The following is a 48211-nucleotide window of genomic DNA, read 5'->3' as shown; positions in this document are numbered from 1 at the left end:
CCCCGCCGCCCCCCCCCCCCCCCCCCGCCGGCCCGCCCCCCCCCCCCCCCCCCCCCCCCCCCCCCCCGACTCTACGAAATCGTCCCTCGTACCGCTCCAACCTTGAACCATCCATTCAGGCGGAAGTGCATCCCGCGCCGCTTGCCGCTAAATTGACGCCCATGTCCCTCGCCTCGACCCTGCTCCGCGTCGTGCTCATGCTCAGCCTGTTGCTCAACGGGTTGAACGCGGCCATGGCCAGCGGGCACGAGCAGATGGGCCGGATGGCGCACGCCATGGCCACCGCCGAGGCGGCCGAGGGCGATTGCCACCACCACGCCGGCATGAAGGCCGAGCCCGCCCCGCAGGCTCAAGCCCCGGCCCACGACGCCCACTGCCAGATCAAGGACTGCGTGCGCAGCTGCGCCCAGCACCCGCTGCTGGCCGTGCAGCCGCAGCCGTTCCTGGCCGGCCCGGCGCTGTCGCTGGCCCCGCAGCCGATGCCCGGTGCTGGCCGCCCGGCACCGCCTCTGCCGCCCATCTCACGCCCTCCCATCGGCTGATTCCACGCGTACCGCTGCCGGCCACCTGCCGGCGCCTTCCCGTGTCTGGAGTCACCCATGAATACCCGCATTCCCCCCGGCCCGGGCGGCCTGCCCATGCCGTCGCGTCGCCTGTTCGTACAGGGCCTGGCCGCTGGCGGCGTCGTCGCCGGCGCCACCGCCATCGGTGTGCCGCAGCGCGCGCTTGCCGCAGCCAGCGCTACCCCGCGCCTGGCCGGCGCACCGGCCGTGCTCACCGATACCCGCGTCGAACTGGCCATCGGCGAGTCGCTGGCCAACTTCACCGGCCGCACCCGCCCGGCGATCACCGTCAACGGCTCGCTTCCCGCGCCCATCCTGCGCTGGCGCGAAGGCCAGACCGTGGACCTGTTCGTGCGCAACACGCTCGAGCGCCACCCCACCTCCATCCACTGGCACGGCATCCTGCTGCCGGCCAACATGGACGGCGTGCCCGGGCTCAGCTTCAACGGCATCGGCCCCGGCGAGACCTACCACTACCACTTCCAGCTGAAGCAGTCGGGCACCTACTGGTACCACAGCCATTCGATGTTCCAGGAGCAGGCCGGCCTGTACGGCGCGCTCATCATCGACCCGGCCGAACCGGCGCCGTACCACCACGACCGCGAGCACGTGATCCTGCTCTCGGACTGGACGGACATGGACCCGGGCGCGCTGTTCCGGCGCATGAAGAAGCTCGCCGAGCACGACAACTACTACAAGCGCACCCTGCCCGACTTCGTGCGCGACGTGCGCCGCGATGGCTGGTCGGCCGCCGTGGCCGACCGTGGCATGTGGGGCCGGATGCGGATGACGCCCACCGATATCTCCGACGTCAACGCCCACACCTACACCTACCTGATGAACGGCACGGCCCCGGCCGGCAACTGGACCGGCTTGTTCCGCAGCGGCGAGAAGGTGCTGCTGCGCTTCATCAACGGCGCCTCGATGACCTACTTCGACGTGCGCATTCCCGGCCTGAAGATGACCGTGGTCGCCGCCGACGGCCAGTACATCCATCCGGTCAGCATCGATGAGTTCCGCATCGCCCCGGCCGAGACCTATGACGTGCTGGTGGAACCGACCGGCCAGGATGCCTTCACCATTTTCTGCCAGGACATGGGACGCACCGGCTTCGCCGCCGGCACCCTGGCCGTGCGCCATGGCCTGCAGGCACCGGTACCGCAGCGCGATCCGCGCCCGCTGCTGACGATGAGCGACATGGGCCATGACATGGGCGGCCACGATATGGGCGGCCACGCTGGCCACGACATGGCCGCGATGAAGAGCATGGAAGGCGGCTGCGGTGCCAGCATGGGCCATGGCGCTCACGGCGATGCATCCGCCAGCAAGGCACCCAAGCACCCCGCCAGCGAACGCAACAACCCGCTGGTGGACATGCAGAGCTCGGCCAGCGAACCGAAGCTGGATGACCCCGGCATCGGCCTGCGCGACAACGGGCGACAGGTGCTGACCTACGGCGCCATGCACAGCCTGTTCGAAGATCCCGATGGCCGCGAACCCAGCCGCGAGATCGAGCTGCACCTGACCGGGCACATGGAGAAGTTCGCCTGGTCGTTCGACGGCATCCCCTTCGCCAGCGCCGAACCGCTGCGGCTGAACTACGGCGAGCGCATGCGCATCGTGCTGGTCAACGACACCATGATGCAGCACCCGATCCACCTGCACGGCGTGTGGAGCGACGTGGAAAACGCACAGGGCGAATTCCAGGTGCGCAAGCACACCGTGGACATGCCGCCGGGCACCCGCCGCAGCTACCGCGTGCGCGCCGATGCGCTCGGCCGCTGGGCCTACCACTGCCATCTGCTGTACCACATGGAAGCGGGGATGATGCGCGAAGTGAGGATCGAAGAATGAGCCGTCACCTCTCCCGCAGCCTGCTGGCCCTGGGCCTGGCCACTGCCCTGCCCGCGTTCGCGCAGTCGCATGACGCGCATGCCGGCCATGACATGGCCGCGCCCGCAAAGGCGCCGGTCGACCATTCGAAGATGGACCACTCGAAGATGGATCATTCGAGCATGAACCACGGCGCGATGGATCACTCGCAGATGGATCATTCCACGATGGACCATTCGGCAATGGGCCACGAGATGCCCCTGCCCGCGCCGAGTGAACCGCGCGAACCCATCCCGGTGCCCACCGACGCCGACCGCGCCGCCGCCTTCCCGCCCATCGACCACGGCGCCATGCAGCACGCGCCGGAGATCAACAGCCTGCTGCTGATCGATCGCCTGGAACACTGGGATGGCCGGAACGGAAATGGCCAGGCCTGGGAAGCCACCGGCTGGATCGGCGGCAACATCAACCGCCTGTGGCTGCGCAGCGATGGCGAGCGCAGTGGCAGCCGCACCGAGTCCTCCTCGCTGGAAGCGCTGTACGGCCGCAGCGTGTCGCCGTGGTGGGACGTGCTGGTCGGTGTGCGCCAGGATTTCCGCCCCGCCGATTCGCGCACCTGGGCCGCCCTCGGCATCCAGGGCCTGGCACCGTACAAGTTCGAAAGCTCGGCCACGCTCTATTTCGGGGCCGGCGGGCAGGTGCTGGCCAAGGCCGAAGTGGAATACGAGGTGCTGCTGACCAATCGGCTGATCCTGCAGCCGGTGGTGGAAGCCACGCTGGCGGCCAAGGACGAACCGGAATACGGCATCGGCCGCGGCCTGAACAAGGTCGAGACCGGCCTGCGCCTGCGCTACGAGTTCAGCCGCCGCTTCGCGCCGTACATCGGCATCAGCCACGAGCGCAGTTTCGGCGATGCCGCCGACGCTGCCGGTGACCACGCGCGCGATACGCGCTGGGTGGCCGGTGTCCGCATGTGGTTCTGAAGCACGACAGGGCCCCGGCAATCGCCGGGGCCCGCTACACTGCGCCGCGTTCCATTCCGCACATTGCCATGCCCCTGCAGATCCGCCGCGCCACCCTGGCCGACGCCGAAGCGCTTTCGGCCATCGCCATCGCCACCTACACCGAAACCTGGGGCGACTCGTATCCGCCGCAGGAGCTGGACGTGTTCCTGCAGGAGCACTACGGCATCGTGCCGCAGCGCGAGGAACTGTCCGACGAGCGCAGCGCGGTCTGGCTGCTGCTGGATGGCGCGGAAGTGGTGGGCTATCTGGCCGCCGGTGCCAACACCCTGCCGCATGCCGAGGCACGCGAAGGCGACATCGAACTGAAGCGGCTGTACATCCTGGCCGCGCACCAGAACGGCGGGCATGGCGCACGACTGATGGACGCGTTCATCGCCTGGCTGGACCAGCCACAGCGCCGCACCCTGTGGGTGGGCGTGTGGGAGGAGAACTTCGCGGCACAGCGCTTCTACGCGCGTTATGGCTGCGAAAAGGCCGGCGAGTACGATTTCATCGTCGGCAGCACGCGCGACCGCGAGTTCATCCTGCGCCGACCGTAGCCCCGTAGAGTCGAGCTTGCTCGACTGGCTCTTGCCGTTCTGTAGAGTCGAGCCATGCTCGACTGCTGCCGGCAACAGCCAGTCGAGCATGGCTCGACTCTACAAACAGCGTTAGAAGTCGAACAGCTCCGACAGGAAGCTTTCCTTCTTCTTTTTCTTGTAACCCTGCCCGTACTGCCCACGGTGTTCATCCTGGCGCTGGCCAAGATGACGGGTATCGCGATGCATCACCGGCGGCGGCGCCACCTGCGGTGCGGCCTGCACCGGTGCCGGCGGCGGCACGGCAGCCCCCGCGCGCTCGATGATCTTGTCCAGTTCACCGCGGTCCAGCCACACGCCGCGGCAGCCCGGGCAGTAGTCGATCTCGATGCCATGGCGCTCGGCCATCTGCAGGGTCTGGGTGGTACACACGGGGCACTGCATCGGCGTCGCTCCTGTTGGTCAGCCTTCGACTGTACCTGTACGTCGATGACTGTCCGGCAACATGACCGATGGCACAGGGACTAACGGCGCGTGCCCGCACACGGCCGGCCGCACACACTGCGGCTTCATCCCGCACGGACTGCGCGCATGCTCCGGACGTCCCGCCTGCCCACCGCCGTGCGCCTGCTGCTGGTGCTGCTCGGCGTCGGCCTCGGCCTGAACCTGCGTGACCTCAGCGCCGCCGTCGGCCTGCCCATCCCGGCGTTGCCCATGCCCTACGGCGGCAGCCTGCTCGATAACGCCTTGGCCGTACTGGTGGCAGTGCTGCTTGCCGCCTTGCTGCGCCCCCGCGGCGTGGGTCTGGCCGCCAGCCTCGGCCTGCGCTGGAACGGCGCCAGCGGACCGGCCTGGGTGCTGCTGGCCAGCCTGCCGTGCTGGCTGGGCCTGGCCATGCTGGGGTCGCCCAACACCGCACTGACCACGCTGGACGCCAGCATGCTGGCCGTCCTGTTCCCCTTGGCCGAGGAAGTGCTGTTCCGTGGCCTCGGCTTCGTGCTGCTGGTGAAGATCGTGCGCGGCCCGTGGCCCCTGCTGGCGCTGCCGCAGGCGCTGCTGTTCGGCATGGTGCACTGGCTGGGCTTCGGCGGCTTCGAGGGCGGCGGCGTGGCCCTGTTCGTCGGCGCGGTCATCGCCCTGGGCGGGTTCATCTTCGCCTGGCTCGACCATCTGGACGGCGACACCCTGTGGGGCGGCCTGGCCCTGCATGTGTCGATGAACCTGGCCTGGAACGTGTTCAGCCTCGACGATGCAGTCGCCCTGGGCTGGCAGGCCACCACCCTCCGCATCGGCACAGCGCTGCTCGCCGTTGTCGTATTAGGCCTGCATGTGCGCCGAAAGCGTGCTGTAACGCCGCCTTAGCCCACCCTGCACGCGGGTATCACCCCACGGTCGAGCATACTTGCGCGCCTTTTCACCTTTGTTGTCCGGAGTTGTCGCGTCATGTTGCTGTCCAAGCGCCACGTTGAGCCCCGCGTCCTGCTGATCGAGGACGCCGAGGAAACCCGCGAGCTGAGCCGCATGGCGCTGGAGAGCCAGGCCTGCCACGTGGTGGGCGTGAGCTCGGCCGAAGCCGCGCTGGGCCTGCTCGCCGCCGGTGAGCGCTTCGACCTGCTGTTCACCGACGTCAACCTGGGCCGGGTCAGCGGCATCGATGCCGCCAACCACGTGCGCGGCCTGTACCCGCAGCTGCCGATCCTGGTCACCTCAGGCATGGACCAGCACGCGGTGCTGCCTCAGCTGCGTGATGGCATCCACTTCCTGCCCAAGCCGTACAACATGAGCGAGCTGCTGGATGCCATCCGGCTGTGCTTCCGCCACGCCGATGCCGGCGTGCTGACCGGCCCGGACGCGCAGGCGGCCTGAAACAGTCATCCACGCGTGGCGTGGATCTACCTCATTGCCCAGTAGATCCACGCCATGCGTGGATGAAACCTGCAATCAACCACCGGTGTACGGCCCCTCACCCGGCATCACCTCCAGCAACGCGCGGGTGATCACCCGCGGGTAGACCGTCAGATGGTCCTCACCCTCGATCACCACGTTATCCACCTGCAGCTTGCGGCCACTGCGCTGCAGCTGCGCAGTGAAGTCCGCGGACTGCCGCAGCATGTCGTTGCCGGTTGAATAGCGCGGCCCCGGCTTGACGGTTTCGTAGCTGCCCACCGACAACAGCACGCGGGTCGGCTGTGCCGGAATGACGGCACTGTCCTGCATGCGCGGCAGCAACAGCTGGTCGAACCACAGCGAAGGGCTGGACAGGATGTAGGTACTGAACAGGTCCGGCTGGGTGGTCAGCACGTAGGCGCCAAACAGTGCGCCATAGGAATGGCCTGCGAACGCTCGTCGTGCCGGATCGGTGCGGTAACGCGCATCGATCATCGGCAGCACCTCTGCGGCCAGGAAGTCGCGGTAATGCGCGGCCCCGCCGTAGGTGACGTCATCACTGTAGTAGCCATCAGGCTTCCGCACGGGATTGCTGGGCGTGTAATCGCGCGAACGGCTCTGCTTGGAGGTCAGCCCTTCCTGCGGCGGCAGGCCGACCAGGATGAAGTTCTCGATGTTGACGCCCTGCTGGCCCACCAGGTTACGCACGCTGCGCACCAGCGGAAAGCTGTACAGCGCGTCGGTCACGTACAGCACCAGATAGCGCTTCTCTGGATGGGCCGCATAGTCGGCCGGCAAGGCAACCCAGATCGGGTAATCGCGGCCGACCGGGTCGTGAACGCGCAGCGCTTCGGTATCGGGCAGCACCACGCCCGGCGTGGCGGTGGCTGTTGCCGTGCCCTGCTTCGGCGTGTCCTGCGCCGCCGGTGGTGCCACCGACATCGCGCACCCGGCCAGTGCCAGGCACATCACCGCACTCCATCCACGTCCGTGCTTCATCCGCGATTCTCCTGTGGTCGTCGGCGCTATCAAGGCTGGGCCGGCGGGTGGGCCGGGAACAGCGTGCGCAGCGCCTGCAGCGCCGCCGGGTGGTAGACCGTGCCGTGGGTTTCCTGCGGGAACGGCTGGTAGTCAACCTGCAGCGACGGCGACGCGCCTTGCAGCAGCTCGCTCAGTTGCTGCGTGGTCTGCGCCAACTCCGGCTGTCCGCTGCTGGCCAGGAACACGCGCGGCCTGGCCTTGGCCACTGCCGGCAGCAGCTTCGGTGCCGAGGCCAGCAGCGCGCCCTTGTTCCACCACAGGCTCGGGTCCAGCGCGATATAGCTGTTGAACAGCGTCGGTTCCTGCAGCAGGGTTTCGACCACGAACAGGCCCGCCAGCGATTCGCCGATCAACGCGCGCTCGTCGGTGGTCGGGTAGCGCTGTCGCACCTGCGGCATCAGTTCGTCACGCAGGAAGGCGCGATAGGCGGCCGAACCACCGATGCGCGGTGCGATCTTCTGATCCTCCGGGTCGCCGCTGGGGCCGGTCATGTCGCGGCGGCGCTCGGTGTTCTCGATGCCAACCAGCAGGAACGGACGCATGCTGTCGTTGCCGCTCAGCACCTGCACCAGACCGGCCACGTGCAGGAAGTCCTCGCCGATGCCACCGTCGGGCATGTACAGCACCGGCAGCGGCATCTTCGGGTCCAGGCCCCAGGGTTGCGGGCGGTACACGTTGATGCGGCGGGTTTCGCCCAGCGCTTTTGATTCGATGGTGAAGGTCTCGCCGATCACCAGCGGGCTGGCGGGTGCAGCCTGCGTGTTCGGCGCCGGTTCGGCAGCCATCAGCGGTGTGGCGGAGACGGCGGACAACAACAGCGACAGCACGATCAAGCGCATGGAGCGACCCATCCTGGGAAAGAAGCCGAGCATAGCGCCATGTCGCGTGCGTTGGCGCTGCGTGATGCTTGAACTGCATCGGGGAATGACCGCGCGCACGGGTGCTACCCTGCATGGCCCCCCTACAAGGAGTTGGTACATGGGCGCATTCAGCATCTGGCATTGGATCATCGTTCTGGCGGTCATCCTCATTCCCATCGGCATCGTGGCCGCGATCGTCGCGATTGCCCGCAAAAAGTAGATCCACGCCGTGCGTGGATGACCTGACCGCTCGACGACTTCCGTCGATCCACGCCATGCGTGGACGCCCTGACCGCGCAATGACGTCTGTTGACCCATACCATGCGTGGACGGTCTGACGACGCGATGACTTCTGTAGAGCCGAGCCCACGCTCGGCTGCTCTTTGCGCGAGTGGGAGGCCCATGCACAACCCTCCTCGACCCTGTCGCATACGCACAAAAAATCAGGCCGCAGGCTCGCCCGCCCAGCCGCCATCCAAAGAAATAGTGAAGCCAGCTTTACAAGCGCCGCCTCACAACAGATGGCTCACGCAGTGCTATTCACGACATTTACCAACGTGATCCACCAAGCAGTGCAGCAGATGCGTCGCATGCTGTCGTTTGCAGCGTCAGACACGCCTGCGACACTCTCCCTGTGCGCGTGGACCTCGCAGGTCTTTCGGAAAAGTCCGATTGAATTCCAGGCGCGGGCGTAACCAACATGCCGCGCCACCGACAACGGGTGGCACCGGGCCTGCAAGCCCGTAGTGACATTCACGCTGTTGTTTACGCTCGCCCGTCGGCACCGTTCTCGAATGGTGCCGGCGGGTGATCCGTCGGCCTTTATGGCGGGCGGTGCGTGGGGGTTTTCGGACCCGCCGGTTAATAGCGTGATGTCATCCGGACTTGCAGCCATGCACCGTCCGCCACCCGCATCCGCGCGGTGGCGTTACCGCCCTGGATCCGAGGAAATCGAGATGAACCGACGTCCACCCCATGCTCCCTACCCCACCAGCAACAGCGGCAACGATGATGGCGACAATCCCACGCCCGACCTGAGCACGTTCTGGGGATGCCTCAAACGCATCCGCGATGGCGACGGCGCGGATGGCCTGCTCTGGCCGGAAACCACCCTGCCGCCGGGCCGCGAACAGGCCATGGCCCGCGTAGAACGCGCAGCCGTTGGCATGCTCACCGTGGCGGAAATGCTGCACGCCGCCGAACGCTGCCGGCTGATGGCCACACCCGATCGGCATCTGGACGAAGGCGTGGTCGATGGCCTGTTCATGGCGTGCCGTGGGCTGGCCGAACTGGTATGCCGGGAAGTGCGGCCGGAGTAACTGCATCGTCATCGAGTACCGGCCCATCCCTGGGCCGGACCGATGTAAAGTCGCGTGGTACTTACAAGGAGGTTCGCATGTTGAATGCACTGATCATCGCTGCGCTGGCCGCAGGCCCAGCCGCATCCGCGCCGTATGCCGATTGCCTGCTGGGCAACATCCAGCCCGGCCTGACGGATCGCACCGTGCAGCTGGTGCAGCAGGCCTGCGCCGCAAAGCACCCCGACAGCTTCGTTGCTGCGATGGAAATGGAGCGCCAGTTCGGCAACCAGCGGCGGGCGCAGATCGATGCGGAGCGTGCTGCAGCAGAGCGTTCTGCCAATGCTGCCGCGAATGCAGCGGCGATTGCCGCGCAGGCAGCAGCAGATCATGAGGCGGCGCGGGCCAAGGGTGCCGACGCGAAGTAGGCCACGCTACATCGGTGATCAAGCAGGCCAGATTGGTCCGCGCCATGATGATCGTGCGGACTTCATGGCGCGCGTTGATCTGATAGTGATCGGCGTTGCGCAGCGGATTGTCGCGCAACGCTGAAGCCTGGCGCGGGCTCAGCCCGCCGAGCAGGCGACGTCCATCACCGCGGCATTCAGTGTGCCCGGATGCACCGGCACAGGATCGAGCGGCCTGGGTTCGCCCCCGAGATACTCGTTGTCTGCGCTGAGTTCCAGACTCGAGAGATGGGCCACGGTGTGCTTCTTGCAGTCATAGCGCGATCGGATATCCATGTATCGGGTCCTCGGGTGAACCTTGAGATCGTCGGGTACGGTATCAAGCACCTGGCGGATCGACAGCGTGACCGTGTCACCCTCACGGCGCAGCTTCTGCTGCCTGTCGATATAGGTCTTGGATGACGCACTGTTGCCCAGGTAGTACCAGCGCTCTGGTGATTTGACGCCGTCTGCTCGTTCTGATGCCGGCGTACCTGCATTCCCCTGGGTTGCGCCTGCTTTTTCGGCTGCCTGGACCGAAGTACTTCCCAGAGCCACGGTGGCAAGAAGGATGGCGCCAACGCGCTTCAATTCAACAAACATCATGTAATTACTGCTCCTTGCTACGACATGGGGGGGGCAAGTATGCCGTTCGACCGAGCCTCGATTTCCACTCTTGCCTGAATAGGTTGCCCTTCAACTTCGCAGCGAGGCTTGATCACGCTGCGCAAAGGCAGGACAGCGCCCGCATTGCATCTGGGCTACGCTCTGCCTCAGTGCTGGTCCAGGGAGAACGTGCGGAGCTGCCGCTCGGCCGTCTTGATGTCCTTCGGGTTCGCGCCCGAACGCGCCGGTTGCGGGCCGGCGAGCAGGGCGCCGCCGTCGGACACTTCATAGATCAGAAACGGCAGCGCGCTGAACGCCGCCTCCGGTTGCTTGCGCGCCTCGGCCGTCCACTGCTCGTAGAGATTCTTCGACAGCGCGAGCAGGTAACGCTTGCCGGGAACGAGAGCGACTTCGGACGACACCTCCATCAGCAGGCCGTCCGGCATGAGCCCGGATTTGCGCGCGAGGTACACCGTGTCTCCCGGCGCGCGCGAACCCTTCAACGAGTCGACGACGGTCAGCGGAATCGCCGACAGGAAACCGTCCAAACGGGTTCGCCCTTGCACGGCCGGCCCGGCGGTGGCGATCACGACCGTGTCGGCCATCGCCATTTGCTCGCCGGGCGAGGCCGTGCCCGAGAAAAATCTGCGCACGAGCTCGAACAGATCCACATCGCGTTTGCGATAGGCCGATACATCAGCGGCCGTGAAGCCCAGCGCCGCCAGATCGATCGCGGCCTCGCGCGTCGCGGCCTGCCGCTGCTCGACGCTCAAGTCGATGACGTGGCCGGTGGCGTCGCGCAATGGCGCCGGCGGTCGCGCGTCGCCCGTCGCGACCAAGGCCTCGTACGCGCCTTGGCGATCGCGCCGGGACAGGGCTTGTATGCGTTTTTGCTGGTGCGACTGCGCTTGCGCAAGTTCGTTAGCCGGCGCGGCCGAGACGGCGGCCGGGAGCGAGACGGCCGCGCCGCTCAACAGCGCCAGGAAAACCAAAGTTCGTTGCATGTCACTTTCTCCTTGCGAGGTGTTCGTCCGTACCGTGGACTGGGGTCGCTGTACTGAACCGGCGGCCGGACCGCGTCGGCGGTCCTTCGTTCGAAGCGAGGCCCCGTTCATGAAGGGCGTGGGCGTTCGACCGTGCCTCCGGCGAATATAGCCCGGGACGTTCTCACCCGTGTCGGAGTTTTCCTAGGCGGCAGATCGACCCATCGATGCTGCTGCAGGGGGATGTTTGAGCACCAGCAACACGAGCATGAAGGCAGGGGAGCCGGTGGTCGGCGACACATTGCGCGCCATGCGAGATACAGCGCGCGCCGGCGGCACGGTACCGGCCGAGCAGGTTGGTGAGTGGTTCCAGGCAATCCGGGATCAGCTGTATGCGGAGCAGCGGCCAGTGCGCCTGGAGGCGTGCGCGTCTGGCTCCCCATACTGGATCGAGGTCGACGAGCGTGGCTGGCACCGCGCGCGGAAGCTGAGGCACAGGCTGCGCGCGCTCTATGTCCATCCGCTGCCGGAAGAACGCCGCAAGGGCTCGCTGGATCACATCTGGTCGGCTGACCGCACCCACTGCACCAGGTGCAACGCGCCGCATGACTGGGCGGAACCGATCTGCGATCCCCCCGAAGGAGCCGGTGCGCATCCCGCTGGAGCGTCAGCCCTACAACCCGCTCTGGGTGGTACCTGTCCTGGACCGCCTTGAGCGCGCCATCCGCCGGGAAAGTAAGCAGGAACGAGACTACTGGAACCGACAGATCGCCCAGATGCGCAGGACCATCGAAGCGCACACGAAGGAGGCACCGCGTTGAAAATTGAGCAGATCAGTCCGAGGAGGCCGCCCCCGCTGGCCCACCTGCAGCGAGCGCGATCGCGGTTGCGGCAGCGCTTGAAACCGCACGGACCAGTACCCCCGCGGGTGGGTTGTCGATGACCTTCACCTTCGCGGGTGAGGCGCATCTGCAGACCGCACGCGATGCATGGCGTGCGTACGCATACGCCACGATCGATGCGCCCGTGACGCTGGCAGCAACTGCGAGCCAGAGGTTGACGGCCCAGATTGGCCAGGCGCTGTTCAATGATCCGGCGATGGACCTGATGCAGATCGCCAACCGAGTTGAGGCCGCGCGGAGGGCGCTCGGCGTGCCGCTGCTCACATCTACCGGCAGCAGTTAGAGCTTTCTCGTTTCCAGAGACAGCAGCCAACCACACTACGGCCTGGCCGCAGTGGCAATCAGCAAAGCAGAGGTACACATGACCAGCACCGTCGACAGCGACAACGCCACCACCACCACGACCGACGACGCGCTGATCGCCCTGCGCAAGCCTGCCAAACGCGCCGGCCGCAGCGTTCGCTGGTTGAAGTCCGAAATACAGCAGTGGGTGCGCAACGAATGGCGCCCGCAGGCACCGGCCTGATCAAGCACCCGGAATGTAGGCACCATCCAGGCACCAAACGAAAAAGGCACCGCTCAGCGGTGCCTTTTTTGACGACCTAAGTCGTTGAATGCATTGGTGGGCCGTGATGGATTCGAACCATCGACCAAAAGATTAAAAGTCTGCCTAACTCTAACGAAGAACCAACCACTTACATCGAGTTAATTTCTGGAACCAGACCGCCGTTGCCCTTGCGGGGCAAGGAGGCTATGCGGAGTTTTCTGGATGCAAATCAGTCAGACGCGAGGGTACTGCCGCCCGCTCGCACTCAGCCTACCCTTCCTCGTATCCGCCGCCCTAGGCTTGGTTTCAGCCGGCGGCCGGACCGGCTCCAGCGCCGCCATGACCCGGGCGGACGCTGCTGCAGCCGCCTCATCCAAGCGCTGGGCCTGCAGCTGCTGTTCACGCGTGGGTGGCAAGCCGGGCAGCGGCTGCGACGCTTGAATAGGTGTGTCGTCGGTCAGGCTGACCACCGCCTCCCGCAGCGGCAGGTCTGGAAACAGCCTGGCGGCGCACCAACGCTCGGCGAAGCGCTTGCCCTGTCGGACGCTGGCCACCGGGGCGTTCTTGGTCTGCCACATCTTCAAGGCGTTCATATGGAGCCGGTAGCCACCCTCACGGTTCGGCGTGACGCTGGCCACCTCTCGCCCGTTCCACCACAGCGCCCAGCGCTCGCCCATCTTCACCCAGCCGGACGGGATGGGGGCAGTACGGAAGCCTTGGTAGCCGAGCGAGGGAAGCATGACAAGGAGCATACCCACGGGCGTCGCAGATCCTGCGAACCTGCCGACTACCTTCGTGAATCGTTCGGTGTCGTTGAATCAAGCTATCGTCACGTGGGGTATGACAAAGGAGCGGATGTTCCGTTTGGGTGAGCGCTCAAGGCAGGGCCGCTCTGGAAAGCTGCGACCAGTCGTCCGTCCCGCCAGCTCGGCCGCCTACGATCAGAGCCTGAACGCTGATGAACGAGCCTCGGGGCCGCCACTCACATTGTCCTATGACAATAAATAGAATGAAGCTTTACTTGAGGCTCCATCATGAATTTCTCAGGACTCAGTGCATTCCCGCTGACAGTGTTCAGCGACCAAGCAGTCGATCTTAAAGCCACGCAGCAACTGGTTCGTAGACTCGCCGACGCCAAGGTCGATTCCATAGGGGTACTCGGGTCGACGGGCAGTTACGCTTATCTGACACTGGCCGAACGGAAGGCGATTGCCGCTGTCTCCATCTCTGAGGCTGGCTCAACTCCGGTCATTGTCGGCGTGGGTGCTCTCCGCACCAAAGACGCTGTGGAGCTGGCGGTAGACGCGCAGCGAGCCGGCGCATCGGGGTTGCTGCTGGCGCCCGTGTCCTATCAACCACTGAACGACACAGAGGTCTTGAGCCTTTATCGCGCTGTTACGGACGCTGTAGCGCTTCCGCTTTGCGTGTACGACAACCCTGGCACCACGCATTTCAGGTTCACAGATGAGCTGCTCGGCGAAATTGCCAATCTCCCGAACGTCGCGTCTATCAAGATCCCGCCGTTATCCGGCGAACTTTCCGCCTCGTCGGATCGCATCAAGAAGCTGCGCAACTGCATCCCGTCCAATGTCACACTCGGCATCAGCGGCGACCACTCAGCCGCATTGGGATTGGCCGCCGGCTGTGACGCGTGGTACTCCGTCATAGGTGGCCTGTTCCCGATCACCGCGCTGAAGATCGTCCGTCTCAGCCAAAGCGGCCAGTTTGACCAAGCAAAAGCCGAGGCCGATCGCTTGGCCCCCCTGTGGGCATTGTTCGCCAAGCACGGCGCTAGCATCAGGGTAATCGCCAGCGCAGCAGGGCTACTGGGCCTTTGCGGCCAAGATTGTCTGCCCTTGCCGTTGAGCACGCTCAAAGGGGCGGACCTCGATGAACTGGCCCAAGTCCTACAGGATTTGGCGCTGAGCTGATTGTTCGATCAGCTACCGGTAGTCCAAGCCGCCCTACACGCTTCAAAGACGGGCGGCGGGGCTACTCTCCCCCCATGTGCGGCCGCTTCGTCCAGCTCCCCGTTGTCGACTTCGGCCTGCCTGGGCTGGCGGATCTCGCCCTGGGCTTGGCCGAGATCGAGCCGAGCTTCAACCTAGCACCCACCCAGCGCGCCGCGGTCATCCTCGACCGTGGCGAAGGCCGGCAGGTCACCGCGTTCATGCCGGGCAACGCAGTCAAGATCACGTGATGAATGGGTAGAAACAGCAGCCGTTTTGGCGTCAACCCTCAGAGATTCGCGGAAAGAGAAGCTCGAACCTCGTCCCCTGCCCTAGTACAGAATTGACTATCACGTGCCCACCGGCTTGGCGCACAGCGCTGTGCACCTGAGCCAAGCCCAGACCCGAGCCCTCCCCAACAGGCTTGGTCGTGTAGTACACCTCAAACAAGCGTGCCTGGACCTCGTCGCTCATTCCTTCACCGGTGTCTTCCACGACTAAAGTGACGTAAGTCCCTTCTGCGAGGCCCGTGACCGAATCATCCGCAGTGATCGCTCTGCTACCCGATTCAATCCGTATTTGATCGCCCGGCTGGGAAGCGTCCCGGGCGTTGATGACCAGATTGAGAAGGGCACGCTCTAGCGTATTTCGATCCACCATCGCACAGCACAAATCGGGCAATGCTGCGATTTCCAAGCGTGCTTTTTTGCCTACTGCCTGCTTCAACAGCGGGGCCATGCTCTGGATCATCCCCGAAAGATCAACAGGCTCTGGCTTGTAGGGATGCCGACGAGCGAAGCCAATCAGACGCTGAGATAGAGCAGTTCCCTGCTCCAGGGATGCCTCTGCAATCTTGAGATACCGAGAACTGCGCTCACTGAGCTCGCCACTATCCAGAACAAGATCAACGGCAGAGACGGCTGACTGCAGGAAATTGTTGAGGTCATGAACGACCCCCGCTAGGAGCTGCCCGACCGCCTCCCCCTTCTGGGCTTGGTCAGCAATCAATTCAGCGGCTCGCTGCGCGGCGATCGCAAATCGGCGACCCTCGGCAGCTTCGTGGTGCAGCACCTCAAGCTCCTGATACGCCAAATTGGTCGCCATTAAGCGCGACTGCAGGTCATTGACGACGCCCGGATCTGCCGCATCGGCCTTCTGATGCCACGCTTGAGCCTCCCGAGTACGAGCGGCCAAGGCTTGCTGAAGCACTTCAGCAGCGTGGACCGCACGGTTGCGGGCGGTGATGTCCGAGCTGACTGCAAGTAGCCCGACGACGATGCCGTCCTCCAACAAAGGACTGACTCGGACCCACCAATCTCGCAGTTCCCCGCTGAAAACAGGGCAAGTCGCCTCAAAGGTCGCCACCTCACCGCTTCTGGCTCTGTTGATCGCGTCCAGAACAAGTGCCTGAGAGTCTGAGGGCCAAAGCTCAACCCATGCTCGGTTCAAAACATCAGAAGGTTCCGATGCATGCAGAAGAGCCAGGCCTTTACCGTTGACAGCCCGCACGACGCCGTCGAGATCAATCTCTTTGATGCAGTCGTCAGACAACTCAACAATTTGGCGGTAGCGATCCATCAACCCTCGAAACTGAACACGTTGGCTATCAAATTATCGCAGAGGCCCGCACAGCGTGAGCAACGCGTGAACTGCTGCAACCTTAACAATCTGAATCATTCACTTTACGGCAGCGATGGAAACGCAGTGTCAAAAAGCTGAATGCTGCTGCTTCTTCCTAACGACAATCGGGCCATGGAGGTCGACTGTGGGGGGGAGGCGAGGGGTCAGCGCCCCTCGCGACGACGTCGAGGGGCTTCTGGAACCTGTCGCCTGAGCCTTACAGCAGGGCCGCCTGCCTATCATCCCAGCTCTTGATGATCAGCTCGCCGAATTTGCGCCCCCTGCCCTGCCCGCCGCCGATGGTGTAGTCGAGCTGCAGCGGCACCAGGTCGAACCCAGCAAACACCTCTCGGATCTGCGGGTGGTCGTTGATCGACACGACGAACCGGCCAGCAGCACTGCGCATCAGCTCTGCCATCGCCTCGTACTCACTGAAGGGGAAGTCGACGCCGTAGCCCTCAGTCTCCCAATACGGCGGGTCCAGATAGAACAGCGTGCCGGGCCGGTCATAGCGGCGCACGCACTCCTGCCACGGCAGGCACTCGATGATGGTGTTGGCCAGGCGCAGATGCACCGCGCTGAGCTCTTCCTCGATCCGCAGAAGGTTGAGCCGCGGACCTCCCATGGTCACCACGCCGAACGTCTGCCCCTGCACCTTGCCGCCGAAGGCCAGCTTCTGCAGGTAGTAAAACCGGGCCGCCCGCTGGATGTCGGTCAGGGTCTCGGGCCGCTCCATCTGCGCCCACTCGAACATCTGCCGCGATACCAGCGACCAGCGGAACATGCGCACGAATTCGTCCAGGTGATGCCTGACGCAGCGATACAGGCCGACAAGCTCGCCGTTGATGTCGTTGAGTACTTCCATAGCCGCCGGGTACGGGCGCATGAGCAGGGAGGCGGCGCCGCCGGCGAATGCCTCCACGTAGCAGTCGTGCTCAGGGAAATGGGGATACAGGTGCTTCAGGAGGCGGCGCTTGCCGCCCGGCCAGGAAATGATGGGCTTGGTCATGGGATCTCAGGTTTTGCGATGGGTGGGGCCGACAATCCCAGCCGCTCTCGAGGGCGACAGGGACGCGGCCAATGCCAGGTGCTGAGATCACCTGTGTTGCGGCACTGCCCGGGTGCTTGCCGGCACCCGGGCAGTGCCCTGTTTCGTCAGACGGTTAGTTCGTAGAGCGGAAGGTTGGGCGCGGCCTCGACCAGCCGACCGCCTCGCACCCACACGTTGTACGGCAGCGCCAGCGGGAGCTGCCCGAAGGCCCGCATCTGCACGCCGTCGTAGGTGGTCAAGCTGCTGGTGCCGTCAGAGTTGTGCGCGGTGACGGTGGCGATCAGCCTCGGGCTGCCGCCGACCAGGTCCCCGAACTGGTCCCACAGGTCAGTCCGCATCGGTGTAGTGCCTCTCCAGGGTTGCTGTCTGCTCAATCACCACGGCCTGGTCATCGGCCGAGACTTCGATCCGCAGCGACTCGCACTGCCCGTGCCAGGTGCCATCCGCACCTACCACCTCGACCAGATCCAGCGGCAGCACCAGCCCTACCTCCCCAGGCTTGAGCGGATGAGCGAACAGCGGCACCGTCAAGTCGACGGCAGCCTGCTCACCGCGATCGCACAAGATGTTCCTGCCACGCTCCGCGCCGGCCGCCGGCACGGTGATCAAAGGGCTGCTGACCTGCTGGGCGTACAGCCGTCCCTCTTCGCCCGACTTCCGCACCTTGCAGGTGACGCCCTTGCCGGCCAGCTCGCCCGTCACCACGACGGCGTCGTACAGCGGTGCGCTGCGCATCTGCAGGCTCTCCGTCAGCACAATGTCCTCCTGCAGCACGTGGTCGGGTGGCGTGGTGCGCCAATTCCAGGGACTCGCCGGATAGGCCGCCCGCACGCGCATGGCGAGCGCGGCGGGGTCCGACTGTACGACGCCACCGCTCGCCTCTGCGAGCGCGCTGATCGCATCCAGCGGCGTGCTGGCGTCATAAAACCAGGCACCGGCCGGCACGTTCCAGTCGACGGTGTCGTATTCGCTGGTGAAGCCCGTATCGGCCAACTCCTCGGCGACCAGCTGCGCCATGCTGCGCTCTTCGGTCGTGGCCTTCACTCGCGCTGGCGCATAGGGCGCTGCGAGCAGCGCGGTCCGTGAGCGGCCGCTCAGGCGGACACCGCCGCCGCTGAACTCCCGCTGCTTCTGGAAGCTCTCGATGATGCCCGTCCAGACGTAGCCGTTGAGGGATACCTCGAACTGCCTGGGCCCGGCTGCGGTGGGCTTCAGCAGCGCGAGCTGCTGCGGATCGGCCAGCTCGATGTCGAACGTCCAACCCCAGGCTCCGCGACTGGCGCCAAGCGAGATCCGAGTCACTTCGATGGGCGTGCGATCAGGGAGGCGCACAAGGGAAACCGTGTTGATCACGACATGAGTCCTGCGTTGGGGGCGCACCACGTAACATGCGGCGACGCCAAGATTCAGGGAAATAAATCCCAAGACGCCCACCACCGGGCACCCAAGGTTCAGACCGACGTAGTCGCCGCGCGGAAAGGGAGTCTCGGGCTCAGGATCAGGACCGGTACCGGGCTTAGGGCGAACACCCCAAGGAATTCCCCTGCCAGGACCCCAAGGCAGGCGAGCCGACCGGTAACCCAGCACGGGGTGCCGCCACATGGCAGACACTGCAGCGGCAAGGATCGGCGTGCTGCCGCGCCAGGCGAAGCTACTGGCCGCGGCGGATCGAGCAAGGGAGCGCCAAGCGATAGAAGCACCAACAGAGGCCAAGCCGGTGGCCTCGCGCCATGGCATGGACAGCTGCTGCGTGGCCAATCCCAGCGCGCTCCAGCCAACGCTGCACGTGACGGCAGCGGACTTCATCGTCTCGAGCCAGATCATCTGCCGATTCGCCCGCTGGCGCGGGGCCAGATCCCACGCCAGTACCGTGGCCTGACGGCACGGCTCAGCTTTACGCCAAACCACGTCGACGGCCGGAGTGAGCCGCCCCGCTTCGCCCCACCCGACGCGCACTGATCGTCGGATCCGTGCAGCCAACGCCCAGCGCACTGAAGTCGACGCGCGAATCCCCCGGACTACCGGCTCCGGCGGTACTTCGCCACCATCATCAACACCCAGATTGAGGCCAGTCCACTCGCCGCTGAGCGCTTTCAGCGGGCTCAAACTCAGCCCTACGAACTTCCCATTCGTCGTGAGCACGTCCTACTCCATCGGCGCTGGTGCGACCCAGTCTTGCACCGCCGCGTTGACGTTCCCTCGATCATCGACGCCCACTACCAGGAACTTCATATCGAGCATGAGCCGGTCGACGCGCCACGTTCCATCCGCCCGTGATCGCGTGGTCGCGACCACGTCGAACGTGCGTCGGTCGAGAATCATGATCCTGCCAATGGACGGTTGATTCAAAATCCGCAGGCGTCCGTCAGGAGCGTCCGGGTCGCTGGAGACGGGGGCGCTACCGGCAAGAAATCCCCGGCCGGCCCACCTGCTCCCAATAGAACATCGAATGCGCGTGATTACCCGACCATTTACTGCCACCAGTCACCCCCCTCGAGGAAGATGATCTGGCCTTCCTGATTGGCGCCCGCTTGCGACCAAATCTCGCCGGTGAAGTTGACCGGCAGCAACGTCGTTGCGCTGCCCATTCCTTGGCCGGCGGGCTGACTGACCAAGGCTGGGAAGGGGCGATTGTGCAGAGGGACGATGATGCCAGGCAGTTGACCTCGAGGGCCCAAGCTGGACTCGAAGATCTGTACATTGTTGAACAACAGACCCTGTCCGATCGGATCAGGGTACGCGGCAGCGTAGCTGTTAGCACCGCCCCACGCCGTGTAACTGCCGGCACGGTAGCCTCCTACGAGATAGCCGGCCGCGGCTTGCGCGGGGCTGGAGAAAGTGGATGGCAGGAACAACGCGGGCCGACTGGTATCCACGCCTCCGTACGAATTGATGGTTGTAAAAATGGTCTGATCAAGGTCAAGGTTTGAAGCGAACGATGTAAGCCCGTTCGACGCAATGCACCAGTTGTTGGCATCCCCCGCCTTGTAGGAGATGAAATCGCCGAAAAAGTACGGGTGGTAGTAGTTTCCGGTCGCCCACGGATTGATGAAGATGTAGACGATCCTCTCATCAGCCAAAATCAACCACCTGCGGGAACTGCCGTCCAAGGCAGACGACTTGGCTACAACGACGCCATTCGCGCGAGATGCAACAGTAGGGGTTGGGTTAAGCCCAATGTCGAACGCAGTCAGCGCCGAGAATCCGCGAACGAAGGCATATCCCGCAGTGCCTGCAGCGCCAGGGTCTTCTACCTGCAGGTAGAAGCCTGTTCCAGAAACAGCGCTGTTGCGGTAGGCACGCTTGTTTGGACCGGTGAACGCCTTGGTCCACCCTGCGCCTTCCTTGCGATCAACGCCCGTGCCGTAGCCATCGACAAGGACAGCATCAAGCAGCGCCACCAGGCTGCCTGCTTGGCCAGACAGCTGAGGCGCACCCGCGTCGGTGCTCTTGTATACCGTTGCCATGTTATTGCTCCCCCGCCACATTGCCGACGACCTGCAGTCGGGTCGAATCCGTCGCCGCCTCTGGCGTGCCTGGCAGCGTTGTGCGGATCATCCACACCGGGGCCAAACCACCCACGGTGTTGAAGCGCACCACGTTGTTCGTAGACCAGCCGCCGCCCCACCCCTCTTTACGCATCAAGAAGTATGGCTGATTGGTTCGCGGGTTTACCGGCGCCAGATCGGACGTGGTGTTGCCCGAAGCGATCACACCGACCGTCTCACCGATGAGCTCGAACTGCGTGGCCGACGTAAACCGCACAGCCCAGCGCTCAGTGATCGCATCGGCATTGGTGACCACCAGCGGGTAGTCGGTGTCGTTGTAGGTGCCAGGCGCCACGCTGCCGGAGGGCAGATCCGCCCACAAATTCGACCAGGCCGCCTGGTCGAAAAGGCTCACCACTCGCGCCTGCAGATCCAGCGAGCCATTCGCCTCCCCCAGGCGCAGCGCGGTGCTGATCATCGCCTCACCTTCCGGGTAGTCGTGGGTCAGGCCAGTGTTGATCTCGATCTCGCCCGTGATCTGCGGCTGAACCACCAGCCGGCGATCCTCCACGCGCTCGCTGATCATGATGGGGAACTTGTAGGCGGAGAGGTTCAGCGGGTCGCTGAACTTGAGCGTACCCACGTCCAGGTCAGCCACGAACCATGCCGCATCCACCGGTGCGCCGAGGGCGTCACGCACCTCGATGGCCGCCACCCGGCCGCGGCCGAAGGGAACCGTCTGATTTGCCTGCGGCGAGGCCACCACATGCTTCGCGGTGTGGTGGATCAACACCGTCTGCCCAGGCTTGAACGCCGGGGCCCGGCCGTCACTGGGCAAGCGCACGGACGACAGGCCAATGACGACCTCCGACAGCGGGATCGAGCGATAGACAACCGCGCCCATGTAGATGGAGCCAGCCTGCACCAGCGCCGGCCGCCAGATCCGGTCGCCCTCAACCAGATCAGGATCAAACCAAGGCTGACCCTCGTTGCCAGCCACCGGCACCAGCTGGCCGAACCGCACCTTGGCGACACCGCTTTCCCAATCCACGAACCCGCGGATCTGGGCACCGGTGATCGCCCCGTTGATATCGGCAGTTGCCGTGAGCAACTCGCCGTCCAGGCGGTTGGCACGCAGCGTGAACATGCCAGGCCGCAGAGGCGAACCCGGCGCCCGGAAGAAGCTGTTGGCAACGCCCGGATCACCAATGCGGGTCAGCAGGGACTGGATCTGCACAATGTTTGCGCCACCGGCCACCCACTGCGTCAGGCTGACCACGCCAGCGGTGTAGTCGATGGTGCCGGCGTAGACACCCGCGCCGGTCAGAGGATCGACGCTGTGGTACAGACCACCGCTCCGATCAATGTAGGTCCTGTCGCGGAAAGTGAACCTCACGCTGCCCGGCACGATGCTGTCGCTGATGGTCGGGGTCAGCTGCAGCGAAACGGGGGGCAGAGGCAGCATTTCTTCGGCCGACTCCCCGCCGGCGCCGGCCAGCGTCCACCCGGCGGAGACCAGCGTGCCGGCGGAGAACTGCGCCAGCACGTCCGTCCGGCCGTAACCGACGACCTTCAGCCGCCCGGAGCGCAGCTCGTACTGCGGATAGGACACCTGACGGACCATGAACTTGCCGGCCTGCAGGGTCACCACCCCGGTGCTGTAGTTGATGGCCCCCAGCGCAGTGGTCGCCGCGGTGTCGCCCACCGAGACCGCCACCAGGTTGCCGTTGCCATCGTCCTTGGCGATGACGCGCATCGGCTGCGGCGCGGAGGCCAGATCGTAGGCATCCCGCATCACGGTGATGACCCAGTCCAGCATCACCGAGCCCGGCTTGACCGGCCCCTGTGGCAGCGCGAAGGACACCAGGCCGTTGCCATCCGGCACCGGCTGTGGCGCGGCGTGAAGCGCCTCGGCCCAATCGTAGTTGACCGCCAGTTGGCTGTTGGCATCCGGCAGGGTCTCCAGCTGCAGCAGGCACTCGCCAGTTGCATACGCCACCGACCCGCGCAGCTGGCCTCCGATGAGCAGCCCACCGACGCCGTTGTCGGTGACGCTTACATCCGCGCCACCTACTCGCACCGTCAGCCGCACGGTCCCGGGCACTGCGCCAGCATGCCCCAGCAGGAACCGCAGCGCAGGCGGCTTGATGTTGATATCGCCCACCCGGGCTTCCGCGATGATCGACGTGCCCCATGCACTGATGATGCTGCTATCCAGGTCGGGCAGCGCTCCGGTGGTCAGCACCAGGGAGCCGGTCATGTAATTGATGGTGCCGCTGCCCTGCCCCGGCTTGCCGACGAGCTGGCCGCGACCGTTGTCGGTCAGGCGGTACCAGCGACCGAGCGCACGATAGTCCACCACCACGGTGCCCGGCGCCGGCAGCGGCTCCAGCTGCGTCAGCCACACCAAGCCCTGGTTGTTCTGCGTCACCGCAATCTCATCGGTGAAGCCCTGCATGGGGATCGTCCCCGCCGGCGTGGCGGTGATGCTGGCGCTGGTGGCACCCGCCCCGGTGGAGTGAACGAGCGACACCGCGCCGGTCTGGTAGTCCACGGTGCCAGACCAAGGGGTGACCGCCGTCGAGGCCAAACCGCCCGTACCGTCGTCGGTCAGCTCGATACTGCCCACCAGTACCTTCACGCTGCCGACAGACATGCCGGTGCCCAGGAAGCGCGTTACCGCAACACCCGCAACGAACGCGCTGCTGAAGCTTAGTGCCAGGCTGTTGGCCGGGCCCGAAGCGACGTGGCTCAGCGTGCCCATGCCAGCCAGAACATCACTCACCGGCGTCTCGGCGGTGGACGTAGGGACGATCGGCACGTACGGCGAGTCGATCTGCACCGACAGATCGCCGGGCTTCCCAGCAGCCGTGAGCCGCTTCACGCTGTGATAGCTGGTGGCGTCGACCACGTTGGTCTCATAGACCCGCGTGCCAGGCTTCGTGGCGGAGTACCGGATCACCTCCTGACCGTAGAAGTTGAGCAGCAGCGCGTTGACCAGCTCAATCACCAGCACGTCGCGCTCGAAAGCGCCCTGGTCATCGGTGAACGTGCGCGTGGTCCGGGAGAGCACATTCTTCACCCGCACGTACTGCTCGCCCGGGTCGCGACCCGAAGCAGCCGCCGTCAGCAGGCTCAGGTTGTCGTTGATGTCCGGGCTCGGCGCATCCTTCGTGGTGTAGACCTGGATGGTCATCTGGCCGATGAAGTGATCACCCAGCAGGATGAACCGCGATTCGGTGCCACGGGTGATGTAGCTCTCCACCCGGTTCTTCGCGTCAAGTCGCACATCGCTGTAGGAGCCGGTGGCGAACATGGTCACGGTCACGCGCGGGTCGGACGGCGGGTCGATCAGCACCGCGATCGCATCCTTCAGCACGTCCGGTCCCGGGGTGTCCACGTGCACGAACATCTTGCGCAGCGTGGAACGACCGGTGGTCCGTTCTTCATCGCCGATGTCGGGGAAGAGGTTATTCATGGCCCCGTCAATGATTTCGGTCTGGACCATGCGGCCGCCGCCATCGGGGTTGTCGGTGAGGCGCTGCGACTGGCGCATCTTGATATCGGTTGCAAGGATCGTCATTGGTTCAGACCGTCATAAGGCGAAGGGTGATGGAGAAGTAGTCGGCATCGAGCGCTGGCACTGCGAATCGGCAGGGATCAGCTTCGACGGCAGCTCCCTCGGTCCGACGCCACCGGACCTGGAACGTGCGGTCGCCACCGTTGTGCGCCGGCAGGATCAGCGTCATCGGGGCAACCTGCAGCTGCCCGCTCAGCTCCTGCAACTGGCGCAGCACATCCAGCTGCACCGGACCGACGTACGCCTGGCCGTCGCGGGTTGTCTGCAGGGTGATGGGCCTACCGGACTGCCTGGCCGACTCCTGCACGATCAGCGCCCCGCTCAGGCTGGTGCGGACCTGCTGCCCGATGCGCCAGGCGGTGAACTCATCGGTCCACTGCAGATCAGCGGGCAGCTCGACCCCGGCAAGCACGACCCGGCTCATCGGGCGCCCCTTATCGAGACTGCGCGGCTGCGCTCGATCTTGCGCAGCACGATCGGCGCGACCAAGCCTGCAATGCGTTCGGCCTGCTGCATCTCGGCTGCCGTGGCGCCGGCCACCACTTCCTTGCTGGGAGCCTTCCAGTCGATGGTCAGAACCTGTTCTTTGTTGTCGCCGGCCTGGATGCGGGAGGCATCGGCCTTCGCTTGGGCCTCTGCCTCAGCAAGGGCCGCACTGCGGCGCTCTTCAGCAGCTTGCTTAGCCGCCCTTTCCTTTTCGAGGCGCTTGGACTCGATCTGGCTTTCCAGCTGGACGATGGCATCCAGCTCGCTGGAACCAACCAGGTCAAAGCGCTCAGCCAACTCCTTCCGTTTGCCGGAGATCTCTTCCATGCCGTCCAGCACCTTCTTCTGTTCCTCGGTGTACTTCGCCAGATCCTGCCGCTGCTCGAACAGCGCGTTCCAGACATTGGCGAACTGCTGCAATCCATTCGGGCCGCTCATCTGGGCAAGCAACTCGCGGGTGCGTTCAGAGATCTCGCCCATATTCATCGAGAAGCCCCCGGCGGCGACGGATGCCTTGGTGAGATTCTTGTCGGCGTCTGCAGCCCCCTTAGCTACCTTCTCAACGCCGCCGCCAGCTTCCTCCGATTTCTGCTTTACCTCTTGCAGAGCACTCGCCACCTTCTTCGCACCATGCTCCACGCGGCCCATGGCTGATTCACCCGTGTCGCCAAGGTCACCGATAGCTTGGCGTGTGTCATAGATTGCACCTTGGACGTCCAGCTGCGACTGCACCTGACTCCGGCGCCATTCGTCGCTGTCAGCTACCGCAGCCCTGGCCGTGTCGGCGTAGGCGCGGAACGCACGGCGCACGTCCTCGACCGAGGCCTTGCCGTTGGCAGCACCTTTGCGGATGGTCTCGAACGCTTCCCAGGCAGAATCGCGTGCAGCGTTCAGCGACTGCTGGGACTGGATGCCCAGGCGCTGGAACTCACCGGTCAGCGGATTCAGGCCAGCTTCGATCTCGCGCAGCCTGGCACGCAGCGCCGAGGCTGCACGGGCAGCCGAGTCGAAGCCAACCCGACCCTGCTCGCCGGCGGCCTGAAGCAGGTTGCCGAGGGTGCGGGCCTCATCCAGCGTGGCGACATTGCCCAGCGCCGCCTTGAAGGCCGCCTCGATCTGGGTGCCCGTGGCCACCGCGTTCTCGGTGACGGCGCCGAAGGCGGCAATGGCATCCCGGCCCGCCTGAGTGAAGCTGACCCCCAGCTGGCCCGAGGCCACGCCGAGCTTCGTCATGGCCGCAAGCAGCGTGGTTTCCAGAACTGCCGCGGCATTCACTGCTGCCTGCGGCAACGAGTCGAACGCCGCCTGGGCAGCGCCCTGGAAGCGGGCCAGCTCTTCGCCCGACAGCTGCTGCAGTGTCGCCAGCAGCCCGTCACGCACGTTGCGCTCTGCCGCGCCACCTTGGGTGGCAATGAAGCCCAAGGCCTCGCCTACGGAGGCAAGGGTGGCCGTGTCGGCGAAGTTGAGCCCGGAGAACATCTTCTGGATGGACTCGTTCGCGAGCTTGGCGTTGCTGCCGATGCCTTCAAGCTGGGTCACGACCTGCTGCGCCGCGCCGCCGATACCGTTCTTCATCGCATCGGCGGCCGTCTGGACGCCCGTTCGCAACGCGGCGAATCCGGTCGATACGTCCAGCAGCTGCTGCGTGACCTGGCCCAGCTGCTGCAGCTGCTCTGCCGTCGCCATGCCGGACTTCTGCTGCATCAGCAGGAAACCTTCCTGCGCGGTCAGGTACTGCTCAAGCCCGGACAGGCGCTTTTCATAGGCCAGCCGCTCAGCCTCACCCAGCTTGGAGACTTCCTCGGCCGACTTGATGACCACGTCACGATAGGCGATGAACTCCAGCGACTGCTGCCGCAGCTGCGTGGCCGAGTCGCGTACCTGGTTGATGTACGCCCGTTGCGCCTCACCCGCGCGCTTCAGGGCCGGGTCGTGATGCTTCCAGATGTCCTGGGCGACGATCTTGAGAGCGTCCAAGCCACCCATGGCCGCTTCCAGCCCCAGCACCGCCACGGTGATGGGCACGGCCTTCGGCAGGCCGCGCAACAGCGCGCCGAACCGGGTAATGCCTCGCCCGCCACTAGCAACTGCGGCGTTGTTGGCGATCTGGGCATTCGTGGCCGCGATCAGTCCAGCACGCCAAGCGTTCAGCTGGATCAGCGCACCGACGATCTTGAACTGGGCGTAGGCGGCTGCCATCAGCCCGATCACGCGAGCGTGGTCCACCACCCACTGCGTCGTGCCCTTCACCGCCTCGGCCATGGTGATGATGGCCTGCGCGGTCTGCTTGGCCCAGCGCGACAGGCTGCCATCGGCGGCCAGTCGATCCAGCGTCGCCAGCAGGGTGGTGAGCTGTTCCTTGAAGTAGGTCAGCACGCCCTGGTCGGCGACTTCCTGCTTCCAGTCCTTGAAGCGATCAGTGGCGGTCTTCCACAGGCCGGCAATGGTGCCCACCTTCGCGGCCGCCGCCGCGCCGCCGTAGGACTCGGCCAGCAAATCGAGGATGATCCCCTGCGCCTTGGCCACCTGGCCTGTTGCCTCCAAGCTCTTGATCAGCGCCTTCTGACTGTCATCCAGCGTGAAGCCCTGCTTGCTCAGGCTCTCCATCGCCTTGGACGGCGTCTGCAGGGCCTTGCCCACCGTCTCGGCCGACTGCTCCAGCGACATGCCCAGTCGCTGGGCCTGGTCGATGGTGATCTGCATCGCCGCCGGGAACTGCTCGCCCACGATGTTGGTGTAGGACAGCAGGCGCACCTGGGCTGCGCTGATCTGCCCATCATCGAACAGGCCGCTCTGCAGCTGCTGCCGCATGGCAGCAAGGCTCTGCGCGGTGAATTCGCTGGCACGGCCGGTGGCGTGCAGGGCCGCCTCCAGCTGTGCCAGCTCCTGCTCGGCGTCGCTGCCTTCCTTGACGATGGCCTTGATGCCATCGACAACGCGGTTCAGGCCGACAAACGCGATCGCACCAGCGGCCACCGCCTTGAGCCGGCCGAACCAACTGACCGTGCTCTCGGTGGCCGAGGCCAGGTCGCCGCTGCCGGCAGCAGCATCAGCGGCCCGCTCACGGTATTCGGCCAACGACTTCGCCGCCGCCCTGCTGGTGTTGGCCTGCTTGCGGAAAGCGGCCTCGCCTTCCTCGATCTGCTGCTTACGGCGGCGCCCGGCCTCGGCCTCGGCCGCAGCGGCGCGGGCCTGCTCGGTAAGGGCGGCCGCGCTGCGGGTGGCTTCCACACGCAGGCGCTGCTGGTAGTCGGCCAGGTTGGCCGTGTTTACGCCGAGCGCCGAAAGCTCGGTGTCAGCCTTGGCAACCGCGTCCCACTGTTCGGTGAGCGCCTTCTGCAGCCGCTCGCCCTCTTTGCGCAGCTCGCGCTGGGCAGCCAGCACCTCACGCGATGGTTTCTCCATCTCGCCGATGCCGAGGCTGAGCGACAGGGCAGCCTGCTGGTTCTCCCCGAACTGCCTTTCCAGTTCTGCAAGGTCGGTCAGCATGCCTTCGAAGGCATCCGCCTTCGCTGCCGCCGCGTTCAGCCCGGTGAGCGAGTCGAGCAGCTTGGAGGCCTTGCCGGCGGTCTCGACTGACACGTCGCCCAGTTCGCCGAACGCCGCGCGCAGGTCGTCTACGCCCTCACGGCCTTGGGTTTCGATGACAACGCGAATTGCTTCTTCCAGCCGATCAGCCATTGGAGCTTCCGTTGATGCGCCACTGGCGGCGCAGTTCAGTCACGTAGGTGGTGTGCAGCCGGTCCATCAGCCGACGCCGTGCGGTGAGCGCACGGCTGTTGCCGTCAGCGCCGGAAAGCATCTCGAAGGGGCTAGGCCCGCGCAGGATGCGAACTGGGCCGCGGCCGTGGCGCTTCTGCGTGGCACGGTCCCAACTGCGCACGCGGATGGCCTTGCGGCCCTTGATCGTGGCGATGAAGGCACCTTCGTAGGTCTTCGACTCGCCCAAGCCGATGCTGGCCGTGGCGCCCCTAGACTTGCGGCCGGCCCAGCGGCCACCGAATTCGATCAGCGAGATCTGCCTGGTGCTGGCCCAGATCGCCAGGAAGTCATCCCTGCCGCGCTTGCCCGTGCTGTAGCCCCGCTCACCCGTTTCCACCCGGTACTTCCCACGGAGGGCCGAGGCGCGGATGTTGTAGGAGGCACGGACTTCCTGCGTGGTGGCCGGCCCGGCGCGGCGCTGCAGACCGATGAAGGCCCGCTGCACTGACAGGTCGTAGCGGTTCAGCACTTCGCCAGCCAGGTCGGTAAGGCCGTGGAAGCCCTTCGCGCGGCGGCCGCTGACGTAGTACTTGAGCAGGTTGTTGGCGCGGTTGGATGCCACGAAGCCCTTCCTGATTCATTCCGGGAGGGCGCCGCACGGGCGCCCTCCCCTTACCGAGGTCACTAGCCCTCTCAGGCCGCCGACTGCGCCGCGATCTTGAAGGTGTAGAGATCGGTCTCGCCGGACTGGAAGATCACCGGGCCGGTCAGGGTCACCTGGATCGGCTCATCGCTGAACCAGTCCACGTCGCCATCCACGGTCAGGTCGACGTTCGGGATCGTCAGCAGGCCTTCGTCGCCGCTGATGCGGTCCTGCATGTCGCCCAGGATCTGGAAGGACTTGCTGGGCGTGGTGCCGCCGCTGATGGCGGTTTCCAGGTAGGCGTCGTAGGTGTAGCTGGCCACCACGGTGTTGCCTGCCTGAAGCGCGCCACCGGGCTTCGGGATCAGCAGGCCATGCACCGGATCGAGGGTGTAGTCGGTGCCTTCCACCAGGTCGACGGAGCCCTTTTTGAAGCTCGGCGGGGTGTCGGCCGTCAGGAAGTTGTGCGGCAGCTTGACCGGGGTGTCCACGCTACCCACGGTGACGGTCACGTCGGCGGCGGTACCGGCGGCGACCTGGGTGGCCACCAGGGTGCCGTACAGCATGCGGGCCAGGATGGCGGTCGGCACTTCCAGCGCGGTGATGGACACGCTGGTGACACCAGGGTTGGAGTCCTTGTGGATGATCTGCTGATAGCGCGCATCACGGCGCTTGCTTTTGATCTCCACCGAGTCGCCGGCCTCATAGCTGAACGTCAGCGACGACTGTTCCAGCGGCTGGTTGCCGAACTTGTCGGCCGGCTCGGGGATGACGGGAATGCGGGCGCCGTTCGCGCCGTGCTCCCAGAAACGCAGATCGCCTGCGAACTTGCGAACTTTGGGCTGTGCCATGGTATTGCTCCTACGGGTTGGGGACGGGCTCAAAGGTCTCGGTCAGACCAGCCCGCGCGGTGATCTGAGCGACGACGGCGGAGTGCCCTGCGTCGTCTTCCAGGGTTGCCATCTGGGTTGTCAGCAGTTCGAAGCCGGTGACGCCTATCGGCAGCATCTTGGCGTTCAGCGTCAGGGCGCGGATCAGGTCGTGCCTGGCACGGTGAACCAGCAGCCGTGGGTTCTCCCGACCACTCCCTCGAGGAACTTCGAACTCGATGGTGATAGCGGCGTCGGAGCTGGCTTGGGCGCTACCGCCGCCACTCCGCGAGAGCTGCTGGACCGAGATGACGGTGGCGGGCTCGGATTGGTCCTCGGGCACCTCATCATCGTCCACCACGATCAGCCCGTTCCCAATGTCGGTGCGGAATCCGGCCGAGGTGCGGATCAGCTTCACGCGATCGCGCAAAAACTCGACCAGCTGCCAGGAGAGGGGCTCAGCCAGCTCAGGCACGGCGCACCAGCCACCGGCTGCGGGAGCCGTCGTCACTGAGCTTCTTCACGTTCACGAAGGCCTCGCCATCGACCTCGACGCGATCACCCTGCTCCGGCTCAACATCGGCTCGCAGGTAGGCGATTTCGATCCGACCCGCGACGAACTGCTGCAGATCGCCGATGGTCTCCACATCGCGGTCGAAGTAGATCCGTACGCCCGCAGTCACGACGCCGGTCTTCTCCGACCTGACCGTCGCGGTGGAGACCATGCCGGCGATTGCCAGCGCACCATGAATGGTTGCATCCATCTGCCGCAGGAAGTCCCGCTCGCTCACCGGGCACCTCCCGAACACAGAAGCGCATACGCCTGCAGGCCCCTCACCTGGGCGTCGCACTGGGCGGCGGCGCCAACAGCTCGGCCCGCACTTTCGATTCGGTCGTCGGCTCGACCATCAGGCTGGCCGGCGGCAGCGGCGGCCGCGGACAGCTCTGCGGTGGCGACGGATGCTTGCCAACGCTGGTGCAGGCGCTGGTTGCCAGCGCGAAGATCAGCGACGAGGCGATCAGATGCTTTTTGTGCATCGGTCTTTTCCTTTTCGTACTGGGAAGCCAGAGCGTTCGCGGCGGCAGCGCTGCCGCGCTCGGCTTTGAGGGTTTGGGCCACGGCATCAGCCTCAGCGCGGGCTGCGTCCCGCTCACTTTCCATGGCGTCACGGCTCGACGCAGCCTGGTCGGCCGCGCGGTGTGCGATGGAGACCGACCCGCGCTGCCAGACGACGACGGCCAGCAGCAGGAGGATGGCGACGATGAGGGCGCGGATCATGCTGATTCCACCGGGTCTTCGGGGGGGATGACCGCACCAACTCCGCGCATCGCCGCCTCTAGCGACATGATCCGCAACCGCAGCCGGTGGGCCTGCTCTTGCGCGGTCATGCGCAGCTTGATTTCTTCAGTGAGCTTCATGGTCGTCTGAGCCTGCGACTCTTCCAGCGACTTCACGCGCTGGATGAGCCCATTGAGCAGATCCACGTTGGCATCGGTTTCGGTGCGGTCCTTACGACGCGCCAGCAACGCCGTCCACGCCTCCCGGAACAGCCAGAGCGCGACGACGCTTCCGGCCGCCCACCAAGGCGCTTGGGCGGTAACGCCGCCGCCGACCATCAGCGCAGCGCCTCTGCAACGCCGGCGTCGATCACTTCCTGGCGCCAGTACATGCCGCCGTTCTCATACTTGGCGACGGCCGTGGCCAGGCGGCTCAGGGTGACCGCGTTGTCCAGGCGGATGACTTCCGAAGGTGCGACGCCCACGGCAGTGGCAACTTGCTTGACGTAGGCACCGGTGTCGTTTTCCACCGGCGGAGCCCAGCGCCCGATGATCTCCTTCACCGTGCGCAGGCCGTGCTTGCGCTGGTAGGTGAGCAGGGTCTTCGCCAGGGCGCGGAACCCAGCCTGCGGGGTCAGGAATACGCAGAAGCGATGCTCGCGGGCAGTAGCCGCAGCGGAGCGATCCTCACCCTGCCACGGCGTGCTGGTGCGGTCGATGTTGCCAGGATTGTTGTTGCGTACGCCGCGCGGCGTGCTGGTGGTGCCCATGCGATCCCCCGTTGTCGCTGTGGAAGAACCGGCACCGCTCACGCCACCCGGGCGTATGTGAGCGGTGCCGGCCTGTTTGGTTACGCCTTGGAGGCGTTGCCCGGCGAGAGACGCACCTCAGCGGTGGCCTGCCCGGCAGTCCCCGCAGCCCAGGCGAACGCCGCGCCAGCGACATCGCCGGCCGCAGCGGCCGCGGCACTCCCGTCGAAGGCGTTGGCGCTGGCGTCCCACAGCAGCTTTTCGCCCTGCTCAAAGGTCGCAGCCGGCACCTTGGGCACGGTAAAGACGCCACCCAGCGCCACGCTGCCAGTCGCATCCGCGGCAATCGCCACCAGAGCGACACCCAGCTGGTGGCCGATCACCACCACCTGGCCGGAAGCCACGGCCTGCCCGCTATTGTTGGTCCAGGGGATCACGTCCCCATCGGAAACGAAGTTCTTTGCCATGTCGTTGTGCTCCAGAAGGGTTAGCCGCAGCGCTGCGCGCCGCGGTAGTCGAGGGCGGCCAGGCCGAAGTCCAGGCGAGCCTTCCAGCGCACGCCATCCACGGTGAAGCCTTCTTCGTAGTCGAGGAACGGCTCAGTGACACCGTCCAGGAAGGCCACCTCGATCACCGGGCACTCGGCGGGATCGGCGAACAGGTACCACTTGTCATCCTTGATGCGCGCGGTATCCACGATGTCGCGGAACAGGCCCTGCACGGCGTTGGGGCGCTGCAGCTTCCCTTCCGCGTCCGGGTCGTACTCGGCCTTGTTGGTCACGCGTGCGGCGCTGCCGTACTTGGTCGGGCCCAGCCACAGGGCCGGCGTCAGATCCAGCACCTCATTGCCGCCCACATCCTTCTGCCCGGCAAGCTTCACGCGCAGCGCATCCACCGATTCCACGCCCGGCAGCGCTGCAGCCAGGAGATTGCCGTGATCGGCATGGAACAGAGACTTGCCGGACTGCAGCTTGGGGTTGCTGGCCAGGAACGCGTAGGCGTCCGCCTCGATGGTGCGCTTGGCCGCGCGGCCGAAGGCCGTTGCCAGTCCGATGAACGCACCCAGGTCATCGTTGATGATGGCCTGGCGAGTCAGGTTGATGATGTTGCCCTTGGTGCCGGCAGTAATCGTGGCCTTCTCGCCATCCGGAATGGTCTTGTTCTTGAACTCTCCGGCCTCGGTCAGGGCATCCAGGTTGCCGAGGCTGCCCACGCGGTAGCGAGAATGCTCGCGGAAGTCGCTGACGGTTCCGGTGGCGCACCACCGCGACCAGGTGTCCGGGGCAACTGCGTAGGCCGACTGGAGCGCCTTGTGCATGGTCGCTTCCAGCAGGATCGGGAAATCGCTGCCGGTCTGGGTGAAGGCGCGCCCCACCAGCTCCAGCTTCGACATGCCGTCGGTACGCACACCGCTGCGTTCCAGACTGCGGCGCGCGAGGTCCATCAGCGTCAGTCCGCGAACCGGGTTGTCCCCGGTCAGAACGAACGCACGTTTGGTGATCGGATCGATGACCTGCGGGCGCGACAGCAGCGCGTCAGTGACCGCAGCGCGCTGCAGCTCGCTTTCATCCTGGGTGACGCTGATGCGGTTGATGTTGCCGCCGGCAGCGTTGTCCGCACGCACCAGGTTGTCCAGGATGATGCCGCGGACGTGATCGAGGCTGTGACCAGCCCTGATCCAGTCTGCGGCGTGCTCACTCTGGCCGTGGCGCTGGGCGAGTTCGACGATGTCCGCCGCTCGGGTGTCGGCCTGGGGTGCCTGAGCCGGCGCCACAGGCGCTGCAGCGGGCGGGGTGGAGGTGCTGGGGGTGGGCTCCTGCTGCACCACCTGATCGGCGGCACGGGTGGTGGGCTGGGGCATAACGGTCTCCTGCGACGATGCGCTGCGAGTGAACACGCAGGGGGTTCCCTGCGCGGGTTGGTTGCTGCGGGTGGCTGCGCCCTGGTCGGCGGGCACGGTGACGAAGCTGATTTCGGTCGGAGTCCACTCAACCGCGCGATACACGGGAAGATCTCCCGGATTCACCGCACGCTCGACCTCATAGCGCTGGACGCTGTAGCCGACCGAAATGTTGCGGATGATCCCGGCCTTGATGTCAGCGACGACCCCCGCCAACTCTTCACGCTCGGAGAGGCGGATGACGGCGTGGCCCTTGCCATCGGCGAGCCATGCGCGCTCGACCACGCCCATCTGCGACTTCAGGTTCCAGGTGTTGTGGCTGTCCAGGACGGGCGCGGTGCCTGACTCCAGCCGAGACATGTCGACGGAAGCATCGTCAACAACCAGTTCTTCCCAGTAGGGGGTATCGTTCCACCAGTCGTAGCGACGGACGCGCGCGCCCTCGGTCCACACCAGCTCGACCGTACGCGCTTCCTTGTTGAAGCTGGTGGGCAGCAGCCGCGCTTCACGGAGCTGTTGCGGCATCAGCCGGGTTCCCTCGATGGCCGAAGGCTGGGTTGCCTGGGGCATGGCTATTCCTCGTTGGGTGAAGGGGCTGCGGCCGGCATTGACCGGGCAGCACTGGATTGCAGGAAGCTCATGAGCTTGAGCGCTCCGGTCTGCTCCATGCGGGCGTAGTCCTTGCCCATCTCGACAAAGACCGCATCGGCGTCGTAGCCACGTCGCCGCAGGGATTCGCTGGGCGACAGGAGCCCGGCGCCCATGCCTGCAATCTCCGAATCGATGTCCTGCTTGGGGTTTACGTAGTCCCAGCGCGGAGTGCTCCAGTCAGCAGAGCTCCCGGGGTTGCGCACTTCGCCACCCAACGCCGCAGCTTCATCGAACCAACGCCAGATGGGCTTGCACATCTGCGGGATCAGAACCAGCCACTGGAGCTGCTCGGTGTCCCGGCGGAACTCCATCTGCCGGATGCGTGCGCTGGAGAAATTCACCTCGCGCATGTCGCCCGTTGCAGACTCGTAGGGCACCCCAATGCCCGCCGTGATGATGTGCGCGTTGTACTTGCAGTACTCCACGTAGCCGCCGGCCGGCTTCGGCTCGATGGTCTGGAACCCTGTGGCGCCGGACACATGCGTAATTCCGCCGCTCGGCAGCGGCCCGAGGTCAGTCATCGACTCCCGGTCCCCACTGAGCTGGGAAGGACCGTCGTCATCGCTGTTCGACATGGCCTCTGGATCGCCACTGACAATGACGCCCAAGCGGGCCTCAAGATTCTTGCGCGCCAGTTCGGCGTCCTCGTACAGCATCAGGTCGCGCACGCGCGCAATGACCGGCGCGAACCGGCTGATGCCACGCCCCTGACCAGGGCGAACGGGATTGAACAGATGGATGATGTCGGCTGCGGGAACTGCCGCGCTGGTCAGACGAACGGAGCCACGTACCGCCTCACCCGGGTGAGCAGCAAACAACCAATACGCCTTGACGCGGCCGAGCACGTCATACTCGATGCCGTTGATGATCTGGCCACCGCCACGCAGCGAGCCATTCTTGCTTCCGTCAAGCCAGTCGATCTCCAGAACCTGCAGTTGCAGCGGAACCGCCAGGCCATCCGACATGCGACGCGTGCGACGACGAATAAGGACTTCACCGTCCTGCTCCATCGCCCGATATGCCGTTGCCATCAGCCCGTAGATATCTGACTTGCCGTCAGCATCAGCAACATCCGCCCAGCGGGACCACAGCTTGTCCAGGCGCGCAGCATCTGGACCCTCAGCTTTCGGAGTGATGCCCGTGCCAATGGTCGCGCTCACCAGCACCTGCAGCGACCGCGCACAGTAAGGGACGTTCTGTACCAGCGAACGAGCGCGATTGCGAAGCTCGCGCGCATCGGCCATATGATCGGTGTTTGCACTGGCACCGGCACGGCGGACCCGCCAGCCGTCACCACGTGAAGCACCTTCGTAGGCTCTGGCCGCATCCAGCATCACGCGCGCCCGATGCCGGTGCAGCGCATACCCGGGGGCGACTGCAGCGATGGCACGATCAAGCAAGGAAGTCCCCACGTCAAAAGCCCCTCAACGTGGTGAACCGATAGCGGCGCGTGGCCGGCTTCCGCGCAGGTGCAGCAGCGGCAAGCTCAGACTCCATACGATCCAGCGCCGTCAGCATTGCCTCGACGGACTGGTACGTGACCTGCCTGTCCCCGTGGCGCACCGAAAGCTGTCCGCTGGCAATGGCCGCCTTGAGGCGCTTCACATCGTCCTGTGTCCAGCTCATCGAAGGGGCATCCGCGTTTCCATGGATGCCAGTTTCCGTACCAAGTGCGGGTGAGTCTCGGGGAACTCACCCGCACCCGTCACCCGTTCGCCGAGGGCTCATCCAGCAATCGATACAGCGTCCGCCGATCAATTCGGAACCGCTTGCAGAGGGAACGCACCGATTCCTGCTGTTCCAACCCCTTCCTGATTTCGCCCACAGGGTATGTGGGTGCCTGCAGGCTCGCCGGGATGTACAAGTCCTGGGCCGGATACTCCTCGACCAGGTAGGCAACGACTGCCGCCACCACCTCGCGGATATCGTCGCTGTCGCAGCGAAGGCGCAGCGCCGCTCCAATGGTCAGTTCATCAGTCAGCTCGTTGATACGGATGCGCTGGCGAATTGTATTCCGGCTCACCACTGCCTCCGGAACTGTTGCGCCGACGTGGAGCGAACCTTCCTCGGCGGAAGAGATGTTTCACGGGAATCGGCATCCTCAGCCGGAGAGACCGGCTCCACATTTGTTTCGCGTGGAACATCGGCCACCGGATTGGCCGACGACTGCAAGCGCTGTTCCACCAGATCCCAATCCGCACGGGTGAAGCGATTCAAGCGGACTTCGGGATGATGTGCCGCCGCATACGCGTACACCCAGGTATCCAAAGGCTCATTACGGGTCACCCTCTTCTCGAACCGATTCTTGACCGGGTTATAGACCTCCGAAACCAAGCCTGGAAAGAACTCTTCCGGCAACTGGTCGCTGAAGTGAACCATGCGCGTTGCCACCTCGCGCTCCGCATCGGCCGAGAGCCTGCTGTAGAGGTAGTGCTTTGCATTAACCGTGCCCACATGGTGGATCGTGATGCCGCGCTTGTCAGTCTTGCCCTTCCAGGTAACGTCGACCAGCTTCCCCTTCGACAGCACCGGAGCGTTGTTGGGAACAGCGCCGAAAATACACATCGGTCGGGTGACACGCCGCTGGCGCACGTAGTTCTTGACCGCCTCCGTGCGGTGGCCACCCGCGTCTATGGCAACCGCCATCGGTCGTAGCAAAGCACCGTCCACCCGCTCAATGGCGCGATTGAGAAGATCCGTCAGCGCAACCCACACTGCATCCTCGGCCGGATCTCCCTGCAGCTCCACGTAATCCAGCGTCCATGCGGTCATGCCACGCCCCCAGCCAACGGTGTGGACCGCCAAGCGGCCATCCTGGGTATCGACACCCACTGTGATCGCCAGCACCCCGAGCGGCGCCAGGCGCAGGGCGTACGGCTCGGCACGATCCTTGATCACGTTGTGCTTGACCGCGCGCATCGACGGGTCTTCCCACGTCTCGGCCAGCCGGTCATTCAGGAAGGTTTTGAGAGAGGCAGGGTCACTCTGCGCCTCCAGCCACTCCTTCACCAGGTCCAACCAGCGCGGCCCCAGGCCAAACTGGTAGTACAGGCAATTGATGGTGTAACCGCGAATCGGCGAATCCGGGTTGGCCGCAACCCAGCGTCCGTTGGCAATCATGTCGGTCTTGAAATGTTCCTCGATGGCGACACCGCACTCGCAACAGGCGTACCACGCGTGGCTCTTGTCGGGCGACCACACCAGGCCACTCCACTGCAGCGCCTGGTAATGGCCGCAGTGGGGGCACGGCACGTGATAGCGGCGCTGGTCGCTCTTGTCGTACAGCTTCGCAATCCGGCTGAGTCCAGCGATGCCAGGCGTGCTGATGTACTGGCGCTTGTAGGTGGTCGGGAAGGAGGACGTGCGGCCGTCCAGCATCTTCACCGGATCGTCGCCGGTGGAGAGCTGCTGCGGCGCCTCATCGATCTCATCCACCTGCAGGTACTTCACCGTTGAGGACTTCAGGCGCTGCGGGCTACCCATGTGCTCCACGAACAGCTGCCCGCCTGCGAAGTCCTTGAACGTGCGCTGGTTTGCGCTGTCGCGGCTGGCGGTGCTGGTCAGCGCCTTCTTGACTGCTGCGCAGACCTCAATCATCGGGTTCAGCTTCTGGGCGATCCACTTGTTCATGGACACCTCACCCGGCAGCGCATACATCATCGGGCCCGGCGCATAGTCCATCCAGTAGGCCATGGCATTGGTCGCCAGCTGGCTCTTGCCGAACTGGATCGGGAACATGCAGACCTGGTCATGCACCGGGCTGCGGGCGGACATGTTGTCCATCGGCTCACGCAGTGGCGGGTTGCGGTCCGTCACCCAGCGCCCGGGCTTGCTGCCGCTCTTGGTGGAGAGGCGCATGTGTTCATCGCACCACTGCGACACGCTCATGGGCCGCCGCGGCTGCAGCGAGCGCGCCAGCACCGACGCCAGGCAGCTCTGTGCCTCCATCATTCCGCAGCCTCCGCCGCCTTGGCCGCCAACGTGCGGAAGCCCTGGCTCAGTTCCTCCAAGGCGTGGCTCACCTCATCCCACACCAGACGCCGGCACCCAGCCTCATCCAGCGTTGCAGCCAGCTGCGGCGCCAGCGTGTCGGCCAAGCGCTCCATCGCTCCCCGGAACGTCGTTGCGTGCTCAGCGAGGAAGGCTTCCACGTCCGCACGCGGCAACAGCAGCCCCAGTTCCTTCTGCAGTGCGATGTGCGCCATGTGCGCGTCGGTCTCGGCCTTGTCGGCCAGCGCCTTGGCCTTGCGCGCGGAATCCGGTGTCTGGGGGCGGCCCGGCCGTAGAGGCTTGGCATCGTCGTCGTCGCCGTCCTCCTCCTCATCGTCGATGTCCGCTTCGACGGCACCGGCACCCTCCCCGCTCCCCACCAGCGAGCTGCCACGTTCATCCGCATGGCGCTGGGCGACACCGGCATAGACCGGGTCTGCGGTGCGAGCGTAGAGCTCCAGGGAGGCGGCCTTCAGGAATCCCTTGCCGCCCTCACCCACCACCACCCTGCCCTTCTTCCTCAGCTCTACCACGTAGGACGGCTTGCAGCCGATCAGCGAGGCCAGCTCTTTGCCAGTGATCGTCACGTCTTCCTCAGCCATTGATTCCCCCTACTCCATTTCCTTCGAAGATCGTTAAAGCGGAAAAACGCGCGCGCGCGAGCATGTGCGGGCTGTGCGGCGGCGTGTGCGGGATGCGATAGCCGCCAGATCGCTGCGGCACAAGGCGTGTGCGGGGTGTGCGGGATGTGCGGCCGCCTACATACGCACGCGAGGCGCATTTCGGTGTGGGGGCGGGACAACAGTTCGCGCCCGCGCCCGCCCATGGAGGCCGATGCCCGCACGTACCGCACACTGCTACTGCCGCAAGCGTTTCACGCCAATTCAGTGCCCGCACATCTGCCCGCACATCCCGCACACACCGCACATCGATGGCCGTAGTGATCACGCACGCCCCTTGTAGTCGGAGTACATGCGCCGGAATGACACGACCTGGTCGCCCAGCCATGCTGCCTCTGTCTTCCCCTCAGGCACCGTGCAGTCACCGAGCATCAGGAAGCCATGAGGCCCGTTCACGGTCTGCTCGATCTGATACCGCTTGCGTGCCCGGTCCGGATGGGTGATCTGCCGCTTGCGTACCAGCGCGTTGATGAACTTGGGTGACGGCGCCGGACGCGGCAGCCCCTCGCGAGCGCACCAGGCCTTGTAGACCTCGTACCACTCCTTCGACAGCGCCGGCATAGGTTTTAGCCCGGGGATGTCATCGCCGTAGAGCTCGTCCAGGAAGCGTTGTGGGCTGTCCTGGCTCAGGCCAATCAGCTCTTCCTTCGCATGGGTCATTGGCGGATGCGTGCCGTTGGTGAACCCGGTCAGGTCAACCTGCAGCAGGTAGTGGTGCAGCGCTGCGGTCGCGCCGTGTCGGATGTCGGCCAGAACCTCGGTGTAGAAATCCAGGCTCAGCTTCTCCGGGGTCCAGATCACCGCGTGACGCCGGTCGTCCTCTTCCAGCACGACCGGCATCGCCTCGTTCGAGAGGAACACCAGGTTGGCGTGGTTGTCTTCCTCGTAGGCCTGGATGTTCTTCGGGTTGATGCGGATGCGATCGCCCGTGATCAGCGCCTTGAGCTTGTTCTTCAGGTGGTACACCTCGGTGCGTGCAACCACTTCGTCGGCCAGCAGGAACAGCTTGCGGCTCGCCCAGTCATTGAACTTGTCTTCCAGCGCCGCCTGGTCAAGCACCCGCCCATACTCTCCGTAGAGCTTCATGTACTCATCGAAGAACATGTTCTTGCCGGTGCCCTGCGGACCATGGATGACGATGGTCGATTTCATCTTGGCGCCAGGGTGCTGCAGCGGGTAAGCCAGCCACTTGACCACCCAGTCGTACAGCGCCTTCTGGTTGGCCTCGTTGCCGCACATGTGCCAGAGCAGCTGCAGCAGCCGGTCGCAGTTGCCTTCCTGCGGCACGGTCGGCCAACCGGCAAAGAGATTGCAGGTCACCCCGGGCTTCTCGCACGACGGGTCAAAGTCGACTTCGCGCACACGTACGATCGAACGATCCGAGTGCTCCATCCATGCCCGGTGCAGTTCCTTGCGCACGCAGGCATCGCGCATGTCACCCAGCGCCACCAGCATGTGTTCCTTGTGATCGAACACCGTACCGCCTTGCCCATAAACCAGCGCGAAGCGCTCGAGCAGCTCGGTCAGCGAATGGATGGGGGCCAAGCGATCATTCCCCTCGCCCCCGTCGTTGGTGATGGAAGGCGCGCGTTTTTCTGCAGGCACCCGCCATGAAAGCTCCGTGAGACGGGCCTCGACCTGCGCCCGCACGACATGCAGGCCCTCCTGGGCGTGGAGATCGTTGAAATCGCTGACCTTGCGGCCGTTGTCGATGAAGCGCTCACGCCTGGCCAACTCATCGGCAAAGACCGGCTGCAGCACGGCCCCGCCCACATCCAGTGCTGCGGCCTCGGCGCCGAGCAGGCCGGCATTCGACGCCCCGTGCGGCTGCGCGCACGATGAGCAGAACTGCGGATGATCGGCCAGCACCAAGCGGCTCTTGCAGTGCCGGCATTTCTGCAGCACGTCGTCGTCGGCGCACAACAGCATCTTGATCCCGCGATAGCGCTTCGTCAGGGCTGAGGCAACGGCCAGCATATTGCCAGCATCGAAAGCGACGGCTACCGGGTAGCCCGTTGCCATGTGTAGCGTGGCCGCAGTGGCATAGCCCTCGGCCACCAGCAGGATCCACTGCGGGCTTCCACCGATCAGGTGGAAGTGGCCCTTCTTGATCATCCCGGCCGGCCAGTACTCCTTCGCTGGCTTGCGCCCTGCCGCAGCCAGCTTGGCGCTGCGCAGCACCTGCAGGCCGTGCACCTGGCCATTGACGTCCAGCAGTGGGACAAGCGCCGCGCCGGTTGTGCCATAGCGCAGGCCGAAGCCCTGCACGCCCTTGCTGACCAGGTAGTCGGCCTCGCCAACGGCGTTGGCCTTCGCCCACGCCGACGATGCCCGTTCGGCCGCGCGCTTCGCCTGGGTCTGCCGGGCAGCCTCCGCCCGGCGACGATCCTCGGCCAGCCGGTTGCGCAGCGCTTCGCGCTGTTCATCGGAGAAGGTCTTTTCGCGCTTGCGCAGATCGACCTTCGTGGCGCCGTTCTCGTTGCCGTGCCAGACGCCATACGTGCCGACGACCAGCACTTCGCCGGCCGAGGTGTTCAGTTCGTGGAGCGCGTACCAGCCGCGGCGCTCGCGCGAGCCCTCGACGCGGCAGCGCACCATGCGACCGCTGGTGTCCAGTTCGGTGACCAGCAGGCCGGCGGACTGCAGCTGCTGCAGCACATCCCCATAGTTCTCAGACATTCAGTAGTTTCCCGGCCCGCTATCTACCCAGGAAATGCGCGTCTGATTACCCGCGTCCGCCAAAGCCGGGGAGGACCCATCGCTGGTATCGCGAATGGCTCGCAATGCCAGGGCGGATTCAGTAGCGCGGGCAGCACGCGGCCTTTCACGAGCCACCCGGGGGGATGGGGCCGAATCAATGCTTGCGTGGTACATCAGGGTTCCCCAAAGGCAGGCTGTGCTGCCGGTTGTCTTGCTGCTCTTGTCGCTGGCGGATGCGTTCGCGCTCTGCCAATGCTTCTTCACCTACCAACCCGGGTACGGCATCAGTCAGTGCCAGGGCCGCCAGTTCCATCGCCTGCCGTGCAGACGCGCTGGCTATGCCACGCCTTCGATACCGAGATCGATGGGCGTGGTGGGTTGCCACGTCAGTCCTCCGTCCCCTGCTGACCAGCAGCACGGCAGGCATTGCGCTCCAGGCGGTAGCAGAGCCTGCGCACGTCGCGCGACAGGTCCTGGATTCGATCGGCCTCGGGGATGGTCAAGCGCTGGTCTGCCAGCGCGTCGATACCTGCACCGGCCAGCGCACCTGTCAGCTTGTGCAGCTCCAGCAGCTTTGCCTGGATCGCGGCCAGTTCGTTGGGCCAGCCACCCTCGGGCGGCGGCGGGACGTAGTCGACCATCAGGTCGTACTGGCCTGCGAGCGAGCACACCCAGTCGGTGGCGATGTCCTGCGTCACCACGAACTGCTGCAGGTAGTCGGTCAGGATCTCAGCCATCTCCATGGAGATAGACTCGCCATCGATGCCTCGCAGCTTCTTGCGCAGCGTTTCGGTCGAGATCGACCTTCCTCTGCGCTTGCTGATGTGGGCTGCGGCATCCTGCAGACCACCCGGGGCACGGGCCACAGCGCTGTGCAGCGCGTCTCGCCAGTACAGGTCAGAGCGAAGGCAGGTCATGCTTCCCCCTGAAACGCTGCGCCATTCATCGTGGGAAGGCGGGTGGCAGCCGGCGCAACATTACCGGCATGGCAGAGATCATCAGCTTCCCGCAGCGCATGCACTTCACCGCTCTCCGCGCCTATGACGCCACAACCGGCATCGGTGGCGTGGTGGCGGTACTGTTCGCCCCTGTACGCCAAGCTCGTGCATCCAGAGCGCTTCATGCCGTCTCAGCCGGCCAGATGTCGGGGCGGATTGCAGCAAGAGCCAACGGCTCGCACCCGAGCTCGCCACCGATCTCGACCGATGCCTCCTGAATCTTTCTCGCCAAGGCCGGGCTGGGCTTCTTTTTCCTCCATCCGGTCGCGCACTGCCACAGGTAACCCTCAGAACTGCCGGTCAGGGCAGCGAGGCGCCGCTTACGTTCGGGATCCGAAATGAAGGTGAGTAGGTCCATAGGGCTAGCATTTAGCCAGCAGCTAAAGCCCGTTGTCAAGCTGGCGGCGAAACAACGGTGTTTAGCTAGTAGCTACGCTTCACGGATGGACGCCATAACCGCCAGACACCTCAACCTTCAGGCCTTGGTTGCCACGCTCAAGCCGCAGCTCGGCACACAGAAGGCGATCGCCATCCATCTGGATATGGCGCCCTCCTACCTGAATCAGCTACTGGGCGGGAAGAAGCTCGGCGACGACGTCGCACGCAAGATCGAACGCGCAGCGGGGTTGTCACATGGCTGGTTGGATCAGCCCAGGTCTGAAGACGCCGCTGTAGATGCCGCTGCTGCTGGTTCTCAGGATCTGCGAATCGACCCTGAGATCATCGCCTCCGCGATCAGGCTCGTCAGGCTCACGTTCGCCAACCTTGGGATTGATGACTTCAGCAATGAAGAAGACGGTACGCCACTGGCATACGCCTACGAGTACCTCTATCACCGAGGCGAGGCCACGGTAACTCCAGACAACCTGATCGATTTCAGCAAGGCGCTTGCGCAAAGGCTCAGGGAGAAGGATGGAGAACCAGAAGAAGGAGCCCCCAGCCGCGGGGACACTCGAGGCATTGGCGCAGGTGATCGCCCAGCGCGTCGCAAGGCGTGATGGGCAGAAACCTAAGCTGCGGGTGGTCGCAGCACCAAAGCCATCAACCATCGATAACGTGACGCGGGACAGTATCCTTCGCCGCATCCGCTGGCTACGTGATCACTACAACCTCGGCTGCTTGATCGACCAGGCAACATTCAATACGCCTGGTATCGACTGCCTTGAGAACGATGCGCTGGTTCAGCTGCACCGGGAAATGGAGGCCGCCAGGGAATGCTGCATGGAAGGCGTCCCACTGGATGAGGCGGGCTTCATCAGAGACGTGTCCATCCAAGACATTTGACCCCCAGCCGGGGCAGTGGGCGCACACCTGGCGCCCACTTCCATCACTTGCCGCCGGCGGAGTACTTCTCCCGCGTGGCGCGCTCACGCTCCGTTCGAGCATCGCCACAACGCCTCCTAGCTTCTGCCATCTGGCTGTCGGCGGAAGTCCTGTCCGCCGCCTGTGATTGCTGCAGGCTTGCAATCTGAGAACGGATTCCAGCCTCATAAGTGGCGCCAGCGAGATTGTTGCTCGCCCTGGACAAGTCACGGTTAAGTGCGGTGATCTGGCGTGACACATCCTGTGCGCGCGCGTTTACTGGGCCGTAGATCCTGCTTTGTTCCGCCGCCAAGCAGTTCCGTTCGGCTATGCCTGCATCCGCCAACTCGGTCGTCTGGTAAACGGCGGCGCGATTGGCTACCTCACCCGCGCTTTCCGCTGACGCGCGGTTGGACCGCAACTTCATGGGTGCAGCTCCTGCGGAACAGGGGTCCTGCGAGTAGACAGTTTCCCCGTTTGCCCCCTTGCACTTGAACACCTGCGCCGAAGCCCAAGGCGAGACCAGAAGCGCAACCCCCAACACCAACACTCTGCCGAACATCGCAGCCTCCCTGGCCCTGATATGCCCGGGAATTATCCAGGGTGTCCCGCCGATTTTCAGCCCTTGCGCGTAAATTTAGCTGGCAGCTATTGCATTGAGTATTTAGCTGTGGGATAAATTGCCCCGCCGGCACCCCACCGGCGGGCGACCGGCGGGTCGCCAAGCGGTCCGGGCCTCCCCTCCCAGCCGCAGCCACTCCCCACGGCAGATGACCCGCCGACGCCCTCTCTTAACCAGGAGCGCGCCATGTCTCATCGCCACGCCGATCCGAGCCAAACTTTGCTGCCACTGCTGGCCGTTAAGGCCCTGCTGGCGCTGGCGGCTCGCGATCACAGCACCGCCCGGACCTTGTGGACCCGCAGCAAGGGCGAGCACAGCCGCAACCAGCTGCGCCGGTCGCGCCGAATGGGCGTTGCCAGCCTCCGCTTGGAAGCCTGCTCGCGGGATATGTCGGCTGAGGTGCGGGCATGAGCGCGCAGACCGCAGCCGCAGTATTGCGCCGCCTCGACCGTCTCGCATTCAGTCAGCTGTGCGCAGAGGCCGCGCGATTGGCAGTCGAGAACGAGGAGCTTCGGCAGCAGCTTTGGCTGGCGGAGCATGCCGCACAGAGCTGGCAAGAAGACGCGATGACCCTACAGCAGGATCTCTGCGAAGCGACGGGCGGCCGCCCTGGACTCACCGTCGATGGCTGCCTCGTCGTTGTGCCGAGTGGCGAAGCACCGAGTGAGGTGAGGGCATGAACCGCCGCCTCCGCATCACGTGGCTGGCTGTTGGGCTTCTGGCCGCCGTAGTTGTGCCGCTGCGCATCGCCGAGATCCACAGTGCCCACGCGGACCGCGAAGCCGCCAAGGCCCGCTGGGCAGCCACCAGCTCGGTGAGGGGCTGACCATGCGCCAGACATCCCGTCCATTGCCGGCATCGGTTCCGTCCTGCGGCCACGGCCACCGGCCCCACATCGTCACCACCAGCGGCGCGCCCACTGGGCATCGCCTGGGCACGGCCTGCCCGGACCTGGTGCACATCGAATGCCACCGCTGCGGCATCGCTACCCGGCCGGTTCCCTACGACCGCGCCGCGTTGGCCGAGCTGCGCTGGACCGATCCCACCTTGGCGCACTACCGCATTCCGATTTCCCACCTCGCCCGCCACCGCGGCGAGGTGCTGGCCGAACTCGCCTCAACCGCCCCTTCCACCTCCATCGCAGCCTGACCAGGAGACACGCCATGGCCGCCGCACTCAAGCCGAAAGAACGCGCCGCTCTACTGGCAGCGCATGCCGCTTCGGACCACTCACTGCACCGCACCCGCGCGGGCTTCGCGCCCAACAACCGACCGGAGAAGGTCTTCACCCGCCGCGTCATGAACTGGCTGGATGAGCGCGTGCTGATGCGCTACGACGACCCGCAGCTGCCGCGCACCGCGACCTTGACCGCCGCCGGCCTCGCTGCTGCCGAGGCGGAAGTTGCCAAGGCCCGCGACCTGGCGCTCTCCGCATGAGCGCCGCAGCAATCTTTCCGGTCGAGCAGCAGTTCGCCACCGGTCACCAGGGCGAGTCGCTGGTGCTCATGGTGTGTCAGGGCTGGATCTGGGCCGGGCTGTACACCGCCGCGCCCCGCGAATCGCTCACGAAGGTCACCGCCAGCGCCAGCCGGAGCGTGGGGGTATCGCACAACTCGCTGCGTCTGGGCGGCACGACCTTCCCCCTCAACCGTCTGGCCGCTCAGGCCGCACACCGCTGGCTCGACCGGCAGGGCGTTCGCGTCCGGCCGATCTCCCCCAACCACCGCGCTACGCGCAGCACGAAAGGAATCCACGCATGAGCCGCTCTGTCGTGATCTATGGGCCGCAACGCTGCGGCAAAACCGCCAACGCGCAGGAGCTGCGCGAACACTTCGGCATGAAGGACGTGCTGGATGACTGGGATGGGCACACCGCCTACCCGCTGGACGACACGCTGGTGCTGACCAACAACGCCGATGCCGTCGCGCATCAGTCGTCCCGCGTGCTGCACCTGGGCAGCGCCATGCGCCAGATGGTTGCAGGAGCGCGCGCATGAGTACTCGCCCCCAGCACACCGGCCGCGCCGACCTGGTGCGCAAAGCTCTCGCGCAGTTCCCGCAGGGCGCAACGATTGAGCAGTTGAGGACCATCGGACGAATCAAAGAGACGAGCCACGTTATCAGCCACACCCTGACCGGCCTGGCGCGCAGTGGCCAGGCTACCTGCGCGCGCTCGGGCCGAACCGGCATCTGGCGCCTTGCAGGCCACGTACAGCACGCCATTGCCCCGCTGCGCGCGGCCGAGCCCCGTGAGCGCAGGGCGTACCGCGCCCTGGTCACGGCGCTGCCCGAGAACGGTCGCACGAGTGATGCGTCGACCACCGTGCGGCACAAGGATTACGAGCGCGACCAGCTGGCCGAGGATCTGGCTACTTTCCGCGCCAACGGCGGGCTCATCGAGCAGCTGGGAACCACGCCGCTGCGCCCCACCCTGAGCCGGCATGCGGCGAACCACGGTAGCTACATGGATCGCGTGCCGACCCAAAGCGCGGACTGAGCCTGATGAGCGCCCCTTCCACAGATCGCTCCACCGACGCTGCGACGGCCCGCAAAGTGCTTTACGCGACCGGTCCTGCGCACCAGGCGTTCGGACAGTCGCGCGCGGCTTTTCATATCGTCCCTCGCCGGGCCCTGCAGTCGATGCCGGCGGAATGGCAGGAGCGGTACGTCAGCCTCATTGCGGAAGCCAGAGCCTACCTGCCTGCGGACGCGTTCCCGCAGTACCAGGTGATCCGACTGAACGATGGCCGGTACGCAAACGACCCGCATCGGCGCTACCGCAGCGCCGGACCAATCTCCCCTCGCCCGGCTGGCGCTGCGGGAGAGCCCGACCCCGCGCCGCTGGGCGGCGCATTCGTCAACACCGACGTCGACTTCTAGCAGGCATACCAATGACCGCGACCCAACAGACGAAAGAACTCCCCATCGCCTACGCGTGCCCTGTGCTGCGCGAGGCCGTCCGCACCCTGGAAGCGATCGCCGTTGAGGCGGTGTGGATTCCAAACGCCGCAAAGGCTGTTCCTCTGGCTCAGGCCTCCACCGCGCTGCTCGACCTGTATGCCCGGCTTCCTCGCGTGCAGGATCTGCGCGTGTTCGAGGCACCGGTTGCCGCCTGGTACGCCTCGCTGCGCAGCAGCTTCCAGGAAGGGGACACGCCGCTCTGCGATACCACCAAGGCCCGGCTGGCGCAGGCCGCCCAGCTGCTACAGCTGGTGCGCGGCCAGAATGGCACCGGCGTTGGTCCCGCAGATCCGTGGCGCGGGCTGTATGACCCTGCACGGCTGCCGGCGCGGGACGGGCATGGCGAAGTCATGTGCCATCCGGATGTGCCTGCGTGGGCTGATGGCCGCGAATCCTCCCTCCTGCCGCTGTTCTACGCACAAGGCTTCGACCTGGTCGTGGTGGAGGCCGAATTCGAAGAGGAGTCGGTCGGTACCGGTGTGTAC

58 protein-coding genes (1 of these 58 running past the window's edge) are annotated in these 48211 nt (G+C 65.2%); 27 read left to right on the top strand and 31 right to left on the bottom strand.

Features of this window, described 5'->3' with window-relative positions:
• Positions 1 to 161 precede the first annotated feature (161 nt).
• The 4 genes from IAE56_RS02110 to IAE56_RS02095 all read left to right on the top strand — a co-directional run bounded on the left by IAE56_RS02110 (position 162) and on the right by IAE56_RS02095 (position 3960).
• The gene (locus IAE56_RS02110) at positions 162 to 542 is read left to right on the top strand and encodes a CopL family metal-binding regulatory protein (protein ID WP_200751285.1); all 381 of its coding nucleotides are present in this window, start codon (positions 162 to 164) and stop codon (positions 540 to 542) included.
• Between the two features lie 57 nt (positions 543 to 599).
• Positions 600 to 2417, top strand: coding sequence for a copper resistance system multicopper oxidase (locus IAE56_RS02105; protein WP_200751284.1), 1818 nt, complete (start codon positions 600 to 602; stop codon positions 2415 to 2417).
• Entirely contained in the window at positions 2414 to 3379 is a 966-nt protein-coding gene (locus tag IAE56_RS02100) for a copper resistance protein B (RefSeq protein WP_200751283.1), read from the top strand. The genes IAE56_RS02105 and IAE56_RS02100 overlap by 4 nt, the downstream gene beginning before the upstream one ends.
• A 68-nt stretch (positions 3380 to 3447) precedes the next feature.
• Positions 3448 to 3960, top strand: coding sequence for a GNAT family N-acetyltransferase (locus IAE56_RS02095; RefSeq protein ID WP_200751282.1), 513 nt, complete (start codon positions 3448 to 3450; stop codon positions 3958 to 3960).
• 111 nt (positions 3961 to 4071) lie between these two features.
• Here IAE56_RS02095 and IAE56_RS02090 read toward each other — a convergent pair whose 3' ends face one another.
• Positions 4072 to 4383 (bottom strand): zf-TFIIB domain-containing protein, encoded by a 312-nt coding sequence (locus tag IAE56_RS02090; protein WP_200751281.1) that lies wholly within the window; start codon positions 4381 to 4383, stop codon positions 4072 to 4074.
• Between the two features lie 147 nt (positions 4384 to 4530).
• Here IAE56_RS02090 and IAE56_RS02085 point away from each other — a divergent pair, with 147 nt between their 5' ends.
• Both IAE56_RS02085 and IAE56_RS02080 read left to right on the top strand, forming a co-directional pair.
• Complete coding sequence (locus IAE56_RS02085) at positions 4531 to 5301, top strand: CPBP family glutamic-type intramembrane protease (protein WP_200751280.1); 771 nt, start codon at positions 4531 to 4533, stop codon at positions 5299 to 5301.
• Positions 5302 to 5382: 81 nt separating this feature from the next.
• Positions 5383 to 5805, top strand: coding sequence for a response regulator (locus IAE56_RS02080; protein WP_200751279.1), 423 nt, complete (start codon positions 5383 to 5385; stop codon positions 5803 to 5805).
• 75 nt (positions 5806 to 5880) lie between these two features.
• Here the strand turns inward: IAE56_RS02080 and IAE56_RS02075 are convergent, their stop codons facing one another.
• A complete protein-coding gene (locus tag IAE56_RS02075; RefSeq protein ID WP_200751278.1) occupies positions 5881 to 6825 on the bottom strand; it encodes an alpha/beta hydrolase-fold protein in 945 nt (314 codons plus the stop codon).
• A gap of 29 nt (positions 6826 to 6854) precedes the next feature.
• On the bottom strand, positions 6855 to 7706 hold the full coding sequence (locus IAE56_RS02070; RefSeq protein ID WP_200751277.1) for an alpha/beta hydrolase-fold protein: 852 nt from the start codon (positions 7704 to 7706) through the stop codon (positions 6855 to 6857).
• Positions 7707 to 8473: 767 nt separating this feature from the next.
• On the opposite strand from IAE56_RS02070, the gene IAE56_RS21265 reads away from it, so the two are divergent.
• Together IAE56_RS21265 and IAE56_RS02060 are read left to right on the top strand one after the other, a co-directional pair.
• The gene (locus IAE56_RS21265; RefSeq protein WP_325167156.1) at positions 8474 to 9046 is read left to right on the top strand and encodes a hypothetical protein; all 573 of its coding nucleotides are present in this window, start codon (positions 8474 to 8476) and stop codon (positions 9044 to 9046) included.
• A 77-nt stretch (positions 9047 to 9123) separates the two neighbouring features.
• Positions 9124 to 9453 carry a hypothetical protein gene (locus tag IAE56_RS02060; protein ID WP_200751276.1) on the top strand — a complete coding sequence of 110 codons (330 nt, stop codon included), beginning with the start codon at positions 9124 to 9126 and terminating at the stop codon, positions 9451 to 9453.
• A gap of 138 nt (positions 9454 to 9591) precedes the next feature.
• On the opposite strand, the gene IAE56_RS02055 is transcribed toward IAE56_RS02060, so the two are convergent.
• Both IAE56_RS02055 and IAE56_RS02050 read right to left on the bottom strand, forming a co-directional pair.
• Positions 9592 to 10077 (bottom strand): surface-adhesin E family protein, encoded by a 486-nt coding sequence (locus IAE56_RS02055; protein ID WP_200751275.1) that lies wholly within the window; start codon positions 10075 to 10077, stop codon positions 9592 to 9594.
• A gap of 167 nt (positions 10078 to 10244) precedes the next feature.
• Positions 10245 to 11081, bottom strand: coding sequence for a hypothetical protein (locus IAE56_RS02050; protein ID WP_200751274.1), 837 nt, complete (start codon positions 11079 to 11081; stop codon positions 10245 to 10247).
• A 626-nt stretch (positions 11082 to 11707) separates the two neighbouring features.
• Between IAE56_RS02050 and IAE56_RS02045 the strand changes: the two genes are divergently transcribed.
• From IAE56_RS02045 to IAE56_RS02035, 3 genes are all read left to right on the top strand, one after another.
• Entirely contained in the window at positions 11708 to 11881 is a 174-nt protein-coding gene (locus IAE56_RS02045; protein ID WP_200751273.1) for a hypothetical protein, read from the top strand.
• 118 nt (positions 11882 to 11999) lie between these two features.
• On the top strand, positions 12000 to 12245 hold the full coding sequence (locus tag IAE56_RS02040) for a hypothetical protein (protein ID WP_200751272.1): 246 nt from the start codon (positions 12000 to 12002) through the stop codon (positions 12243 to 12245).
• Positions 12246 to 12323: 78 nt separating this feature from the next.
• Positions 12324 to 12488, top strand: a complete 165-nt coding sequence (locus IAE56_RS02035) for a hypothetical protein (RefSeq protein ID WP_200751271.1) — start codon at positions 12324 to 12326, stop codon at positions 12486 to 12488.
• A 254-nt stretch (positions 12489 to 12742) separates the two neighbouring features.
• Here the strand turns inward: IAE56_RS02035 and IAE56_RS02030 are convergent, their stop codons facing one another.
• Positions 12743 to 13261, bottom strand: a complete 519-nt coding sequence (locus tag IAE56_RS02030) for a hypothetical protein (protein ID WP_234455838.1) — start codon at positions 13259 to 13261, stop codon at positions 12743 to 12745.
• A 282-nt stretch (positions 13262 to 13543) separates the two neighbouring features.
• On the opposite strand from IAE56_RS02030, the gene IAE56_RS02025 reads away from it, so the two are divergent.
• Together IAE56_RS02025 and IAE56_RS02020 are read left to right on the top strand one after the other, a co-directional pair.
• Positions 13544 to 14440, top strand: a complete 897-nt coding sequence (locus IAE56_RS02025; protein ID WP_200751270.1) for a dihydrodipicolinate synthase family protein — start codon at positions 13544 to 13546, stop codon at positions 14438 to 14440.
• A 74-nt stretch (positions 14441 to 14514) separates the two neighbouring features.
• On the top strand, positions 14515 to 14709 hold the full coding sequence (locus tag IAE56_RS02020; RefSeq protein WP_234455831.1) for an SOS response-associated peptidase: 195 nt from the start codon (positions 14515 to 14517) through the stop codon (positions 14707 to 14709).
• 31 nt (positions 14710 to 14740) lie between these two features.
• On the opposite strand, the gene IAE56_RS02015 is transcribed toward IAE56_RS02020, so the two are convergent.
• From IAE56_RS02015 to IAE56_RS21050, 4 genes are all read right to left on the bottom strand, one after another.
• A complete protein-coding gene (locus tag IAE56_RS02015; RefSeq protein WP_234455830.1) occupies positions 14741 to 16036 on the bottom strand; it encodes a PAS domain-containing sensor histidine kinase in 1296 nt (431 codons plus the stop codon).
• Positions 16037 to 16295: 259 nt separating this feature from the next.
• On the bottom strand, positions 16296 to 17087 hold the full coding sequence (locus IAE56_RS02010) for a DNA adenine methylase (RefSeq protein ID WP_200751268.1): 792 nt from the start codon (positions 17085 to 17087) through the stop codon (positions 16296 to 16298).
• A 146-nt stretch (positions 17088 to 17233) separates the two neighbouring features.
• The gene (locus IAE56_RS02005) at positions 17234 to 17467 is read right to left on the bottom strand and encodes a hypothetical protein (protein ID WP_116862938.1); all 234 of its coding nucleotides are present in this window, start codon (positions 17465 to 17467) and stop codon (positions 17234 to 17236) included.
• Positions 17457 to 18482 (bottom strand): hypothetical protein, encoded by a 1026-nt coding sequence (locus IAE56_RS21050; RefSeq protein WP_234455829.1) that lies wholly within the window; start codon positions 18480 to 18482, stop codon positions 17457 to 17459. Before IAE56_RS21050 ends, IAE56_RS02005 begins: the two co-directional genes overlap by 11 nt.
• Before the next feature lie 247 nt (positions 18483 to 18729).
• Here IAE56_RS21050 and IAE56_RS21045 point away from each other — a divergent pair, with 247 nt between their 5' ends.
• A complete protein-coding gene (locus IAE56_RS21045; protein ID WP_234455828.1) occupies positions 18730 to 19008 on the top strand; it encodes a hypothetical protein in 279 nt (92 codons plus the stop codon).
• A 592-nt stretch (positions 19009 to 19600) separates the two neighbouring features.
• Here the strand turns inward: IAE56_RS21045 and IAE56_RS01995 are convergent.
• The 20 genes from IAE56_RS01995 to IAE56_RS01900 all read right to left on the bottom strand — a co-directional run bounded on the left by IAE56_RS01995 (position 19601) and on the right by IAE56_RS01900 (position 42762).
• A complete protein-coding gene (locus tag IAE56_RS01995) occupies positions 19601 to 20596 on the bottom strand; it encodes a hypothetical protein (protein WP_200751267.1) in 996 nt (331 codons plus the stop codon).
• Between the two features lies 1 nt (position 20597).
• Complete coding sequence (locus IAE56_RS01990; protein ID WP_200751266.1) at positions 20598 to 24200, bottom strand: hypothetical protein; 3603 nt, start codon at positions 24198 to 24200, stop codon at positions 20598 to 20600.
• Between the two features lie 4 nt (positions 24201 to 24204).
• Positions 24205 to 24621: a hypothetical protein gene (locus IAE56_RS01985; RefSeq protein WP_200751265.1), complete on the bottom strand. Its 417-nt coding sequence runs from the start codon at positions 24619 to 24621 to the stop codon at positions 24205 to 24207.
• Positions 24618 to 28364, bottom strand: coding sequence for a phage tail length tape measure family protein (locus IAE56_RS01980; RefSeq protein ID WP_200751264.1), 3747 nt, complete (start codon positions 28362 to 28364; stop codon positions 24618 to 24620). Before IAE56_RS01980 ends, IAE56_RS01985 begins: the two co-directional genes overlap by 4 nt.
• Positions 28357 to 29007, bottom strand: coding sequence for a hypothetical protein (locus IAE56_RS01975; RefSeq protein ID WP_200751263.1), 651 nt, complete (start codon positions 29005 to 29007; stop codon positions 28357 to 28359). The genes IAE56_RS01980 and IAE56_RS01975 overlap by 8 nt, the downstream gene beginning before the upstream one ends.
• A gap of 71 nt (positions 29008 to 29078) precedes the next feature.
• On the bottom strand, positions 29079 to 29879 hold the full coding sequence (locus IAE56_RS01970; RefSeq protein WP_200751262.1) for a hypothetical protein: 801 nt from the start codon (positions 29877 to 29879) through the stop codon (positions 29079 to 29081).
• A 10-nt stretch (positions 29880 to 29889) separates the two neighbouring features.
• A complete protein-coding gene (locus IAE56_RS01965) occupies positions 29890 to 30372 on the bottom strand; it encodes a hypothetical protein (RefSeq protein ID WP_200751261.1) in 483 nt (160 codons plus the stop codon).
• Positions 30365 to 30688, bottom strand: a complete 324-nt coding sequence (locus IAE56_RS01960) for a hypothetical protein (protein ID WP_200751260.1) — start codon at positions 30686 to 30688, stop codon at positions 30365 to 30367. The genes IAE56_RS01965 and IAE56_RS01960 overlap by 8 nt, the downstream gene beginning before the upstream one ends.
• Complete coding sequence (locus IAE56_RS01955) at positions 30685 to 31176, bottom strand: endopeptidase (RefSeq protein WP_200751259.1); 492 nt, start codon at positions 31174 to 31176, stop codon at positions 30685 to 30687. Before IAE56_RS01955 ends, IAE56_RS01960 begins: the two co-directional genes overlap by 4 nt.
• Entirely contained in the window at positions 31173 to 31514 is a 342-nt protein-coding gene (locus IAE56_RS01950) for a hypothetical protein (RefSeq protein WP_200751258.1), read from the bottom strand. The genes IAE56_RS01955 and IAE56_RS01950 overlap by 4 nt, the downstream gene beginning before the upstream one ends.
• Complete coding sequence (locus IAE56_RS01945) at positions 31514 to 31945, bottom strand: structural protein P5 (protein ID WP_200751257.1); 432 nt, start codon at positions 31943 to 31945, stop codon at positions 31514 to 31516. Before IAE56_RS01945 ends, IAE56_RS01950 begins: the two co-directional genes overlap by 1 nt.
• Before the next feature lie 80 nt (positions 31946 to 32025).
• On the bottom strand, positions 32026 to 32391 hold the full coding sequence (locus tag IAE56_RS01940; RefSeq protein ID WP_200751256.1) for a DUF2190 family protein: 366 nt from the start codon (positions 32389 to 32391) through the stop codon (positions 32026 to 32028).
• Between the two features lie 20 nt (positions 32392 to 32411).
• The gene (locus tag IAE56_RS01935; protein ID WP_234455827.1) at positions 32412 to 34349 is read right to left on the bottom strand and encodes a prohead protease/major capsid protein fusion protein; all 1938 of its coding nucleotides are present in this window, start codon (positions 34347 to 34349) and stop codon (positions 32412 to 32414) included.
• 47 nt (positions 34350 to 34396) lie between these two features.
• Entirely contained in the window at positions 34397 to 35809 is a 1413-nt protein-coding gene (locus tag IAE56_RS01930; RefSeq protein ID WP_234455826.1) for a phage portal protein, read from the bottom strand.
• Positions 35810 to 35888: 79 nt separating this feature from the next.
• Positions 35889 to 36101, bottom strand: coding sequence for a hypothetical protein (locus IAE56_RS01925; protein ID WP_200751253.1), 213 nt, complete (start codon positions 36099 to 36101; stop codon positions 35889 to 35891).
• 79 nt (positions 36102 to 36180) lie between these two features.
• Positions 36181 to 36498, bottom strand: a complete 318-nt coding sequence (locus IAE56_RS01920) for a hypothetical protein (RefSeq protein WP_200751252.1) — start codon at positions 36496 to 36498, stop codon at positions 36181 to 36183.
• Complete coding sequence (locus tag IAE56_RS01915; RefSeq protein WP_234455825.1) at positions 36495 to 38426, bottom strand: phage terminase large subunit family protein; 1932 nt, start codon at positions 38424 to 38426, stop codon at positions 36495 to 36497. Before IAE56_RS01915 ends, IAE56_RS01920 begins: the two co-directional genes overlap by 4 nt.
• Positions 38423 to 39067, bottom strand: coding sequence for a hypothetical protein (locus tag IAE56_RS01910; protein ID WP_200751251.1), 645 nt, complete (start codon positions 39065 to 39067; stop codon positions 38423 to 38425). The genes IAE56_RS01915 and IAE56_RS01910 overlap by 4 nt, the downstream gene beginning before the upstream one ends.
• Before the next feature lie 342 nt (positions 39068 to 39409).
• The gene (locus IAE56_RS01905) at positions 39410 to 41803 is read right to left on the bottom strand and encodes a DUF5906 domain-containing protein (RefSeq protein ID WP_325167155.1); all 2394 of its coding nucleotides are present in this window, start codon (positions 41801 to 41803) and stop codon (positions 39410 to 39412) included.
• A gap of 428 nt (positions 41804 to 42231) precedes the next feature.
• Positions 42232 to 42762, bottom strand: coding sequence for a hypothetical protein (locus tag IAE56_RS01900; protein ID WP_108746385.1), 531 nt, complete (start codon positions 42760 to 42762; stop codon positions 42232 to 42234).
• A gap of 68 nt (positions 42763 to 42830) precedes the next feature.
• Here IAE56_RS01900 and IAE56_RS01895 point away from each other — a divergent pair, with 68 nt between their 5' ends.
• The 3 genes from IAE56_RS01895 to IAE56_RS01885 all read left to right on the top strand — a co-directional run bounded on the left by IAE56_RS01895 (position 42831) and on the right by IAE56_RS01885 (position 44127).
• Positions 42831 to 43061 (top strand): hypothetical protein, encoded by a 231-nt coding sequence (locus IAE56_RS01895; RefSeq protein ID WP_200751249.1) that lies wholly within the window; start codon positions 42831 to 42833, stop codon positions 43059 to 43061.
• Between the two features lie 225 nt (positions 43062 to 43286).
• Complete coding sequence (locus IAE56_RS01890) at positions 43287 to 43841, top strand: hypothetical protein (RefSeq protein WP_234455824.1); 555 nt, start codon at positions 43287 to 43289, stop codon at positions 43839 to 43841.
• On the top strand, positions 43813 to 44127 hold the full coding sequence (locus tag IAE56_RS01885; RefSeq protein ID WP_325167154.1) for a hypothetical protein: 315 nt from the start codon (positions 43813 to 43815) through the stop codon (positions 44125 to 44127). The genes IAE56_RS01890 and IAE56_RS01885 overlap by 29 nt, the downstream gene beginning before the upstream one ends.
• 43 nt (positions 44128 to 44170) lie before the next feature.
• Here IAE56_RS01885 and IAE56_RS01880 read toward each other — a convergent pair whose 3' ends face one another.
• On the bottom strand, positions 44171 to 44707 hold the full coding sequence (locus tag IAE56_RS01880; protein ID WP_200751247.1) for a DUF4124 domain-containing protein: 537 nt from the start codon (positions 44705 to 44707) through the stop codon (positions 44171 to 44173).
• Positions 44708 to 44953: 246 nt separating this feature from the next.
• On the opposite strand from IAE56_RS01880, the gene IAE56_RS01875 reads away from it, so the two are divergent.
• The 10 genes in view from IAE56_RS01875 to IAE56_RS01830 are tightly spaced (at most 14 nt apart) and all read left to right on the top strand, a layout consistent with a single transcriptional unit that may run on beyond the window.
• Positions 44954 to 45178, top strand: a complete 225-nt coding sequence (locus tag IAE56_RS01875) for a hypothetical protein (RefSeq protein ID WP_200751246.1) — start codon at positions 44954 to 44956, stop codon at positions 45176 to 45178.
• A complete protein-coding gene (locus IAE56_RS01870; RefSeq protein ID WP_200751245.1) occupies positions 45175 to 45447 on the top strand; it encodes a hypothetical protein in 273 nt (90 codons plus the stop codon). Before IAE56_RS01875 ends, IAE56_RS01870 begins: the two co-directional genes overlap by 4 nt.
• Positions 45444 to 45593 carry a hypothetical protein gene (locus IAE56_RS01865; protein ID WP_200751244.1) on the top strand — a complete coding sequence of 50 codons (150 nt, stop codon included), beginning with the start codon at positions 45444 to 45446 and terminating at the stop codon, positions 45591 to 45593. Before IAE56_RS01870 ends, IAE56_RS01865 begins: the two co-directional genes overlap by 4 nt.
• Positions 45594 to 45595: 2 nt before the next feature.
• Positions 45596 to 45916 (top strand): hypothetical protein, encoded by a 321-nt coding sequence (locus IAE56_RS01860; protein WP_200751243.1) that lies wholly within the window; start codon positions 45596 to 45598, stop codon positions 45914 to 45916.
• 14 nt (positions 45917 to 45930) lie between these two features.
• Entirely contained in the window at positions 45931 to 46203 is a 273-nt protein-coding gene (locus IAE56_RS01855) for a hypothetical protein (RefSeq protein WP_200751242.1), read from the top strand.
• Positions 46200 to 46526: a hypothetical protein gene (locus IAE56_RS01850; protein WP_200751241.1), complete on the top strand. Its 327-nt coding sequence runs from the start codon at positions 46200 to 46202 to the stop codon at positions 46524 to 46526. Before IAE56_RS01855 ends, IAE56_RS01850 begins: the two co-directional genes overlap by 4 nt.
• Positions 46523 to 46762, top strand: coding sequence for a hypothetical protein (locus IAE56_RS01845; protein ID WP_116862910.1), 240 nt, complete (start codon positions 46523 to 46525; stop codon positions 46760 to 46762). Before IAE56_RS01850 ends, IAE56_RS01845 begins: the two co-directional genes overlap by 4 nt.
• On the top strand, positions 46759 to 47262 hold the full coding sequence (locus IAE56_RS01840) for a hypothetical protein (protein WP_200751240.1): 504 nt from the start codon (positions 46759 to 46761) through the stop codon (positions 47260 to 47262). Before IAE56_RS01845 ends, IAE56_RS01840 begins: the two co-directional genes overlap by 4 nt.
• Before the next feature lie 5 nt (positions 47263 to 47267).
• On the top strand, positions 47268 to 47645 hold the full coding sequence (locus tag IAE56_RS01835) for a hypothetical protein (RefSeq protein ID WP_200751239.1): 378 nt from the start codon (positions 47268 to 47270) through the stop codon (positions 47643 to 47645).
• 11 nt (positions 47646 to 47656) lie between these two features.
• Positions 47657 to 48211: the 5' portion of a hypothetical protein gene (locus tag IAE56_RS01830; protein WP_200751238.1), read on the top strand. The gene runs 153 nt beyond the window's last position; only the first 555 of its 708 coding nucleotides appear in the window; the start codon lies at positions 47657 to 47659; the stop codon falls past the right edge of the window.

Source organism: Stenotrophomonas sp. S41 (genome assembly GCF_016624625.1).
Lineage (GTDB): Bacteria > Pseudomonadota > Gammaproteobacteria > Xanthomonadales > Xanthomonadaceae > Stenotrophomonas.
This window is presented reverse-complemented; position numbering and strand designations above follow the sequence as displayed.

Bases quoted from the DNA above. Each gene is read 5' to 3' on its own strand.
- IAE56_RS01985 (WP_200751265.1), bottom strand. From the start codon at position 24,621: ATGAGCCGGGTCGTGCTTGCCGGGGTCGAGCTGCCCGCTGATCTGCAG.
- IAE56_RS02020 (WP_234455831.1), top strand. From the start codon at position 14,515: ATGTGCGGCCGCTTCGTCCAGCTCCCCGTTGTCGACTTCGGCCTGCCT.
- IAE56_RS01855 (WP_200751242.1), top strand. From the start codon at position 45,931: ATGGCCGCCGCACTCAAGCCGAAAGAACGCGCCGCTCTACTGGCAGCG.
- IAE56_RS01925 (WP_200751253.1), bottom strand. From the start codon at position 36,101: ATGAGCTGGACACAGGACGATGTGAAGCGCCTCAAGGCGGCCATTGCC.
- IAE56_RS01895 (WP_200751249.1), top strand. From the start codon at position 42,831: ATGGCAGAGATCATCAGCTTCCCGCAGCGCATGCACTTCACCGCTCTC.
- IAE56_RS01995 (WP_200751267.1), bottom strand. From the start codon at position 20,596: ATGGCAACGGTATACAAGAGCACCGACGCGGGTGCGCCTCAGCTGTCT.
- IAE56_RS02050 (WP_200751274.1), bottom strand. From the start codon at position 11,081: ATGCAACGAACTTTGGTTTTCCTGGCGCTGTTGAGCGGCGCGGCCGTC.
- IAE56_RS01955 (WP_200751259.1), bottom strand. From the start codon at position 31,176: ATGATCCGCGCCCTCATCGTCGCCATCCTCCTGCTGCTGGCCGTCGTC.
- IAE56_RS01880 (WP_200751247.1), bottom strand. From the start codon at position 44,707: ATGTTCGGCAGAGTGTTGGTGTTGGGGGTTGCGCTTCTGGTCTCGCCT.
- IAE56_RS02095 (WP_200751282.1), top strand. From the start codon at position 3,448: ATGCCCCTGCAGATCCGCCGCGCCACCCTGGCCGACGCCGAAGCGCTT.
- IAE56_RS01860 (WP_200751243.1), top strand. From the start codon at position 45,596: ATGCGCCAGACATCCCGTCCATTGCCGGCATCGGTTCCGTCCTGCGGC.
- IAE56_RS02105 (WP_200751284.1), top strand. From the start codon at position 600: ATGAATACCCGCATTCCCCCCGGCCCGGGCGGCCTGCCCATGCCGTCG.
- IAE56_RS01870 (WP_200751245.1), top strand. From the start codon at position 45,175: ATGAGCGCGCAGACCGCAGCCGCAGTATTGCGCCGCCTCGACCGTCTC.
- IAE56_RS02055 (WP_200751275.1), bottom strand. From the start codon at position 10,077: ATGATGTTTGTTGAATTGAAGCGCGTTGGCGCCATCCTTCTTGCCACC.
- IAE56_RS01890 (WP_234455824.1), top strand. From the start codon at position 43,287: ATGGACGCCATAACCGCCAGACACCTCAACCTTCAGGCCTTGGTTGCC.
- IAE56_RS02035 (WP_200751271.1), top strand. From the start codon at position 12,324: ATGACCAGCACCGTCGACAGCGACAACGCCACCACCACCACGACCGAC.
- IAE56_RS02030 (WP_234455838.1), bottom strand. From the start codon at position 13,261: ATGCTCCTTGTCATGCTTCCCTCGCTCGGCTACCAAGGCTTCCGTACT.
- IAE56_RS01875 (WP_200751246.1), top strand. From the start codon at position 44,954: ATGTCTCATCGCCACGCCGATCCGAGCCAAACTTTGCTGCCACTGCTG.
- IAE56_RS01910 (WP_200751251.1), bottom strand. From the start codon at position 39,067: ATGGCTGAGGAAGACGTGACGATCACTGGCAAAGAGCTGGCCTCGCTG.
- IAE56_RS02080 (WP_200751279.1), top strand. From the start codon at position 5,383: ATGTTGCTGTCCAAGCGCCACGTTGAGCCCCGCGTCCTGCTGATCGAG.
- IAE56_RS02025 (WP_200751270.1), top strand. From the start codon at position 13,544: ATGAATTTCTCAGGACTCAGTGCATTCCCGCTGACAGTGTTCAGCGAC.
- IAE56_RS01900 (WP_108746385.1), bottom strand. From the start codon at position 42,762: ATGACCTGCCTTCGCTCTGACCTGTACTGGCGAGACGCGCTGCACAGC.
- IAE56_RS01930 (WP_234455826.1), bottom strand. From the start codon at position 35,809: ATGCTGGATGCGGCCAGAGCCTACGAAGGTGCTTCACGTGGTGACGGC.
- IAE56_RS01935 (WP_234455827.1), bottom strand. From the start codon at position 34,349: ATGCCGCAACAGCTCCGTGAAGCGCGGCTGCTGCCCACCAGCTTCAAC.
- IAE56_RS02060 (WP_200751276.1), top strand. From the start codon at position 9,124: ATGTTGAATGCACTGATCATCGCTGCGCTGGCCGCAGGCCCAGCCGCA.
- IAE56_RS01915 (WP_234455825.1), bottom strand. From the start codon at position 38,426: ATGATGGAGGCACAGAGCTGCCTGGCGTCGGTGCTGGCGCGCTCGCTG.
- IAE56_RS01980 (WP_200751264.1), bottom strand. From the start codon at position 28,364: ATGGCTGATCGGCTGGAAGAAGCAATTCGCGTTGTCATCGAAACCCAA.
- IAE56_RS02090 (WP_200751281.1), bottom strand. From the start codon at position 4,383: ATGCAGTGCCCCGTGTGTACCACCCAGACCCTGCAGATGGCCGAGCGC.
- IAE56_RS01865 (WP_200751244.1), top strand. From the start codon at position 45,444: ATGAACCGCCGCCTCCGCATCACGTGGCTGGCTGTTGGGCTTCTGGCC.
- IAE56_RS01850 (WP_200751241.1), top strand. From the start codon at position 46,200: ATGAGCGCCGCAGCAATCTTTCCGGTCGAGCAGCAGTTCGCCACCGGT.
- IAE56_RS01970 (WP_200751262.1), bottom strand. From the start codon at position 29,879: ATGGCACAGCCCAAAGTTCGCAAGTTCGCAGGCGATCTGCGTTTCTGG.
- IAE56_RS01835 (WP_200751239.1), top strand. From the start codon at position 47,268: ATGAGCGCCCCTTCCACAGATCGCTCCACCGACGCTGCGACGGCCCGC.
- IAE56_RS01945 (WP_200751257.1), bottom strand. From the start codon at position 31,945: ATGGGCACCACCAGCACGCCGCGCGGCGTACGCAACAACAATCCTGGC.
- IAE56_RS02005 (WP_116862938.1), bottom strand. From the start codon at position 17,467: ATGCGGACTGACCTGTGGGACCAGTTCGGGGACCTGGTCGGCGGCAGC.
- IAE56_RS02010 (WP_200751268.1), bottom strand. From the start codon at position 17,087: ATGACCAAGCCCATCATTTCCTGGCCGGGCGGCAAGCGCCGCCTCCTG.
- IAE56_RS01990 (WP_200751266.1), bottom strand. From the start codon at position 24,200: ATGACGATCCTTGCAACCGATATCAAGATGCGCCAGTCGCAGCGCCTC.
- IAE56_RS01845 (WP_116862910.1), top strand. From the start codon at position 46,523: ATGAGCCGCTCTGTCGTGATCTATGGGCCGCAACGCTGCGGCAAAACC.
- IAE56_RS21045 (WP_234455828.1), top strand. From the start codon at position 18,730: ATGGCAGACACTGCAGCGGCAAGGATCGGCGTGCTGCCGCGCCAGGCG.
- IAE56_RS02085 (WP_200751280.1), top strand. From the start codon at position 4,531: ATGCTCCGGACGTCCCGCCTGCCCACCGCCGTGCGCCTGCTGCTGGTG.
- IAE56_RS02070 (WP_200751277.1), bottom strand. From the start codon at position 7,706: ATGCGCTTGATCGTGCTGTCGCTGTTGTTGTCCGCCGTCTCCGCCACA.
- IAE56_RS02075 (WP_200751278.1), bottom strand. From the start codon at position 6,825: ATGAAGCACGGACGTGGATGGAGTGCGGTGATGTGCCTGGCACTGGCC.
- IAE56_RS01940 (WP_200751256.1), bottom strand. From the start codon at position 32,391: ATGGCAAAGAACTTCGTTTCCGATGGGGACGTGATCCCCTGGACCAAC.
- IAE56_RS01840 (WP_200751240.1), top strand. From the start codon at position 46,759: ATGAGTACTCGCCCCCAGCACACCGGCCGCGCCGACCTGGTGCGCAAA.
- IAE56_RS02100 (WP_200751283.1), top strand. From the start codon at position 2,414: ATGAGCCGTCACCTCTCCCGCAGCCTGCTGGCCCTGGGCCTGGCCACT.
- IAE56_RS02110 (WP_200751285.1), top strand. From the start codon at position 162: ATGTCCCTCGCCTCGACCCTGCTCCGCGTCGTGCTCATGCTCAGCCTG.
- IAE56_RS02040 (WP_200751272.1), top strand. From the start codon at position 12,000: ATGACCTTCACCTTCGCGGGTGAGGCGCATCTGCAGACCGCACGCGAT.
- IAE56_RS01950 (WP_200751258.1), bottom strand. From the start codon at position 31,514: ATGGTCGGCGGCGGCGTTACCGCCCAAGCGCCTTGGTGGGCGGCCGGA.
- IAE56_RS02015 (WP_234455830.1), bottom strand. From the start codon at position 16,036: ATGGATCGCTACCGCCAAATTGTTGAGTTGTCTGACGACTGCATCAAA.